The following is a 57,671-nucleotide window of genomic DNA, read 5'->3' as shown; positions in this document are numbered from 1 at the left end:
GATTGCGGAATAGACGCCGGTGCGTGACACCCAGGCAGCCAGGGCCCGCTGCGGAGGGGCGGGCGAACGCGGGCTGCAGGCAAGGTCAGACGTGGTGGGTAGTGCGGCCACGGCCCCGCAAGCTGGCCACGAGATACACGCCGAGCGCGGCCAGCGCGACCTGCACGATGAGCTCGACCCAGTCGATGCCGTCGGTGTCGCGCAGCGGACCGACGATCGCCGATCCGATGAGGGCGGCGACGATGCCGACCGCGATTGTCAGCCAGATGGGGATGTCCTGTTTGCCTGGGACGATCAGGCGTCCCAGGACGCCGATGATCGCGCCGATGATAAGGGCGCCGATAATGCCTTCGATGGTCACGGCAGGGACTCCTTCTTCCACTGGTGCCCCCGAGCGGGCACTCTTCCACGGTCCTGCCCGCAGCCTGGCTGGGTGACACCTCCATAAAGGCAGCATCGATCCTGACGAAGTGACCCGCACGGTCAACGAGTCGTTGTAAGGCCTTCCGAACTGCGCCCGGCGACGCACGCGGCACTATCGTCCAGCCCCCCGTCCGGCGCAGGACCCAGATTCTCCGAGACGGTGCATTGGTCACACCTTGACGCCGGGTGTGATCGCGCCCATGTCCACAGGCCGGTCAGCCGCCGTTGCCCGAGTTGAGCCGATGCCTAATGCCTTCCCGGGTCTCCGGCGCCCGGGGCGATGCGGCCGAGCGCGTCCAGAGCGAAGACCTCTACCTACCGGAGTCGCGTCGTGCAGCTCCTGGCGAGTCGGGCGCCGGGGTACGCGATCGGCGGATCGCGCCTTGCGCCACACCCCCAATGGTCAGCACCGCCGGTGACCCCAGGAAGTGCGGGCGAGGCTGCGCGCGGCCCACAAAGACCTCTGTTGCCCCGGGGGAGCGAGGGATTCCCCACCCCTGACGGCCGGCCAGCTCACCGTCTCAAGACCTCCAGGAGCACCACGATCAGGGCGATCAGGGCAATCCAGCCGATGACGAGAGGCGTCATTCCACGACGCAATTGTCTCACTGCTGCCTCCCCCCTATGCCGCCCGCTACGTTGAGGTCCCGCGCCGGCACATTATGGCCCACCTTTGCCAACGTTCGACGGCCGCGTGATTCCGGGCGGATCCGAGGCGGAAACCAGCTGACAGAAAAGCGGCCCCGAAGCCGGTAGTCGACGTCACCGGGCACGTGCTCGCGGCTCAGGTTCTCGAACACCTCGATCGCCAGAGGTCGGCAACACGGCTCGCTGCGGTGACCGCAGGGATCGACTCGACGGCCTCATCATCGTCGTCTCGCCCGACCCCGAACACCGCAGTGCCGACGACAACCAGAGCAGCGAGATCGCCAGCAACGCCCCGAGCAGCGATCGTCGCGGGCGAGCAGGCGAAGCCGCAGGAGCCTGGGCCTGGCGTGGGCGCCCTGGTCGCTCACGCGGAGACGGTAGATGAGGGGTTGGCGACGCGCTGGCCGAAAACCAGCCGGGCGACGATGCCGATCCACGCGGCCGCGTAAACCACGCTGGTGAGGACATCACTGAGGTGGTGGGCCCCCTGGTAGAGCCGCGCGGCCAGGCACGCCAGCGGGACCACGACCAGCAGCATCCCCCACCCTCGGGAGGCCCGCGTGTACGCGAAGACCAGGGAGAGCAGGACCAGGAAGATCGCCATCGCCGTCCCGACATGGCCCGATGGGAAGCTGTGTTGGGGATCCAGTCCCGTGTCGAGGCTCTGGACAGGCGGACGGTCGCGCGGATCGACGTGGATCCCGAGCCGGTAGATGCCGCCCAGACCGGCCTCCACGATGGCGACGAAGACGATCGGCAGCCAGGTCCGCTTCCAGAGCGCGAAGACGACCGCGGCGAGCGCGACCACGATGCCGCCCACGCGCGTCTCGCCGAGGTAGGTCCCGATCTCGGCGGCGTCGGTGAGTATCGGGGTACGCTCGTCCGTGATCTGGCGTGCCAGGTCGTCGTCGACGGCGCCGATCGAGCCCTCGAGGTGGTTCGTGAGCACCCAGCCCCAAGCGACGACGACGGCTGCGACCGCCGCCCACGCCCCTGCCAGCAGTCCGAGCGTCGCTGGCCAGGATCGACTCTCGGGGGTCACGGTCAGCCATCTTCTCGGGGACCTACCCCGAGAGGAACTCGGGATCGGCTCCGGTCTCACTGAGCGGCTGTCCCCGATGTGGGTACCCCCTCTCGCACGAGAGTGGGTACCCATGATCGAAGTCGAGAACCTACCGCGACCTACGGCAGGTCAAGCGACTCCTCTTGGCGGACCTCGCCGAGGATGATCCGTCACATGAACATCTCGATCCACAAGGCCCGCCTCGCCGTGGCCAGCCCGATGCCTGGCGACGGGCAGTTGCTCTGACGGACACAGCGTTAGGGCCGGTCCGACCAGCCCCGGAACGACCATCACCCGCTCGGTCGGCCCGAGTTGGAACTCGAGCCCAGAAGCTGACCACTGCGGGCCGCCCGGAACGGGGGCGACCCGCAGGTGTGGCCGTTCAGCTCACCGGCACCATCGCCCCGAAGATGTCCTGGTCGAGCCCGCCGGCGTTACCGCAGTTGTCGCCGCTGTACGGCGCGTCCCTGCGGGCGAGCGGCACAGTTTCGGGCAATGCCGGCCCGGCACCGAGATCGATCCGGCACTGCAGCACGTCGAACCCGTCGTCGTACCCGTCGGCCTCGAGCTCGCGCGGGTCGACACCGCCTACGACTTGCCGGTTGTCCGTCCACGCCGCGTATGCGAACAGTGACCCGATGGCCGGTCCTGGTGTCGAGTCGGCGAGAGCGACCCAGTTGTAGTCGCCCTGGAACGGCACCGACCGGTTGGCGAACATCTCCTTCTGCGGCTGGTGCGTCACGGTCGAGATCATCCCCAGCGGCGTGAATGACGTGCCGTTGGTCGACACCGAGGCGTAGGTGCCGACGACGTCGGCCAGGGCTGCCTGCAGTGGTTCGGCCGAGGAGATCGCGCGGCCTTGGGCGTCCAGGGTGTTGCCGATCGGCAGCTGCACGCTGTAGTCGTCGTCAGTGCGGTTGTCCTGCCAGATGGCCATCAGCCGGCCGGCGTAGGCGTCGACGTCGCTGAAGTATTGGTGTCCGCGGCCTCCGGCGTTGTCCACCTTGACCGGGTCCCCCCAGGTCTGGCCGTTGTTGGTGGACCGGGCGACGTAGACCACCGAGCGCCCGACGAAGCCAGGGTCCGCCGACGAGTACGGGGACGTGCTGGCCACCCGGGTGGTCGGGTCGATGGCGTTGAAGGTCGCGTAGATCCCCGGCAGCTGCCCGGTCTGGTCGGCGGTGACCCGTGGCTCGAGCGGCACCCGGTGGAAGACGTAGCCGGGTGGGCCGCAAAACTCGGTGTCGTCGCCGCAGTCCCGGCTGCCGTCGAAGGGGAAGTACCGGGTGAAACCGGCCAGCACGCCCGCCCGGGAGAAGCTCGCGCCGCCGTTGGTCGACCGGGCGAAGGCCATCCCGTCCTGGTCGATCCGCGCGGAGGTGTTGAAGGTGCCCCAGGTGACGTAGACGTCGCCGTCGTGCTCGACGGCGATGTCGCAGCCCTGCACCGAGACGCCCTCGGACAGCGGCATCGGCCGGGAGAAAGTGGCCCCGTGGTCGGTGGAGCGGCTGAAGTAGATCTTGGTGCGGCCGGCAGCGCCAACGAACCGGGACCAGCACATGTAGACGTTGCCGTCGTCCGGCCCCCCGGTGCGGTCCACCTCGAGGGACGGCTTGTCCTGGAAGATGCCGCCGATCACCTCCGAGGGCGTGCCCTTGCCGACGACGACCGTGCGCAGGTAGTCCTTCGGGTACCCGGACGGGTGCGGCTGGTTGCTGTAGGAAGCCAGCCACACATCGCCGTTGGAGGGCTTGACCCGGTTGAACGCGATCCCGCCGACGAACAGCCGGCCGGCGTTGTCGAAGGCGACCAGCGGGTCACCGGCGTCGGTGTGCGTCCCGTACAGCGGCGAGGCCATCCCCTCGGCCGAGGTGTCGGCGGGGTAGCCGGGGACCACCGAGTCGGTCCAGGACGCCCCCCGGTCCGTGGAGTAGGCGAGGCCTTGCCAGCCCGCCGCCAGGTCCGACTGGCAGTAGTCGTTCCATCCGGCCACGACGAGGTTGGGGTTGGTCGGGTCCACGGCCACGGACGGCTCGTTGCCCTGCCGCCTGTTCCCGCCGTCATTGGGGTCGGCGTCGCCGTTGGCTGGAGCAGCCGGCGTGGCGCTGGAGCCCCCGGTGCTGCAGTGCTGAATGGCCCGGTCGGTGCCACCGTCATGGCGCACGTAGGCACCGTCATCAGTCACGGCACTCTCCACCGTGCCCGCCGGAGCCGCCGAGGCCGTGGTTGACAGGCCGGCCAACGACAGCGCCAGGCAGGCGGCCGTCGACAGAGCAACAACTCGCATGACGTCCCTCCGCTCCTGGCGGGGGCTGATCGCCGGAGCGCCGACCACGCCGCTCCGCCTCCTGCATCAGACACCCCGGCCGACCCTCGCGGCAAGACGTCGGTGCCTTCTAGACGACCCTCGCCCGAATCGGCGTCCACAGTGCTCACGGAGCGTGATGGGCCAGACCGTGCATCACGGAACGGCGCTCTTGCGTCATCGCCGCGAGCTCGCGCCGTGGCGACGCTGCGACCGGCATCGCGCCGGCCGGGCAAGGCGCCCGGCGCGGACGGCGAGCGCAACCCCGTACCATCGGCGCGATCAAGCACCGGCGGACGCCTCCGTCTTGCGCGATTCGCTCTTGAAAGTCCCAACTCTCACGGCCACCTGCCTGCGCTTCCGGGATCTCCAACGACACCATGACGGGGTGCTGACCTCGTCCGCGTACCGTCCGGCCGAGGACAGGGGGCTGTGGCTGTCGGTGCTGGTCTGTGCGGCCTGCGCTGGGTTGGTCGTCGCGTCGGTCCTCTGGTTGGCGATGATGTGCCCAATTCGACTCGATCATTCAGCGATCACCTCGCGGATCGCCAGTGGACGGCAGGACCGACTCGGGCGTACGGAAGCTCTGCCGGTGGACGTGATGGTCTCCGACGACGCGCTCCGGTGCGAGCAGGTGAGAGTGCAGCGGTCGCCGTCCCGCCTGCCGAGGCCCATGCTGAGCGCCGCTCATCGGCGAATGGTGGGTAGCTTGCGCTAAATGATCTCTCCCCGGATGACCTAACAGGGGCGATGCCAGCATCCGCTTGCCAGAGCGCTTGCATGGCCGAACGTCGGTTAGAACTGCTCGACCTCCCGCTCACCGCCCGCGCCGGTCCGGCTCTTCGTCACCCACATTTATGTGGCGGGGGTCAGGACCGGCCACAGAAATAAAGAGGGGGCCTAGGGACGTCGATAGGGGAAGTGTGCAACTGCGACGTCTAACCGGCGGGCTGTCGGAGCCCGACGAGTGGTTGGACCTACGGCACGCCGCCGACAGAATTGGTAGGCCTCTCGGCGAACTCGCCCGGGCGGGCTCGCAATGAAACACTCCCGTACGGCCGTATTCCAGGGCCAACGGCGACCTTCTGGTCAGCGTTGGTGCGCTCGAGGCGTGGGCGAGGGCCCACCGATGAGCGTCGGTCTGAAATACCCCGAATGAAACCGCTGACTTCGGTAGCGCCACCCGGGGCGCGCCACCACTTGAGCGGGTCAGCGCGGACGCCCCGCATGGCGGCGTGAGCGCCGTGGCGCGGCCCCCGAGACTGGTGACGACGGGCCCGCGCCCTGGACGCCTCTCCGACAACGGTGCGCGGGGGAGTGAGGTAGGAGCCATGTCCGTGTCAGCCATCTCCCGGCTAAACGCGCGTTGGGACCGGCTGCGCGGCGAGCAGGGCAGCCGTCGTCGGCGGGTGGGCATCGTGGTCGAGGTGGTGGTTGTGGGTTTGGTGGGCTGCTGGTTGGGCCTGCTCGCGGGTGGCCGGCTCGAGACGCCAGTGGGGCCACTCGAGGCACGGCTGGCGGTGCAGCCCAATGTGCATGGCGGCAGCGAGCTCGCGATCCCGCCGCTGGGTGAGTTAACCGTCGACAGTCATACCGGGCCGTGGCGCCTGAGCGCCGAGGTGACCCGGATCAATGCCGCCGATGCGCGGCGCATCTTCAGCAATCCCACGACGGTCGAGGGCTTGGGGGAGCAGGTCGCGAAGGACCTGACGAACGGCGTCAAGAAACTCGTGATTCGGTCAGTCCTCGCCGCCGTGGTTGGCGCGCTGCTCCTGGGCCTGATGGTCTTCCGCCGCCGGTTCCGGCTTGTGATGGCCAGCGGGGGTGTGTGCCTGGCGGCCGTGCTGGCCGGGGGCGGGACAGCGGCGGCGACCTGGGATCCGGAGAGCATTAATGAGCCGAAGTACCAGGGTCTGCTCGCCAGTGCGCCCACGGTTGTAGGCGACGCGCAGAGCATCGTGACCGACTTCCAGAAGTACGAGGCACAGCTCGCGATACTCGTGACGAACGTCTCCCGGCTTTATGACGTGACGTCGACGTTGCCTGCGTACCGCCCTGACCCGTCGACGGTGCGGATCCTGTTCGTGTCCGACATGCATCTCAACCCCGCTTCCTGGGAGGTGATCCGGTCAGTTACGGACCAGTACGACGCCGACGCGATAGTGGACGCGGGCGACCTCATGGATCACGGGACAGCGCCGGAGAACTTCTACGTCAAGTCAATCGGGACACTGGGAGTGCCGTATTTATGGGCGCGTGGCAACCACGACTCGGGGGTGACAGAGGCCGCAGTCGCGGCGCAGCCGAACGCGGTGGTCCTCGACGGGCAGATCGTCGAGGTTGCGGGGCTGCGGTTTCTTGGGATTGGTGACCCGCGGTTCACCCCCGACAAGAACACCCGGGACCAGAACGCGCCGCCCAGCGTCTCACAGGTCGCTTTGCTGCTCGCCGACCGGGCCGGAGCAGCGGCGGAAGCGGGCCACCCGGTCGACGTCGCCGTGATGCATGACGGGGCATCGGCCCTTGAGCTGGACGGCCTGGTGCCACTCGTGCTCTCAGGGCACTACCACCGCCGCGAACAGAGCCAGCTCCCAGCCGGCACGGTGAGCTTCTTGCAGGGCTCGACCGGTGGCTCCGGGCTTGCCGGGCTGCAGAACGAGAAGCCGACGCCGGTGCGCGCGTCAGTGCTCTACTTTGATCGGCGGACGGGGCGTCTGCAAGCCTGGGACGACATTACGCTCGGCGGGCTCGGCCTGGTCTCAGCCAAGATCGAGCGGAAAGTCTATGCAGAGCAGTTCCCGCCGGCAGTGTCCCCGAGCGCGTCACCGACCACCCCGTAAGCGGATGATCCCCGCGGCCTATTGCGGCACTTGCTCATTGCCCGGGGTGTTCGGGACACCAGGTGCTTGGAATAGGCCGGCCTGCATGCTTGCCAGGCCAGCCGACACTGGCAATGGCCCCCCGCGAGGGCTTGTGGGAGCGACCCCCGACGGCGCACGGTAGAGAAGTGGTGCGGCCGCTTGGCACCAGTTACCACGGCCATGTACGCACACGTTCGACCCCCGACCGGCCCCAGCGGCGGTTGTGGCGAATGGCGGCGTTCCTGGCCGCGGTCGTCATTCTCGGCGCCGGCCTGGCATTGGACCGGATGTCAACCCGGGATGCCCAACGGCACGCGAACGGTCATGCCGAGCAGGCCGCCCAAGCCGGCGCCGTCGTGGCCTCGGCCGGCACCGACGCAGACGATCCAAGCGGAGAGGCTGCGGCTTGCATCGCCGCTCTGGCGTACCTGGCACGTATCGGGCACGCAGAGGGCCGTGTCTGGGTGCTAGACGGCCGGTGGCTGATCGTGACCGTCCGTATCCACCCCGGGGCTTTTATGCCCCGGTTGCTGGGCAGCAGGCCAGTCACGGGTCGCGGCGTCGCGCCGTTGAGCGGTGAGGGCACGAACCGTGCGCCGTTTGAGGCAGCCGCGCACCAACGACGAACGGCGGACCGCGAGCGCAGCCCAATGGCACCAACAGCACCGGGCCCGCACACATGACGGCGTCGCGACTGCAACCTGGCTGAGACGCTCTGCTCGCCGCCAATTCGATGTCGGATGATGATGGCGCAGATCTGCTCCCGCTCCGCGCCACGACGCGGATTCACCGTAATTCAGCATCCTAGATGTCGATAAGAAGCGGCCCCGAGCCGTCACGAATGCCAGGGGGAGCGTCCGCTGCACCGCCAACAGACTCACTTCTGCCGCGGATCCATCAGCATGCGGAAACATCAGGCAAACGGGTGCCCTCCGCTTAGGAGCGCGTTGGGACTGAACCAGATGTGGGCCGGCGCTGTCCACGGGGGAAAGGCAGCACCGGTCAGTCAAATGTTGGCGCAACCGCATGCCGACCGACCGCGGAGCCCTTGGGCTGGGAGCTCGATACCAACCGGCCTTGGGCGATACTTGTGTCGGAACCAGTCGCGCCCTATTGCGGCCGTCGCCGAGAGCGGCGGATCGACCGTTACAGCAGCGGTCGGTTCGGCTCCCGTCGAATCGTCGCGGTCGGGTTTCTCGCCGCCGGGTTGTTCGGTCGCGGCCCCCGGAGACGTGCTGCGGACGGGTCATGCCCGTTCATTTCCGAGGAGGAGCTGGCGGCGGAAGAACTCGGTAGGTTCCCTCGAACAACGGCCCGGTCAGCTCGAGGACGCGGTCGTCGTCGGCGACCATGCTCAGCCCGCGCAGCGCGATGTCGAAGCCGGGCGCCTCGGGGGCGTCGTAGTGGCCGTCGTCGATGTCGGCCTCGTGGACCAGTGCGGCGAGGCGCCACAGAACGGGGTCGGTGAGATGGTGGCGACGCAGCAAAGTCTCGAAGGTGCAGTCGTCGCCGTGGTGGGACAGATCGACACCCGGCATGTCGAAGAGGGTCGCGTCGGCGGGGACCTCGTCGGGGTCGGCGACAAACTCGAAGTCGGCGGTCGGGTCGATGAAGCGGCGGATCAGCCAGGCGCACGCGGCCCGGTCGATGTGCACGGACTGACGGGTCACCCACTTCATCGTCGCTGCCCCTCGCCGACAGGCAGCGCGGCGTGGCGGGTCGCAGCGCCGGTGGGGGTGGCGACGCTGCGGGCGAGCGCGTCGATGGCGGCCAGCGCCAGGTCGCGTTCGGGAGGTGGGAAGTAGTCACGCCGGCGGATGCGGTGCAGATCCGCGCGCAGTCGGCGGACGGCGCGGGCCCGGTCGGGCTCGGAGAGCGACACGTCGGCGTGGACCCGTTCCGCGTGCTCGCGCAGCGGAACGTACTCGCCGGCACGGGCAGCTGCCATGTCCACGGCGATCTCCCGCTCGTGCGCGGCCGAGGCCGGGCGAGCCAGCCACACGGCCGCGGTCCCGTCGGCTTCGCGGACCTGGTCGGCGATCCACTCGAGCTGCTCGCGGGTGCGAGCATCGGCGGGCAGCGCGACCAGTCCGTCGCTGAGCTGGGCGACGCCGAGTCGGCGCAGCCGGCGCCAGACGGCGCTGCGGGGTGTGGATGGCTCGCGCGGCAGCCGGTAGGTGAGCAGCACCCACTCGCCGGGACCGCCTTCCGGTGCAACCATGGTCACATGCAACCGTGGTCGCAGGCGACTGGTCAAGTCCGGATGAGCCGTGACGCGCGGCGCATCGTGGCCGCGCAGGGCCTGCGGGGGGGCGGGTATGGGTGCACTGCGGTTCTGCTCGGCGCGCTGCTCGCGGCCCGGGACGTCTCCACGGTGCGGACCGGCGTGCTGCTGGGTGCGCTGGTCGCCGGGACCGCGGGCGCCTCCCTCGTGGTAGGCGCGGTCGCGGACCGGGTCGGGCGCCGCCGCTGCTACCTGCTGCTGTTCGTGGGGCTGGCGTGCGCCGGGCTCATGGTCGCGGTCGGAGGCTCGGTCGCCGACGGGGTCGGGGGCTCTGCCGGGCGCGAGGTCATGACGTGGCTGCTGCTCTTGGTCGCGCTGACCGGGCTGTTGTCGACCGACGTGGTCGACAACGGGCCGGCCACCACACTGGAGCAGTCGATGCTGGCCAACGAGCACGCCGGTGCCGCCGGCCGGTCCGGGGCCCGCGTCTACGGCGTATACAACGCGGTCGCCTTGCTGTGCGGCGCGGCCGGCGCGCTGGCCGCCACCGTGCCGGCCCGGCTCGGGGTGCCTGCGTCGTCGTCGTGGCCGTTCCTGGTGCTGGTCCCGGTGGGACTGGCCGGTGCGGTGTTGGCGTCGCGGCTGACCCGGGCGGTCGAGCCGCCGCCCGACGCGGGCGATCTGCCGGGTCCGGCCTCGATCGCGCCGACATCGGGGGTCGGCGCGGCGGTGCGCGGCTGGTCTCGGCTGGGCCCGTCCCGGGCCCGGGTCCGGCGGCTGGCCACCCTGTTCGCCGTCGACGCCGCCGGCGGCGGCCTGGTGACCGCGAGCTTCCTGGCCTACTACCTGAGCCAGCGATACGGCGTCCCCGTGGGCGCGCTCGGTGCCCTGTTCTTCACGACCTCGGTGCTGCAGGCGGTGTCCGTGTGGGTCGCGCCGCGGCTGGCGGACCGCGTCGGGCTGGTGCCCACGATGGTCGGCACCCACCTGCCGAGCAACCTGCTGCTGGCCGCGGTCGCGTTCGCCCCGACCTTCCCGGTCGCGGTGCTGCTGCTGCTCGCGCGGACCAGCCTGTCGAACATGGACGTGCCGACCCGGCAAGCTCTGGTGATGCGGGTTGTCGAACCGTCCGAGCGGACATCGGTGGCGGCGGTGACCAACGCTGCTCGCTACTCGGTGCGGCCACTGGGCCCCCTGGTCGGGGGGTTGCTCCAGCAGGTCGCGTTGGGTCTGCCGTTGCTGGTCGCGGGTGTCGTGAAGGGCGGTTACGACGTGGCGCTGTGGCGATGGGCGCGGCGGCTGCCTGCCGGGCAGCGCCTCTGACGGACGGCTTTCGCCGAAACGCCCACCGGGTTCGATCAGGGCCGACCAGATCGCACCCGGCCGGCAGGCCCGCGCGTCCTGGTGCCGGACCGTTCCTGCGGAGTCCGGGGACCCGCCTTTGGCGGGTTGCGGGCCGCCCTCGCCCGGGTGGCGCGACCAGCGCCACTAGCGTTGAATCTTCACCCCGCCGTTGATGGAGGCAGCCACCCATGCCCGGCAGGCACACCCATCCGCAGCCGCACCACACCCGTCGCGCAACGGCACTCGTGGTCGTCGGACTGGTGGGGGTACTTGCCGTGGTCATCTCGATGATGGCCCTGCTGTGGCCAGGGCCACAGCCTGGCATTGCGCCGGCCGCCGACTATCGGGTCCTCAGCGGCAGCATTTCCTCGATCCACGAGGTCCCGTGTCCCGACGGTTCGACGGGCAACACTGGAAACGGGCAGGCACGGCCCGCCGGCTGCGGCACCGCCGAGGTCGAGCTGGGAGACCGGCGGACGGTGACAGCGAACCTTCCCGCGGGGGCAGCTGCGCCCGATGTCAGCGTCGGTGACGACGTGACGCTCACCTACACCCGCAGCGCGCCGGCGAAGCTGCGATACCAGGTCGTCGACCAGCAGCGCGGAACTCAGCTCTCGGTCATCTGCGCCGCGTTCGCATTGGCCATCGTCGCTTTCGGCCGGTGGCGCGGCCTCGCCGCGCTCGCGGGCCTGGCGATCACGTTCGCCGTCCTGCTGCGCTTCGTGGTTCCCGCGATCCTCGACGGCAAGCCACCCCTTCTGGTGGCCGTCGTCGGCTCCGCATTCATCATGCTGACCGTTCTGTACCTCACGCACGGTGTGACCCGCTCCACGACCGTCGCCGTCCTGGGCACCCTCGCAAGCCTGGCACTGACCGGCGTCCTGGCAGCCGCGGCCGTCAAAGCGACCTCACTCACCGGCGTCGCGGACGAGGCGACGGCCTACGTCGGCGAGGTCTACTCCATCGACACCCGGGGCCTGCTGCTGGCCGGCATCATCATCGGTGCGCTCGGCGTCCTCGACGACGTCACCGTCACCCAGACAGCCACCGTCGACGAACTGGCCCGCGCCAACCCCAGTTACCCACCCTCCAAGCTCTACCGCGGCGCGATCAGGGTCGGGCGCGCCCACATCGCATCGGTCGTCAACACCATCGTGCTCGCCTACGCGGGCGCCTCCCTGCCCCTCCTGGTGCTCATCCTCGCCGGCAGCGAGTCCCTCGGCCGGACACTGTCCGACCAGCTGATCGCCCAGGAGATCGTGCGCAGCGCCGTCGGCACCCTCGGGCTCATCGCGGCAGTTCCGATAACCACCGGACTTGCGGCGCTGGCGGCCGGCAGAGCACGAGCACGCACGCCAGCACCTGAGGTACCCGGGGGTCCCTGAGGAGGTCACCACTAGCTGAACGGGAGGCCTTCGAACTCGTCCCGTTCACCGGCCCTCGATCCCACGGGCAGAGGTCCCCGTCGACCCTTCTCGTCCAGGCGTCCGATCACCCTCCCGATCGTCTCGAGGACTGCCTCACCGCACGAGGCAAGTGACCCGACAAGATCGATACCAGGTCAGCTCACTCGTCTGGCATCACGAGTGACAACAGTTGTTGTCAGGGTCCTCGGGGCCGCTTGCGCCCCTCCGACGAGCGCTCGCTACACGCCTTGGCTCGGGCACTTCTGGCGCACATAAACCCACGGAGTCGAGCGACGATCATGACGAGGAATCCATGGGACGCAAGAGTCGGGCCAAGCCACGCGACGAGCCGAACGCGCACAACTTGCGATCAAGGCAGCGGAGAGCCCGCGGATAGTGACCGCCCGAAGTCGCCAAACAACCCTCTTGGAGCCGGCCGCTGCCTCGGCGGTCTCTGCTCCACCGCTCCCGCTGCTGCCGCGGTCCGGGCGATCGACGGCTGCGGATCAGCTCAGGCGACCGGTAGAACGCCAACGCGAGCTTCACGCTGAGATCGAAGACGAGATCCGCCGGCTCCTCGAACAAGGGCAGAATTGGCCCGTGGTGGCCGACGCAGTCGGCATCACCAGGCAAGGCGCCCGCCAACGTTACCGACACCTGGCTCCATGTAGGCCAAGGCGATGATCAGCACGAACGACACAGCGGGTTAGTGGAAGTGCGGAAGCCGATGCGCTGTCATCGCGGCGTGAAGAACCTCAAGTCGCACCCATCCGCAGGAACACGAGACGTGCGTCCGCCCAGTCGAGGGCGGTCTGTGAGGGCGAAGCCCGGGCAGTGCGTCTAAAGCTCCAGGGTGCCGGATCTTGAAGGGCGGCGGCGAGACGGGATCAGCCAGTCCGTGCCGGACCGTGTCGGTGGCAAGGGCATCACTGCCACGGGCAAGCGTGTCGAGCACGGTCGGCGCAGGAAAGGGCCACGTGTTCTTCCGCATCACCCCTCGCCTCAGCGCTTTCGTGGCACATAGCCAGACATGACGATGACTGCCACCGAGGTGCGCCGCCTCCCAGCCGTTGTCGACGTGGTCACCGCCGCCGAGGTGCTCGGCATAGGTCGCACCGTCGCCTACGAGCTCATCCGCACCGACCACTTCCCGACACCGGTCCTACGCGTCGGACACCAGATCAAGATCCCTACCGCGTACCTGATCGAGTTGCTCGGACTGTCCACCGAACCGGCGACCGCGCTTCCCCTACCGCCGTCCGCAGGCTAGGAAGAAGGGCAACCGAGCAAGGAGGCAGGCAATGCGCGGGTCGACGATGCAGCGATGCGGCTGCCGCGACGCGTCCGGTCGACAGTTGGGTGCACGCTGCCCTCGGCGAGGGCAGCGTGGCCACGGCAGCTGGTGGTTTCGCTACGACGCACCCCGTGGCGTGGACGGTCGTCGTCGTCAGGTCAAGGTGGGGCCGTTCGAATCCCGCCGTGACGCCGAGGCCGCGATGGTGGCGGTCCTGGACCAGGTGCACAAGGGCACCCACATCGAGAGAGACCGCGGGCTGACCTTCGCGCAGTTCTTGGATGACTGGATGGCCGGAAAGCTGGCCTTGAAGGCCTCGACCCGGACGTCCTACGAGCACCACATCGAGCTCTACCTGAAGCCGGGCCTCGGGCATGTCCGGCTGGCCGACCTGCGCGACACCGAATTCGAGGAGCTCTACGCCGCGATGCGGCTGATCGGCCGACCCGGCCCAGGCAAGCCATCCGCGATGCTGACGCGCCTGTTGGCCGTGCGCACCGACACCAAGCAGGCACGTCGCCCGCTCACCCCGAACCGCATCCGCACCGTGCACGCCACTGCACGCAGCGCCCTTAACGCCGCCGTGAAACGGCGCAAGATCGCGCACAACCCGGTGCTCTACGTCGAGCTCGAGCGGGTCCGCAAGCCCCGGGCGCTTGTCTGGACTGACGAGCGCGTCGTCCAGTGGCGCAGCACCGGCCGGCGGCCCTCCCCGGTGATGGTGTGGACACCGACGCAGACGGGCGCGTTCCTCGACGCCGTCGCCTATGACCGGCTCTACGCGCTGTGGCACCTGCTCGTGTTCCGCGGCCTACGGCGATCCGAGGCGGTCTGGCTGTCCTGGGTCGACGTCGACCTGGATGCCGCGTCCGCGACCGTCCGTGCCGGGTCGCAGCGGGACTGGGACGGACCGAAGAGCGAGGCGAGCGAGCGCACCGTTGCCCTCGACCCGGTTACCGTCGCGGTGCTTCGCCGGCACCGCAAGGCTCAGCACGAGCTGCGACTGCGCTGGGGGGCGGGCTGGACCGAGACCGGTCTCGTGTTCACCCACGAGGACGGCCGGGCGCTGACCCCCAACGGAGTCTCCCAGCGCTTCGACCGGCTCGTCACCCGGCACGACATGCCCGCCATCCGGCTGCACGACTTACGCCACGTCGCCGCGACGCTCGCGCTCACCGCGGGGGTCGACGTCAAGGTGGTGTCCGAGCAGCTCGGGCACACCACCACCCAGATCACTCGTGACATCTACCTCAGCGTGATGCCACAGGTCGCGCAGGCCGCCGCCGAGGCCGCCGCGGCACTGGTCCCGAGGGCCACCACCCGAGTTGATGGGCACAACCATGTGCCCACCGCGTGCCCACCTGGGGACATTCCGGACAGCCCTCACGATCTCCAAACGAACAAGCGACCAGGCCAGGCCATGTGGGGCGGCCGGGACTCGAACCCGGGACCGAGGGATTATGAGTCCCCTGCTCTAACCGGCTGAGCTACCGCCCCGGGTGAGATGGAGGTGCTCCCGCACCTGGACTCGAACCAGGAACCTACCGGTTAACAGCCGGTTGCTCTGCCAATTGAGCTATGCGGGAACGGCCGGGCAGGGCCCGGCCGGGGACCCGCACAGGTTATCGCAAGGTGTCGGGTGCGAGAGCCCGGGTATGCCCTCTCCCGACACGCCTGGGGCACCCTTGTCGATGTCCTCCAGCCGCCCATCCACGGGAGCAGACGATGCGCACCAAGGTCACCTTCTTCGCCGGCTTCGCCACAGGTTACGTCCTGGGCAGCCGGGCCGGACGGGCGCGGTACGAGCAGATCAGTCGGGCCGCCCGCGCCTTCGCGTCGAGCCCTGCGGTCCAGAGCACCGCGAGCAGCCTGCAGCACCAGGCCGGCGAGGCGCTGTCCGCGGCCAAGGACAAGGCGGCGGACCGGGTGGTGCCGACGCTGCAGGAGAAGCGCCCGTCCTGGCTCGGCGGCCAGCACGACACCACGACGACCTCGACGACCGAGCCGGCCGGCAGCAACGGTCACTCCAGCTGACGCGGGCGGGGGGCGAGATGGCACGGCTGCGACGCGTCGACTGCTCGGGCGCCGGCATCAGACGGGTGCGCCGCGGCAAGGGCTTCTCCTACGAGTGGCACGACGGCTCCAAGGTCGTCGATCCCGACACGCTGGCCCGGATCAGGGGCCTCGTGCTCCCGCCGGCGTGGGAGGACGTCTGGATCTGTCCTCATCCGCGCGGGCACATCCAGGCGCTCGGCACCGACGCCGCGGGCCGCCGGCAGTACCGCTACCACGATGAGTGGCGGGTGCAGCGCGATGCCGAGAAGCACGAGCGGGTGCTCACCTTCGCCAAGCGTCTGCCGACCGCGCGCGAGCAGGTCCTGGTGCACCTCGCCGAGCGCGGACTGACGCGCAACCGGGTCCTCGCCGCGGCCTTCCGGCTGCTCGACCTCGGCTTCTTCCGGGTCGGCGGCGAGAGCTACGCCGAGGCCAACGGGACGTACGGCCTGGCGACCATGCGGCGCGAGCACGTCACTGTCACCGGTGACCTCGTGGTCTTCGACTACGTCGCCAAGAGCGGCAAGCAGCGCGTGCAGGCGCTCGTCGACGACGACGTCCGCAAGGTCGTCGTCGCACTGCTCAAGCGCGACGACCCGAGCAAGGAGCTGCTGGCCTACCGCGACCGCACAGGGTGGCACGACGTGACGAGCGCCGACATCAACGCCTACCTGCGCGAGGTGGTCGGCGAGGAGGTGAGCGCCAAGGACTTCCGCACCTGGCACGCCACCGTCCTCACCGCCGTCGGGCTCGCCGTCTCCACCCAGGCACCGACGTCCGCGACCGCGCGCAAGCGGGCGGTGACCCGGGTGGTCAAGGAGGTCTCGGAGTACCTCGGCAACACACCGGCCGTCTGCCGCAGCTCCTACATCGACCCGCGCGTCCTCGACCTCTACGACGACGGCGTGACGATCCAACGGTCGCTCGAGCGGCTCGGCGCCGAGGCCAGCTTCGGCCAGCCGGCGACCCACGGGCAGATCGAGGCCGCGGTGCTGCGGCTGCTGCGCCGCCCGGTCAAGCCCGCGTCGCGGCGCACCGCGAAGGCCGCCTGACGCGTCAGCGGCCCAGTTCCGCGCGCAGCGCAGCGACGGCGGAGTCTGCAGCCGTCCGTACGTCGGCAGCCGCACCGTCCACACCTGGGTCGGCGACCACCTGCCACCTGAGCTCGCCGTCGCCGCCGTCACGGCCCACGACGCGCACCGACCCGCCAGGCACCGGGACCCGCCGGGTGACGACGATGCTCGCCATCACCCGCTCGTGCACGGTCTCGGGCAGCCGTCCCGGCTCCGGGAGCTCGGCCCGCCAGTCCGGCTGGTCGTGGTCGACCGGCTCGACGGTCAGGGTGCCGTCGTCGTCGACCCAGCGGGCGTGCGCGACGTCCATCCAGGCCAGCCGGCGGTCCGCGGTGACGAGAGCCCGGTCGGTGGCGACGACCCACCCGCCGGCCGCGTCCTGTGCGGCGACCAGGAACCGCTCACCGGGCGGGAGGGGAAGCGGTGACGGCCCGCGCGACGACCGTGGCCGCCGCCACGACCGGAAGAGCGCGGGGCTCACGTCCCGAGGTAGTCGCGCAGCTGCGCCGACAGGTGCGGGTGGCGCAGCTTGGCCAGGCTCTTCGCCTCGATCTGACGGACCCGCTCGCGGGTGACGCCGAAGGCGCGGCCGACCTCCTCCAGGGTCCGCGGCTCGCCGTCGGTGAGGCCGTAGCGCATCCGGACGACCTCGCGCTCGCGCTCGCCGAGGTGCCCGAGCACCGCCTCGACGTGGCTCTGCAGCAGCCCGCCGGCGACCAGCTCGGGCGGCGGGATCGACTCGCTGTCCTCGATCAGGTCCCCGAGCTCGGACCCCTCCTCCTCGCCGACGGGCGAGTGCAGGGACACCGGCTCCATCGCCAGCCGCTTGATCTCTGCGACCCGCTCGGCCGGCAGGTCGACCCGCTCGGCGATCTCCTCGGCGGTCGGGTCGCGACCTAGGGTCTGCACGAGCATCCGCTGTGCCCGCAGGATGCGGTTGACGGTCTCGACCATGTGCACCGGGATGCGGATTGTGCGCGCCTGGTCGGCGACCGCGCGGGAGACCGCCTGCCGGATCCACCAGGAGGCGTACGTCGAGAACTTGAAGCCGCGGGTGTAGTCGAACTTCTCAACGGCACGGATCAGGCCGAGGTTGCCCTCCTGGATCAGGTCGAGGAAGGGCAGGCCGCGCCCGGAGTAGCGCTTCGCGATGGAGACGACGAGTCGCAGGTTGGCCTCGATCAACCGCTTCTTGGCGCGCTGCCCGTCGCTGACAATGGCGCGCAGGTCACGGCGCAGCTCGGGCGGGAGACCGGTCTCGTGGTCGAGCTTCTCGGCGGCGAAGACGCCGGCCTCCACCCGCTTCGCGAGGTCGACCTCGTCGGCGGCGGTGAGCAGGGCGACCCGGCCGATCTCGCGCAGGTACACACGGACCAGGTCGGCAGACGCGGCCGGCCCGGCGTCGTCGAGCGCCGGCGCCTCCTCCTCGACGGCCTCCGCCGCGAGGTCCTCGGCGGTGGGCTCGTCGGAGACGACCTCGACGCCCATCTCGGCCAGTCGAGCGACGATGTCGTCGATGCTCTCGGGGGTCAGGCCGGCGGCGGTGGCTTCGGCCGCGACCGCCTGCGCAGGGAGCAGTCCGGTCCCGGTGCCCTGCACGCGGAGCCGGTCCACCGTCTGCCCAACGGTGTCAGGTAGGACTGCAGCCTCCCCCACGACGATCAGTCTGCTCCCCCGAAGCCCCCGACGCAGCCATTTATCAGATCGATCTTCGCCATTCGGGCAGACCGCGCTCCGCGCAGGCTCAGAGGGTGCCGATCGCTCGCTCGCGCAACGACCTCCGGTGTGCCTCGAGGGCGACCAGCTCGCCGAACAGGCGGTTGTACTCGGCGACCTGCTCTACCGGGTTGAGTCGTTGCAGCCGCGACTTCACCTCGGTGATGCGCCGGGTCGCGGCGAGCTCCTCGAGCCGCGCTAGCACCTCGGTGGCGTAGCGCGTAAGGCCCTGGTCGGACGCCGGCAGCGGCTCGACGGCGAGGCCGCGCACCAGGCCGCGCACTCCGTCGTCGGCGGCTGCGAGGTCGACCTTCTCGACCCAGGTCGCCCCGCCCGCCCCGGCCTCGGCCACCCCACCGGCCGCGCGGACCGCGGCGCGCACCGCGGCGTACGCCGGTGCCGTGTAGACCGCGTCGTCGAGGTCGTCGTAGGCCGCGCCGGCGAGCGCCGGCGTCTGCAGCACGATCTTGAGGCTGTCGCGCTCCACCCGCAGCGCCGGGTCGTTCGGGTCGAGGCCGGACGTCACCGAGGGCTCGGCGGCGACCCGGCGACCGATCTCGTCGACACCGCCGCGGGAGGCACGCACCAGCTCGTCGGGGTCGGCCAGGCCGATCCACCCGGCCAGCGACCGGGCGTAGTTGCTGCGCAGCGAGACGTCGCGGATCTGCCGCACGACGTCCATGCCGGCCCGCGTCGCCTGCGTGCGGCCCTCGACGGTGTCGAGGTCGAAGTGGCCGATGGTCGTACGCAGCGCGAACTCGAAGAGCGGCACCCGGCGGGCGACCAGGTCGCGCACCGCGGTGTCGCCCTTGTGCTGGCGCAGCTCGCACGGGTCCATGCCGCTGGGCTCGACCGCGACGAAGGTCTGGGTGACGAACTTCTGGTCGTCCTGGAAGGCGCGCATCGCGGCCTTCTGGCCGGCCGAGTCGCCGTCGAAGGTGAAGACCACCTCGCCGCGGAACTCGTTCTGGTCCATCAGCAGCCGGCGCAGGATCTTGATGTGCTCGTCGCCGAACGCGGTGCCGCAGGTGGCGATCGCCGTCCCGACGCCGGCCAGGTGGCAGGCCATGACGTCGGTGTAGCCCTCGACCACGACCGCCTGCATCCGCCGGGCGATGTCGCGCTTGGCCAGGTCGAGGCCGTACAGGACCTGGGACTTCTTGTAGATCGGGGTGTCGGGCGTGTTGACGTACTTGGCCTCGATGCGGTCGTCGTCGAAGAGGCGCCGGGCGCCGAAGCCGATGACGTCGCCGCTGATGTCGCGGATCGGCCAGAGCAGCCGGGCCATGAAGCGGTCGATCGGGCCGCGCTGGCCCTCCCGGGTCAGGCCGCCGGTCACCAGGTCCTGGGTGGCGAAGCCGCGGCCCCGCAGGTGCTGGGTCAGCAGGTCCCAGTCGCGAGGCGCGAAGCCGACGCCGAAGTGCTCGGCGGCCGCCTGGTCGAAGCCGCGCTCGGCGAGGAACTGGCGCCCGGCCGCCGCCGCTGGCGTCGCCAGCTGCTCGGCGTAGAACTCGGCGGCCACCCGGTGCGCCTCCACCAGCTTCTGCCGCTTGCCGTGCTGCCGCACCGGCCCGGTGCCGCCCTCGTCGTAGCGCAGCTGGACGCCGAACCGGTCGGCCAACCGCTCGACCGCGTCCGCGAAGGGCAGGTGGTCGATCTGCATGACGAAGGAGATGACGTCACCACCGAGCTGGCAGCCGAAGCAGTGCCAGCTGCCGACGCTCGGGCGCACCGAGAACGACGGTGACTTCTCGTCGTGGAAGGGGCACAGCCCCTTGAAGTTGCCGCCGCCGGCCGGCCGCAGGGTGACCACGTCGCCGACGACGTCGGCGATGTCGGCCCGCTCCTTGACGAGGACGACGTCCTCGTCCCGGATCCGGCCTGCCACGGGACCGGAGTCTACGTGCGCGGCGCTGGCTCAGGCGGCGGCGCTGTGGGCATCCTCGATGATCTCGGCCAGGCGGTCCCGGTTCGGACCCTCGGCGTGCGCCGGACGCCAGCCGCCGTGGTAGACCTCGCGGGCCAACGGCTCGACCGGCGCCAGGCTCGCGGGCAGCGCCGCCATCATCGCGTAGGGCCCGACGTAGGGCTGGAGGCGCGGCTCCACCTCGGCCGCGGCCACCACCAGGTCCGAGGGCAGCGGCTGCGACAGGTCGACGTCGTGGCCCTGCCAGCGGAGCGCGGCCGCGTCGTCCATCGTCACGTGGTCGGCGACCCAGGGCCGGATCTGGCGGTCCGCCCACGCGCCGAAGGGCTCGGCCACCGACGCGGCGCCGGCCGGGTCCTCGCCCAGCAGCCGCAGCAGCTCGTCGACCTGCATCGCGGCCATCGCGACGCCGCGGCCCGCGGTGGGGGCGGTCGTCGCGACCGCGTCGCCGACCGACACCAGGCCGGGCACCAGCCGCTGCGGGTGGTAGGTGTTGCGCAGCGCGCCTCCGGCGGTCGCCGGGCCGGTCGGGACCGACCGCTCGGGGTCGGTCCACACGGCCAGCGCCGGAACCGCCCGGCAGGCCGCGTCGAAGACGACGTCATGGCGCAGCTCCCTCAGCGCCACGTCGGCGGTCGGGCGGACGAACACCACCGAGAAGTGCCCGCGCTCGTGCGGGAACACGATGACCAGGTAGCCGTCGAAGGCCCCGAACCACGCGATCGGCGAGGACATCGGCCCCCGCTCCGCTCCCGGCCGCAGCCGGTAGGTGCGGTTGACGTAGGCGATGCCGCAGTCACCGCCGAGCACGGTCCCGCTCCGGCCCAGCCGACCGGACCGCCCGGTCGCGTCCACGACCAGGTCGGCCTCGACGACCCGGCCGTCGACCCGCGCGCCGACGACCCGGCCACCGCGCTCGACCAGCTGCTGCACCGCACCCTGACGGACGTCCAGCCCGGACGTACGGGCTGCCGCGGTGCGCAGCGCGCGCTCGACCACGATCCGACGCGACAGCATCCCGCCGCTCACCGGGCCCAGGCCCGGCACGTCGATCTCCACCGGCTCGGCGCCGGCCGCCCGCCAGGTGGCCAGCGCGGCCGGCCAGCGCGCGCCCAGCACCCGCGCCACCTGTGGCCGGAAGCCGTGCGCGTGACCGAACTGCATGACCCCCCGCCGGTCCCACGTCCCGTCCCGGCCCGGCCCACCGTCCCGGTCGACGACCACGACCTCCGCCCCCAACCCGGCCAGGCCACCGCCGAGCATCAGCCCCGCCGGGCCGGCCCCCACCACCATCGCCCGCATCGTTCCGTCCGTTTCGCTACACTGGTCATTGATTGATTACACCGAAGGTAACCTCAAATTGAGAGGTGTCAAGAGAGATGCCGACCCGACCTGCCTCGCCCGGGGCCGTCGTCGGCCCGGACAGCGTGCCGCGGCGGGCCTACCGGTCCCCGTTGCGCGACGCGCAGATGCAGGCCACCCGGCGCGCGGTCGTCGCGGCGGCGCACGACCTGTTCGTCGAGGTCGGCTACGCCGCGGCCACCGTCGAGGTGATCGCCGAGCGGGCCGGCGTGAGCCGCAAGACGGTGTTCACGTCGGTGGGCGGCAAGGCCGTCCTGCTCGACCGGGCCCTCGACCTTGCGCTGCGCGGCGACGAGGACCACCGGCCGGTGGCCGAGCGGCCCGAGATCCGGGCTGAGGCCGAGGAGACCGACCCTGTGCGGCTGGTGCACCGGTGGGTCCGCCGGATTGCTGTCATCGAGCGCCGTGTCGCGCGCCTCGCGCTGGTCCTGGCGGTGGCCGCCGACGGGGACCCTGAGGTGGCCCGGATGCACGAGCGGTCCGAGCGCGGCCGTCGCGCGACGGCGCAGCTGTTCGCGGCTCGCCTCGACGAGATCGGCGGGCTCCGGCCCGACGTCGACGCCGACCGGGCCGAGGTCATCGCCGCGCTGGTCAGCGAGCCGCTGGTCTACCAGCGCCTGGTCGTCGAGGCCGGGTGGACGGTGGCGGCCTACGCCCGATGGATGCAGCAGACCCTGGTGGACGCGCTGCTCCCCCGGTGACTCGGACGCGCTACGACGACTCGGCAGACTCGGCGAGCTCGGCCAGGCGGTCCACCGACGCCATCAGTCGCTCGACCGTGGTGGCTCGGGCGCGCGGCAGGCGCTGCTCGTCGGCGAGCCGGGTCCAGTCGTAGGTGTGCGCGACACGGGTGTGTCCGGCGTCGACCGGCTCGAGCTCCCACCGCCAGAGGTGGCCCGGTGGCTCCTCGCCGGGTTCGGCCGGGCGCCAGGCGATGCGCCGGCCCTCCTCGAACTCGACCACGTGGTTCTCGCGGATGTTGCCCTTGGTCGTCCGCATCAGGAACACGTCACCGACCGTGCGGACCCGCTGGCCCGGGTCCGCGGCGTCGAGGTTGTCGTTGCCGTCCCACCGTGGCTGCTGCGCGGGGTCCGCGACGAGCTCGAAGACCTCATCGGCAGCGGCGGCGATCAGGCGCTCGGCCCTGACGACCCGGGGCAGGTCGTCCGTCACGACCGGCCACCCGTCGCCTCGTCCGCGAGCTCAGCAAGCGGTACGTCGGGGTCCGCCAGCCGGGCCGGGTCGACCGTCGCGCGGGCCCGTGCCAGCCGCTTGATGCCGTCGGCGGCGTCCCAGTCGTTGACGTTCATCCCGGCCAGGACCCGGCCGCTGCCGAGCCAGAAGGTGAGCCACGACGCCGCCGACTCGGCCCGAGGATCGCCGCGCAGCACCACCTCGTCGCCCTCGTCCCGGGGCACGTAGCCGTGGTACTCCATGGACAGGTCGTACTGGTCGGTGAAGAAGTACGGCAGCTTGGCGTTGGGCTCCCCCTGGCCGGCCATCGACCGACCGGCCGCCGTCCCCTGGTTGGCCGCATTGGCCCAGTGCTCGATCCGCAGCCGGGTCTGCAGCAGCGCGTTCCACGCGTTGGCCACGTCGCCCGCCGCGTAGACGTCCGGGTCCGACGTCTGCAGCAGGTCGTCGACCACCACGCCGTTGTCGACCTCGAGGCCGGCCTGCTCGGCGAGGCGGGTGTTGGGTCGGATACCCACGCCGACCACCACCCGGGACGCCTCGTGCACCGTGCCGTCGGACGTACGCACGCCGGTGACCCGGCCGTCCTCCCCCTCGAAACCGTCCACACCGAGGCCGGTGCGCAGGTCGACCCCGTGCCCGCGGTGCAGGTCCGCGAAGACCTCGCCCACCTCGGGCCCCAGGACGCCGTAGAGCGGCGTGGGCTGCGGCTCGATCAGCAGGACCGATGCCCCGTGGTGCCGGGCCGCGGCAGCGACCTCGAGGCCGATCCAGCCCCCGCCGACGACCACCAGCGAGCCGCCGGCGGACAGCTCGTCGCGCAGCCGCTCCGACTCGCCGATCCGGCGCAGGTAGTGGATGCCGTCGAGGTCACCTCCGGACACCTCGAGCCGTCGCGGTGACGACCCGGTCGCCAGCAGCACCTTGTCGTAGCCGATCCGCTCTCCCCCCGCGAGCTCGACCTGGTGCTCCTCGCGGTGCAGGGCGGTGACCGCCGTGCCGAGCCGCAGCTCGACGTGGTGCTCGTCGTACCACCCCTCCTCGTGCACGAATGCCTTGTGGCGGGGCTTGTCGCCCTTGAGGATCTCCTTGGAGAGCTTGGGTCGCTCGTAGGGCCGCTCCCGCTCGTCTCCGACCAGCAGCACCCGCCCGTCGAAGCCCGCATCGCGCAGGGCCTCGGCGGCCTTCGCTCCCGCGAGGCTCGCGCCGACGATGACGTAGGTCCGGTCAGCCATGACGGTCATCCTCACCTCGCTGGGACCTCGACGCCAGGCGGCCCCGCAGCGAGACGGCGGACGCGTCGGTCAGCGACGCGACCTGGTCCAGCACCACCCGCAGCCGGGCGGGGTCATCGGAGGCGTCAGCCCAGGCGTCGCGCAGGATCGGGTCGAGCGACACGGGAGCCGTCGCCGACAGCAGGTCGACCAGTTCGTGCACGAGCTGGGTCTGCAGCTCGTACCGCCGTGCTGCCTCGTCGCGCGACATGACGTAGCGGTCGGCGACGGCCTTGAGGACCTCCACCTCCGCGCGGACGGCGGCCGGCACGACCAGGTCGGCCGAGTGACGCGAGAGGGGCGCGTCACCATAGGCGTCGGTCGTCGCGTCCTGGGCTGCCCGGGCGAAGCGGCCGATCAGCTGGCTGGTGAGGTTCTTGAGGGCGGCCAGGTCACGCTGCGAGCCGTCGTAACCGGCCGGCCAGTCCGGGAGCGACACCAGCCGGTCCATGGCCTGGAGTACGTCGTCGTCGCTCAGGGACGGATGCCGCTCGACCGTGCGCGCGGCCACCGCCGCGCGTTCGGCCGGGTCGCGCAGCGCGTCCAGCCGCAGGTGGCCGGAGTGGACGGCGTCCTCCAGGTCGTGCACGGAGTAGGCGACGTCGTCGGCCCAGTCCATGACCTGGGCCTCGACGCAGCGCGCTCCCTCCGGGGCGCCGAGACGCAGCCAGGCGAAGACGTCGCGGTCGTCGGCGTAGACGCCGAACTTGCGCGGGTCCGTCTCGCGGCCCCACGGGTACTTGCACGAGGCGTCGAGCACCGCCCGGGTCAGGTTCAGCCCGACGCTCCGGCCGTCCGGCGCGAAGGCCTTGGCCTCGAGACGGGTGAGGATCCGCAGGCTCTGGGCGTTGCCCTCGAACCCGCCGGCCGGGTCCGCGACCGCGGCCAGCGCCGCCTCGCCGGTGTGGCCGAACGGCGGGTGTCCCAGGTCGTGCGCCAGGCAGGCGGTCTCCACCAGGTCGGGGTCGCAGCCGAGCGCCTGGCCGATGCCGCGACCGATCTGCGCGCACTCCAGGGAGTGGGTGAGCCGGGTGCGCGGGAAGTCGCTCTCCCCCGGCACCACGACCTGGGTCTTGCCGGCGAGCCGCCGCAGCGCCGAGGAGTGCAGCACACGCGCCCGGTCCCGGTCGAAGGCCGTGCGACCGGAGCGCTTGGCCGGCTCGGGGACCCAGCGCTCGTCGGGAGGTGCGACGTCAGACAGCGTTGGGACCCGAGTCGGAGCTGCGGTTGAAGATCTTCCAGTACAGGTAGCCGAAGGTCTCCCGGACGATGTAGCGCAGCTCGGTCGCCCGCGTGCGGACGGCCGGGCCGCGCCGGGTCGGTGACACGACCGCGTTCATGCCGGTCCCGCTGGCCATGGACCCGGCCCGCAGGGCGTGCCAGGGGTCGGTGACGACGACGGCGGTGGACCAGCCGCGCCGCTGCATGTGATCCTGCACCGCGGAGAGGCTGCTGAGGGTGTCGGTGCCGGTCGGCACCGCGGCGATCCGCTCGGCGGGCACGCCGTTCTCCGCCAGCCACGCGCGGCCGGCCTCGGCCTCGGTGAAGCGGTCGCCCTCGAGCTTGCCGCCGACCGTGATGACCCGTGGCGCCACGTCGGCCTTCCACAGGTCGCGGGCGTGGACCAGTCGGGCGGTGAAGACCGACGAGGGCCGGCCGTCGAACTGGGCGGCGCCCAGCACGACGATCGCGTCCGACACCCGGCGGTCGTCCTGGCGGGCGGTCCACCAGACGAACGTCGCGGTGCCGAGGAAGACGAGCAGGCAGCAGACGACGACGGCCGCCAGTGCCTTGACGACCAGACGGGGGACGATCAGCAAGCGGTCACCGGCTGTCGCTCCCGTCGCTCACGACCGAGGCCCGACCAGCCTCGAGGCGGGCCACCGGGACCCGGAACGGCGAACACGAGACGTAGTCCAGACCGACCTCGTGGAAGAAGTGCACCGAGTCCGGGTCGCCGCCGTGCTCGCCGCAGACACCGACCTTGAGGCCGGGCCGAGCGGCGCGCCCCTCCTCGGTCGCGATGCGGACCATCCGGCCGATGCCGTCGCGGTCCAGCGACTCGAACGGCGACACCCCGAAGATGCCGAGGTCGAGGTAGCGGCTGAAGAACGCCGCCTCGACGTCGTCGCGCGAGAAGCCCCAGCCCATCTGGGTCAGGTCGTTGGTCCCGTAGGAGAAGAACTCGGCCGCCTCGGCGATCTGCCCGGCCGTCATCGCGGCGCGCGGCACCTCGATCATCGTGCCGATCAGCGCGTGCAGGTCCTGGCCGGTGCGCTCCTGGACGTCCGAGAGGATCGAGAGCGCCTCGTCGCGGATCGCCTCGAGCTCCTGGATCGCCCCGACGAGCGGGACCATGATCTCGGCCTTCGGCGACTTCCCCTCCGCCTGCAGCTGGGCCGCGGCCTCGGCGATGGCCTTGACCTGCATGCCGAAGAGGCCGGGCACGACGAGGCCGAGCCGCACGCCGCGCAGGCCGAGCATCGGGTTCTGCTCGTGCAGTCGGCGGACCGCGTCGAGCAGCTTCTGGTCGTGCGAGGTGTCCTCGCCCCTCTCCTCCGCTACGGCGACCTTGACCGACAGGTCGGTGAGGTCGGGCAGGAACTCGTGCAGTGGCGGGTCCAGGAGCCGGACCGTCACCGGCAGGCCGTCCATCGCGGTGAAGATGCCGACGAAGTCGTCGCGCTGCAGCGGCTCGAGCGTGTCCAGAGCGGCCTGCCGCTCGTCGTCAGTGTCGGCGAGGATCAGCCGCTCGACGTGCTGACGTCGGTCCCCGAGGAACATGTGCTCGGTGCGGCAGAGGCCGATGCCCTCGGCACCGAAGCGACGGGCCCGCTCGGAGTCCTCCGGGGTGTCGGAGTTGGCGCGCACCCCGAGCCGGCGCTTCTCGTCGGCGTGTCCCACGAGCCGGTGCACGGCCTCGACCAGCTCGTCGGTGTCGCCAGCGGCCGGGTCGATCTCGCCCTCGAAGTAGAGGACGACCTCGGACGACTCGACCGGGACCTCGCCGAGGTAGACCGCGCCGGACGTACCGTCGATCGAGATGACGTCGCCCTCGTTGACGACGGCGCCGCCGCGCGCGGTGAACTTCCGGGCCTTGAGGTCGACGTCGAGCTCCTCGGCGCCGCACACGCAGGTCTTGCCCATGCCGCGAGCGACGACGGCCGCGTGCGAGGTCTTGCCGCCGCGGCTGGTGAGGATGCCCTGCGCGGCGATCATGCCGTTGAGGTCGTCAGGGTTGGTCTCGCGGCGGACCAGGATGACCTGCTCGCCCCGGTGGGCCATCTCCTCGGCCCGGTCGGAGTCGAAGACGGCCTTGCCGACCGCCGCTCCGGGCGAGGCGTTCATGCCCTTGGCGATCTGCTCCTTGTCGGCCTTGGCGTCGAACCTGGGGAACATCAGCTGGGCGAGCTGGTCGCCGGTGACCCGTGTCAGCGCCTCGTCGAGGTCGATCAGGCCCTGGTCGACCAGCTGGGTCGCGATGCGGAACGCCGCGGCGGCGGTGCGCTTGCCGACCCGGGTCTGCAGCATCCACAGCTTGTTCCGCTCGATGGTGAACTCGATGTCGCACAGGTCTCGGTAATGGTTCTCGAGCTTCTCCATGATGCCCATCAGCTCGTCGTACGCCGGCTTGTCGATGCCCTCGAGGTCCTGCAGCGGGATGGTGTTTCGGATGCCGGCGACGACGTCCTCGCCCTGGGCGTTCTGCAGGTAGTCGCCGTAGATGCCCTGGTGCCCGGAGCCGGGGTCGCGGGTGAAGGCAACACCGGTGCCGGAGTCCATGCCGAGGTTGCCGAAGACCATCGTGCAGACGTTGACCGCGGTGCCCAGGTCCGCCGGGATGCGCTCCTGACGGCGGTAGAGGATGGCCCGCGGGGCGTTCCACGAGTCGAAGACGGCTCGCACGGCGAGGTCCATCTGCTCCCGGGGGTCGGTCGGGAACTCCCGCCGACCGTGCTCGCGCACGATGCCCTTGAAGGTGTCGACCAGCGCGCGGAGGTCGTGCTCGTCGAGGTCGAGGTCGTTCTGGGTGCCCTTGGCCTTCTTGGCGTCGTCGATGGCGTCCTCGAAGTGCTCACCGTCGATGTCGAGGACCGTCTTGCCGAACATCTGGATCAGGCGCCGGTAGGAGTCCCAGGCGAAGCGCTCGCTGCCGGCCTGCTTGGCCAGGCCCTGCACCGACTCGTCGTTGAGACCGATGTTGAGGACGGTCTCCATCATCCCCGGCATCGAGAACTTCGCGCCGGAGCGCACCGACACGAGCAGCGGGTCGTCGGCCTGGCCGAGGGACCGGCCCATCGTCCGCTCCAGCGCCGCCAGGTGCTGGCTGACCTCGTCGCGCATCTCGACCGGCTCGTCGCCGGAGTCGAGGTAGGTCTTGCATGCCTCGGTCGTGATGATGAACCCGGGGGGCACGGGCAGACCGAGGTTGGTCATCTCCGCGAGGTTCGCCCCCTTGCCACCGAGCAGGTCCTTCATGTCCTTGCTGCCCTCGGTGAAGTCGTAGACGTACTTCGTCATGTCGAACCCCTCGCGCGATCGTCGTCGACCGGAAGACCCTGCACGCCGAGCCTACTCATGGGCTGGTGCTGGACTCGGCCGGGACGGGCGTTGCATAGTCACCCGCAGAGGGTCGACTCGGGGCGTTCATGAGGACGGGGCATGAACCGCACGAACCGCACGCCGTTGGTTGGTCGAGAGCAGGAGCTGGCAGTCCTGACGGGGCTGGTCGAGCGCTCCACGCGGGGTGGTGCACCGCTCGTCTTCGTGCACGGCGAGGCCGGCATCGGGAAGACGGCGCTGGTCCGGGCGCTGGTCGCCGAGGCCAGGGATGTCACCGTCCTGGCCGCGGCCGGCGAGGAGACCGAGACCGCACTGAGCCTCGGCGTGGTCGGCCAGCTGCTCGACCGGGCGAGGTCTCGTGCGCACCGAGCTGACCCGCCACCCACTGCGTTCGCGGCCGGAGCCGCACTCGTCGCCGCGGTCTCCGACCTCGAGGTTGAACGGCCGGTCCTGCTCTGGGTCGACGACCTGCACTGGGTGGACGCCCCGTCTCAGCAGGCGATCCTCTTCGCCCTCCGCCGGCTGACGGTCGACCCGGTCTGCACCGTGGTGAGCGCCCGCTCGTTCGACGACCCGGCGGTCGCACCGGGCTTCCTTCGGCTGCACCGGGACCCGCGGGCGACCGACCTCGCCCTGCACGGCCTCGACGCGGCAGCGGTGGGCGCGCTCGCGCAGCAGCACGGCGTGGACCTGCCGGTCGGCACTGCCCGCCGCCTGGCCGAGCACACGAGCGGCAACCCGCTGTGGTCGACCGCCCTGCTCCGCGAGCTGTCCCCCGAGCAGCTCTCGTCGTTGCCGCCGGAGCTCCCGGCACCCGGCGAGCTCCGCGCCGTCGTCGTCGCGCTGCTCGACCGCGCGTCGACGGGCGCGCGGCGCCTGGTCGAGGCATCGGCGGTGGCCGGGGCGGACTGGCCGCTCGGTCTGCTGGCCCGGGCCGGCTCGGTCACCGCGCCGGCCACCGCGCTCGCGGAGGCGGTCGGCGCCGGCCTGGTCACGGAGGTGCCGGGCCCGCCGCCGCACGTCCGGCCGGCGCACGCCCTGGTCCGGGCCGCCGTCCTGTCCTCCGTCACGACGGGTCGGCGCCTCGACCTCCACGCCCGTCTCGCGGAGCTCGCCCCGGACGCACGGCAGCGGCTGCGACACGAGATCGCGGCGTCACCCGGCGCCGACGACGCCCTCTCCGCGCGAGCGGCGGCGGCCGCGGCGGAGGCGGGCACCCGGGGTGACCTGGTCGGGGCCACCGAGCTGCTGGAGGCAGCGGCCCGGCTGGGCACCGACCCGGAGAGGGACGGTCGGCTGCTCGACGAGGCTGCTGCAACCGGCCTCATGAGCGGGGACGTGCACCGGGCAAGGGCGCTGGTCGGCGCGCTCGCCGACCTCGAGCCGACGCCGCGCCGCCTGCTGCTGCGGGCCTGGCTGGCGCTCAACGAGGGCCAGCACCCGGAGGCGGAGGCGCGGCTGCGTGTCGCCCTCGAGCGTGCCGCGAGCTCCGACGACCGGACGGTCCTGCCGGAGGCGAGCCGCCTGATGGCCCACGTCCTGCTGCTCGGCGGCCGGGAGGCCGAGGCGGTCGGCCACGCCCGCCGGGCCGTCGAGCTCGAGCCCGCCGCGACCCTGGGGGCCAGCATGGCTCGGGCCGTCCTGGTGACGTCGCTGGCCCTGCTCGGCCGGCACGACGAGATGGAGGAGGCCGCCGGCTTCGGCGACGAGCCACGGCCGGACCAGCTGATCACCGCGGTCTGCCGCGGCAACGCGCGGTCCTACGTCGGGGACTGGGTCGGTGCCACCCGCGACCTGGGCACGGTCGTCCGGGCCAGCCGTGTCATCGGCATCTCCGACTTCCTCAGCGCCGCCTGGGCGAACCTGGCCAAGGTGCAGTACCTCACCGGCGACTGGGACTCCGCCCGGCAGAACGCCGAGCAGGCCGTGGAGCTGGTCGATGACACCGACCAGTTCTGGGCGATCTCGCCGGTGCACTCCACCGCCGCGCTCGTCCCGGCCCGCCGGGGCGACTGGGACACCGCCCGGACGCACGTCGAGATCGCGCTCGCAGCTGCCAGGAGTCACCAGGAGGCGATGAGCATCCGGTATGCGGGCACGGCGGCGGCCACGCTCGCGCACAGCCGGGGCCGTCCCGACGAGGTCCTCGAGGCAGTGGCCCCGGTGGTCGAGAGCTACGCCGGCGCGATGCCGGGCCAGCCGGGGACGCTCGAGTGGCCGGCGCTCTACGCGGAGGCGCTGGTCCGGACCGGTCGGCGGGAGGATGCCCGGCGGGTCATCGACGACCTCGAGGCCAACGAGGTCCGGACGTGGCTGACGGCCCCGGTGGCCCGGGTGCACGGCCTGGTACAGGCGGCCGACGGCGCCCTGGATCAGGCGCTGGCGACGTTCGACCGGGCCGCAGGCCTGGCCACCGACCGGGACCTGCCCTTCGACCTCGCCCTGGTCCGCCTGGAGCGGGGGTCGGTACTGTTCCGCACGGGACGGCGGGCCGACGCCTTGGTGGACGTGCGGGCGGCGCTCGACGGCTTCGTCGCGCTGGGGGCCCGTCCCTTCGTCGACCTGGCTGCCGCCGACCTCGCCGCCCTCGGCGCCGCCGCGGCCGTCAGCACCTCACCGAGACCGACTCTCACTCCGCAGGAGCTCGCCGTGAGTCGCCTGGTGCGGGACGGCCTGACCAACCGGGAGATCGCGACCGAGCTCTTCCTCAGCACCAAGACGGTCGAGTTCCACCTCCGGCACGTCTACATGAAGCTCGGCATCCGCTCGCGCACCCAGCTCGTCGCCCGGTCCGCCGAGCTGCTCGACCTGCGCCAGGTCCAGGACGAGCGAGACCCCACGCTCTGAACGGTGCAGGACCCTGGCGATGACGGCGGGCGGCAGGTCGGCGGCCGCCAGGAGGCGAGCCCGCGAGCGCCACCCGTGGCGTGCGCGCCACGCGTGGGGCCGGCTGCGCTCCACCAGTCGGAGCGCCTCGCGGTAGAGGCATGCCTCCGGGTCCGGCTCCTCACCCCAGTGGCCGAACATCCGGACGTACGCCTCGCTCGTCAGCTGGCGGGCCGCCGCCTGGTCCCCCGTCAGGGTGGCGACCCAGGTCGCGACCGCGCTGTAGTACGCGGCCCAGACCTCCTCGGCGCGGCCGCCCGACCAGGCTGCCGGCCCATCTGCCTCCACGTCGCCCCCTCCCCCGCACGTCCTCCGCACGCTAGTCACCGCGCCGGGGCCGGCGCGCCAGGGAAAACCCTTGGTTCTCCCGGCCGGGCACCAGCCCGACGAGCGGCTGGGTGGTCCAGGATGCGGCGTGTGCGCCGGCCCTGGACGACCCGCCGCCCGCTCGCGCCCGTGGGCCTGGTCTCCTCGGCGGCCGCCCCCGTCCTGCTGATCGGCGGCTGGACCATCGCCGCCGCACACCAGCAGGGCGGCTTCGACTCGGTGCAGCTCACGATCAGCGACCTCGCCGGGCTCGGCGCCGACGACCGCTGGCTGATGACCGGGGCGCTGGCCGGATTGGGGCTCTGCCACGTCACCACCGCGGCCGCCCTGGGTGACGCCGCGACGGCCGGGCGGGTGGTGCTCGCCGGCGGCGGGCTCGCCACCGTTCTGGTGGGAGTCTTCCCGCTGCCCGCGGACGGGGCCGGCTCGGTGCCGCACACCGTGGTGGCCTCGGTCGCGTTCCTCGCCCTGTCGGTCTGGCCGGTCCTCGCGGCGCGGCGCGACGCTGTCGGCCCGTTGCTGCGCCCTCTGCCGGCAGCGACGGCCACCGCAGCGCTGGTCGGCTGCCTCACCTGGTTCGGCGTCCAGCTGCGCGCCGACGACTCGGTCGGTCTGGCGGAGCGGGTGACGGCGGGGCTGCAGTCGCTGTGGCCGCTGGCGGTCACCACGACCGTCGCCCTGGCCGCGCGACGCCGTCGCTAGCGGTCGCCCGCTCCGAACGGGCGCAGCACCCCCACCGTGTCGACGCCGAGCCGGTCCAGCGCGTAGCCGCCCTCGTGCACCAGCACGGTCGGTCGAGATGGAGGCGATGTCGCACGACGCGCTGCCCGGGCAGGTGCTGCGACTGTCGCTGGCGGGGACCGACTGGCCCACACGGTCGCCCCGCCGGTGCCTCTGACCTTGACGGTCGACCGGTCCGCGTCGTGGCTCGGGCTGCCGCTGGCAGGCGAGTCGGTGGCCGCGCCTACGCCTGCCGCTGGTCGCCCCGCCCGAGATCGAGGCGTCGGACGTGGACTGGCAGGTCTCGCGCGACGTGCTGCGCCGACGGACGACGTGCACCGACGCGCACGGCAGCCACTACGAGGTGGACGGCGGGTCGGTCAGCGAGCGCTACACCGGTGCGGTGTCGGTCGACACGGTTACGTGGGAGCAGCGGGCGGAGGCGACTGCCGACTTCACCGTGCGGTGGCCGGAGGCGGCCGTCCGGGCCCGCGCCGACGTGACGCTGGTGGCCGGCCCGACGACGTACGACCTCGACATCTCGCTGCAGAGCTGGCGCGACGGCGAGCCGTTCGCCGCCCGGCAATGGCACCGCCAGGTCCCGCGCGACCTGGGCTGAGAAAGAGTCAGTGACAACCGCGCGAGACGGGGGCGATGATCGGCCCGTGGAGCTCGTCGGCGCACGGACGACCCTGGTGCCGGTCACGCCGTCGCACGTCGCCGACCTGCGGCAGATCCTCGCGACGCCCCAGGTGAGCGCCCGTTGGGGCGATGAGGCGGCATCGGACGCCTGGCCGTACGACGACTCGTCGGCGGTGCGCTTCGCGATCCTCTTCGACGGCGTCGTGCGCGGGATGGTGCAGTACGGCGAGGAGGACGACCCGATGTACCGCCACGCGTCGATTGACGTGTTCGTCGACCCGGCTGTGCACGGCCGCGGAGTCGGACGCGACGCCGTCGCGACTCTGGCCGCCCACCTGGTCGACGACCGCGGCCAGCACCGGATCGTCATCGACCCGGCCGCCGACAACGTGCCGGCGATCCGCTGCTACGCCGCGGTCGGCTTCCGCCCGGTGGGCGTGATGCGCCGCTACGAGCGCGACCCGGTCACCGACGAATGGCACGACGGTCTGCTGATGGACCTGCTGGCAGAGGAGCTGGTGCGGCGGCCGTGCATCGGCACCTGACGCCATAGCTCACCTGTCTAGGGCGATGCCCCTCCCCGAGGTTCCTGACATGTTGGGAGCGCCCTGCAGGGAGGGCGCCGTTTCGGTGTGCGGTCTCAGGCAGGGAGGAAGCTTGGCATTCTTCCGGTTCAGCAGCTTGGTACTGGCAGCCGGCCTCTTCGTCGTGATCCTGGGCGCGACAGCCCTCGGGCACATCGTCGGCCGGTCGGTGCGCGACAAGTCCGAAGGCCTGCGCGAGCCCTTCGGCGTGATGCAGGCCGCGATGCTCGGGTTCATGGGGCTCGTGCTCGCGTTCGGGATCAGCCTGGCAGTGGGGCGCTATGAGAACCGCAGAGCGGCCGTGGTGGAAGAGGCCAACGCGATCGGCACGACCTATCTGCGGGCCCAAACCTTGCCGGAGCCGAGCCGGACGCGCTCCCTGGAGCTCCTACGTGACTTCACGGACACCAGCATCCGGATATCCCGGACGGTGCCCAGCAGCACGGACCAGGACGACGCGCTGGTCCGGAGCGGGCGCGCTGAACGCGCGCTGTGGACAGAGGCGGGGCGGGCCCTGGAAGCCGAACCGACGGCCAGCTCAGTGCGTCTATACGTGGAGAGCCTCAACGAGACGTTCGATGCCCAGTCCAGCGTGGTCTTCGGCTTGCGCAACCGGGTGCCGACAGCGGTCCTCGCCCTCGAGATCGTCGGTGCAGCCATCGCACTGGGCCTGCTCGCGCTCCATCTCGCCACCCTCGGCCGGGGACTGACGCCGGTGCTGGTGGCCTCCGCGCTGGTGACCCTGACACTGATGATCACCTTCGACCTGGATCGCCCGGTCCGTGGCCTCATCCAGGTCAGCGACGCCCCGTTGACGCAGCTGCGTGCGTCCATGGAGGAGCCGCCGGCAGTGGACGCGCCCGCACCGTCGACGACCGGCAGCGGCTGACCGCGATCTGGGGCCAGGGCGACGCCTCACCCTCACGGTCGACCGCTCGTCACGACCTCCCATCAGGTTCTCGTAGCCCCTGAACCGCCTCGATCGACGTGGCGTCGCGCGGTCCGGGCGTCGGCACATCACGGTCATCGGTTGTGTCCAACCCCTTGACTAGGTTCGGCGGTATGGCAGCGACGGTGTCCGAGGCGGTCGAGTTCGGGTGGGGCCCCGGCGCTGCTGGACGCCAGGTCATCGACCGCGGCCGCGACAGCTACCGGCCGTCCCCGCGGATGCGAGCGTTCCTCGCCGCCCGGAACCAGGTGTGCGGATTCCCCGGCTGCAACCGGCGGGCTCACGACTGCGAGTGCGACCACGTCGTCAACCACGGCCTGCCCAACGGCCGGACCATCGCGGTCAATCTCGGCCCCCTCGGCAGGACCTACGTCAAGGGCACCGACCCGTCACTGCCCTGACTTCGCTCTCGGTCCCGCACCTCGTGTCGCACTGCTGGCACGATCGTCGTCCATGACCCGGTCCCCTGACGCCGCCAACGGCGCAAAGGTCGCGACGGGCGGTGCCGGCTACGCCGTGGTCGTCGCCGGCGCCCTGCCTGATCTCGACCAGCGGCTGTCCGACGAGCTCGATCGGGTCAACGCAGCTGCGACCACCGGCGTCGCGCCGGCGCGCGAGCTGACCGTGCGGATCCTGGACGCCGACGGGGAGCTCGCGGCCGGCGTGAGCGGCTGGACCTGGGGAGTCGCCGCGGGCATCGGCATGACGTGGGTGCGCGAGGCGTCACGGGGCGACGGGCTCGGCAGCAAGCTGCTCGCGGAGTTCGAGGCCGAGGCGAGGTCGCGCGGGGCGACGCACGTGTTCGTCACCTCGTTCACCTTCCAGGCGCCGGGGTTCTACGAGCGCCACGGCTACCGCGAGATCTTCCGGTGGCAGGGCGTCCCCACCTATGACGGCGCCGACGTCCACCTGCGCAAGGACCTGTGACGACTCGTCGGGCATGCGACGAGACGTGGGCGAGCCCCTCAGTCGTCCGGCATCGCGCGGCGGTCGCCGACCGGGCCGTCGGCGAACGGGAACCGGAGCGACCCCGCCCGGACCCACCACTCCATGACGTCATACGTCAGCCGGCCGGCGACCACCGAGGGGTCGCCGTCGGAGATGCGAGCAGCCTCCGCCGGGTCGCAGGCGAAGATCGACATCCCGCGGTAGGCCGGGGCGCTCTGCTCGCCGAACGGCCCGTTCACGACCAGGGTGCCCTGCTGCCGCAGCTCGGCCCGGTAGGCGAGGTGGAGCGCCTGGAGCTCGTCGAGCGCCTCGTCCGACATCTCCGGCGCATCAGCCGGCCGCCGCAGGACCACGACCGTGTAGACGTCGAACTCGTCCGGGATGTTGGGGTCGCGTGGCACCGTGCACTCCTCACCAGCAGATAGACATCCCGGGCTCAGCAGGCACCGTAGCGCGGCACCCGTGCACCGCTACGCCGTGTCGACGAGGCGTACGGCGTCGACGGCGGCAAGGGCACCCATCTCGTCCGCGACCATCGAGAGGCTGCTGATCCGGCCGTCGGTCAGGGTGAGGATGTCGATGACGCGGACCGTGATCTCCCGACCTGTCGGCGGGAGCGGGCCGGCGGCAGTGGCCAGCACGCCGGTCTGGTGGCCGGTCATCCGGAAGGCGACCGCCACCTTGTCGCCCGCCTCGCAGACGTCGAGGATCTCGCGCCGTAGGTCGCTGAACGTCGCCCGCAGCGCGGCGCCGCGGGTCACCAGGTCGGTGAGCGACACGGGCTTGCCGTTCACCACGACCGGGTCGGTGTAGAACGCGCCGAAGGCAGCAGCCGCCTCCGCGTCGGAGCCGGGGTCCTGAAACCACAGGCTCAGCAGCCCGTCGATGTCGAACGCCATGTGGGTCCCCTTGCTCGCACCGCGGACGCTTTGAAGCGCCCCGACGACACCTTGCGTGACGGCAGGGCGCCCCGCAAGACCCCGACGATCATCCTCCCTAGACTCCGCAGGTGAGCGCTCCCGAGTCGTCCTCGTCCTCCGCCCCATCCCCGCCATCCCCGCCATCCCCGCCATCCCCGCCATACCCGCCAGCCCCGTCGTCCGCCGGACTGCTGGAGCTGGCCGGGGCCCTCGGTCCCGATCTGGTCGCGCTCCGCCGCGAGCTGCACCGAATCCCCGAGATCGGCAACCACCTGCCGCTGACCCAGCAGACGGTGCTGCGCGCACTGGGCGGACTGGACGTCGAGGTGACGACCGGTCGGGCATTGAGCTCGGTGGTAGGCGTGCTCCGGGGGCGGGGACCCGCAACCAGTGACCCGGACCGGGCAAGACCGGTGGTGCTGCTGCGCGGCGACATGGATGCCCTGCCGGTCAGCGAGGAGGTGGACGTCGACTACGTCTCGGCGCACCCCGGAGCCATGCACGCATGCGGCCATGACCTGCACGTGGCCGCGCTGGTCGGCGCCGCGCGCATCCTGCTCGAGCGCCGCGACGAGCTCGACGGCGACGTCGTGCTGATGTTCCAGCCCGGGGAGGAGGGCCCCGGCGGTGCCGAGCCGATGATCGAGGAGGGCCTGCTCGAGGCGGCCGGTCGCCAGGTCGTCGCGGCCTACGCCCTTCACGTGGCGTCGTCGGAGTACCCGCGCGGCCAATGGTTCTCGCGACCCGGTGCGGTCTACGCCGCCGCCGACGAGGTGCGGGTGCGCGTCGTCGGGACCGGCGGCCACGGCTCCGCGCCGCACCGCGCACGGGACCCCATCCCCACGGCGTGCGAGATGGTCGTGGCGCTGCAGACGATGACGACCCGCGGCTTCGACGTGTTCGACCCGGTGGTGGTCACCGTCGGCCGGATCGCGGGCGGCACCAAGGACAACATCATCCCGGACACGGCGGAGTTCGACGCCACCGTGCGCAGCCTCTCCGCCAAGGCCCGCAGCAAGGTGCAGCACGGCATCGAGCGCCTCGCCCGCGGCATCGCCGACGCGCACGGGCTCGAGGTCGAGGTCGACTACCGGCCCGGCTACCCGGTGACGGTGAACGACGAGACGGAGTACGACCGGTCTGTCACGGCGGTGCACGACCTCTTCGGCGCCGACCGCTACACGCTGATGACCGAGCCGGAGCTGGGCTCGGAGGACATGTCGTTCGTCCTCGACCGGGTGCCGGGCGCCTACCTGAACATCAGCGCGTGCGCCCACGCCGACCACGACGCCGCACCGGACAACCACTCGCCGAGGGCCGCCTTCGACGACTCGGTGCTGCCCGACGCGGCGGCCTGGTTGGCCGAGATGGCGCTCCGCCGCTGCCGCGCGGGCTGACTCACCACGACCCGAGCCACCACGACCCGTCCCCCAGCTACACCGGCAGCGACCCGGTGCGGTAGCCGGTGCCGATCGCGGTGACGAACTGGTGCACCGCGTCCTCGTTGGCCGCCAGCGGGCCCGGCGCGAAGTGCGGCGACGCCAGACCGCGCTGCACCGACTCGCATGCGGCCCAGTCCTGGCGGTTGGTGCGGTCCCAGAACTCGACGGCGTACGACGGGTCCACGTCGGCGCCGGGGAAGTACCAGGCGCACTCCACCTGCGTCTCGCCCGGCGACAGCGGCGTCATCCGGTGCGTCATCACGTAGTCCGGGTGCAGCGACACCAACAGGTTGGGCAGCAGGCCCAGGTAGAGCACCTGCCGCTGGTCCGCGCCGTCGATGGGCCGGCCTCGCGACGTACCGTCGAAGGACATCGTGACCGCCTCGTCGCGCAGGTCCATCGAGCCGCCGACCCAGGCACCGGGCAGGTCGAAGTTCTCGCCGCTCGACGGCGGGCTGACCCGGCACAGCTCGGGGTGGATCAGCGGGCAGTGGTAGCACTCGTGGTAGTTCTCCGTCACGACCTTCCAGTTCGCCTTGACGACGTAGTCGTGCCGCGCGCGCAGGGTGAGCGTCTCGGCGGCGTACGGCGTCACGAGCCCGGTCAGGCCCCCGACGTGGTCCTCGAACGACGTCGACGACTCACCTGACGCGTTGACGAACACCCAGCCGTGCCACACCTGCGAGGGCAACGGCACCAGGCCGTGCGCGGACGGGTCGAACGACCGGACCTCGCCGAAGCCCGGTGCGGCCAGCAGGCAGCCGGAGAGGTCGTAGCTCCACGCGTGGTACGGGCAGACCAGCGCACGCTTCGACGACGACTCGCCGTCGCCCAGCAGCTCGTGACCGCGGTGCCGGCAGGTGTTGGCGAACGCCCGCACCTCCGTCGAACCCAACGACTCCGGCTCACGGGCCAGCAGCACCGGCACGTCGCCGACCGCGCACGCGTGCTGCGTCGTTCTCTCGGGCAGCAGGGCGTCCACCCGGCCGACGCACACCCACGACCCGGCGAAGAAGTGCCGCCGCTCCCATGCCAGCACCGCGTCCGACGTGTAGGCCTCGGCCGGGAGCATGATGCTCTCGCCGAACGGCCGCAGCGCGGCCGCGAGGCCGGACTCGGTCACAGGTGCCGCGGTCATGGTGTCCCTCCACCTAGGGTTCGGGCATGGGTCGGCGCAAGGTCGAGGTACGTCGCGAGGAGATCCTCCGCGCGACGGTCGACGAGGTCACCGAGAGCGGGTTCGCGAGCAGCCGGGTCGCCGACGTGGCCGGCCGCCTCGGGATCAGCACCGGCCTGGTCTTCTACCACTTCGAGTCCAAGGACGCGCTGCTCTCGCAGGCCTTCGCCTACGCCGCCGAGCGCGACCTCGCGCGGCTGGACGCGGCAGCCGGGCGCACGGGCAGCGCGACCCGCCGCCTGGCGAGGATCCTCACGCTCTACGGACCCGAGGGCAGCGCCGGCGGCTGGTCGCTGTGGATCGACGCGTGGGCCAGCTCCCTGCGCAGCGACGAGATGGCCGAGGTGTCCCAGCAGCTCGACGTGCGGTGGAAGGACACCGTGGCCGCGGTCATCGCCGAGGGCGTCGAGCGCGGTGAGATGACCTGTCCCGACCCGAGCGCGGCAGCCTGGCGGATCACCGCCCTGCTCGACGGCCTCGCGGTGCAGGCGACGGTGCACGACGGCGTGCTGAGCCGCCGGCAGATCGGCAGCTGGGTGCGCACCGCGGCCGCGCGCGAGCTGGGCCTCGAGCCCGCCGCCCTGGTGCGTCGCTGAGACGGTCGCCGGAGCGGTCGGGGTCGTCGTGGTGACCGGCACGGTCACACCAGGCAGCTCGTCCGGGTGCTCGGGCACGGCAACTCCGGGGATGACGTCGCGGTCCGGCGTCAGCGTGTACCCGTAAGAGGACCGGTCGTCCATCCAGATCCATGTCGGCAGCGCCAGAACCGTCACAGGGCTCTTTTCCCTCCTCCTGATCCGCGAGTCAGTACACCTGTCAGAACAGTGTGCGCTCCCCAACCGTAGAGAGGAAAGCCGGCTGCGGCGTACCGCACTCGAGGCGAGCCGCCAGCGGCGCAGTTGCCTGCATGCTCGACCAGGTGGGCCTGGCCTAGCCGCCGGACACCGCCAGCTCGGCCGACGCGTCGACGCGGCCCCAGCGACGGTCGTCGAGCCAGCCCTCCGGCAGCACGACCCGGCGGGGTGAGCCCAGCCGCCCCCGCGGCGCGCCCACCGAGCCCTCGGGGAACGGCTCGTCCGGGTCCAGCGTCGTGAGCAGGTCGTCGAGCTCGCCCAGGCTGGACACCAGCCCCAGCGCGTGGCGGGTGTCGCCGCCGACGGCGAATCCCTTGAGGTACCAGGACACGTGCTTGCGGAACTCGCGGGCACCCTTGTCCTCGCCGGCCCAGGCCGCCATCAGCCCGGCGTGGCGGCGCATGACGGCCGCGACCTGACCGAGCGTCGGGTGCGGATCGTCGGGCAGGCCGGCGAACGCCCGGTCCAAGGACCGGAAGAGCCACGGCCGGCCGAGGCAGCCCCGGCCCACGACGACGCCGTCGCAGCCGGTCTCGGCCATCATCCGCAGCGCGTCGGCCGCCTCCCACACGTCGCCGTTGCCCAGCACCGGCACCGTGGTGACGTGCTCCTTCAGCCGGGCGACCGCGGACCAGTCGGCGGTGCCGGAGTAGGCCTGAGCCGCAGTCCGGCCGTGCAGCGCGACCGCGGCCACCCCCTCCTCCTCGGCGATCCGGCCGGCGTCGAGGTAGGTGAGCCGGTCGTCGTCGATGCCCTTGCGCATCTTCACGGTGACCGGCACGGGACCGGCGGCCCGGACGGCCCCCCGCAGCACGGCCCGCAACAGGTCGAGCTTCCACGGCAGCGCCGCCCCGCCGCCGCGACGGGTCACCTTGGGCACCGGGCAGCCGAAGTTGAGGTCGATGTGGTCGGCCCGGTCCTCGGCCACCAGCATCGTCACCGCCTCGCGGACCACCGTGGGGTCCACGCCGTAGAGCTGGAGGCTGCGCGGCGTCTCGTCGGGCGCGAACTCGATCAGCCGCATCGTCTCCGGGTCGCGCTCGACGAGCGCCCGGGTGGTGATCATCTCGCTGACGTAGAGCCCGCCACCGAACTCCCGGCACAGCCGGCGGAACGGCGAGTTGGTGATGCCGGCCATCGGCGCGAGCACGACCGGCGGCACGACCACGTGCGGGCCGATGTGCAGCGGCTGGGTGGGGGTCACCGGTGTCACCGGCCCATTGTCGGGCACAACCCACCTATGGCGACGACCAGCCGACTCGTGGCGGCACCACCCGAGGCAGTGTGGGCCGAGCTGGCCGACGGCTGGACCTACTCGTCCTGGGTGCCGGGCACGGTCAAGATCCGCGCGGTCGACCCGGGGTGGCCCGCGGTCGGCGCCAAGATCCACCATGCGGTCGGCCTGTGGCCGCTGACCCTCCAGGACGAGACCGAGTCCACCCGCTGCGAGCCGCACCGGCGGCTGACCCTGCAGGCTCGCGGCTGGCCCGCCGGTGAGGCGGTCATCGACATCACGCTGGAGGAGACGCCGAGCGGCACCGAGGTCACCGTGCACGAGACGCCGACCCACGGCCCCGGCGCCTGGGTCAACAACCCGCTCGCGGAGGCGGTCCTCGTCCACCGGATCCGCGAGATGCTGGACCGGCTGGGCCGGATCGCCGAGGGCCACGCCGGAGGGCAGCCGCAGGCCTGACCCGCCGCAAAACGGCGGTGTCACCGCAGGAGCAGGTCCTCCAACGTGCCCATCGCCCGGTCGTAGACGACGCGGCCGACCCTGGCCCGGGCCAGCGCGGCCCGGGCGGCGTTGGCGCCGCACCCGCCGTGCACGCCGCCGCCCGGGTGCGCCGACGACCCGGCCAGGAAGAGACCAGGCACCGCGGTGTCGGCACGGCCGAGCCCCGGGGTCGGCCGGAGCACGAGCTGCTGGTGGATCGCGGCGGTCCCCCCGTTGACCGCACCGCCCACCAGGCCCGGCTCGGCGGACTCCAGGTCGCCCGGCCCCTGGACCAGGCGGCCGGCGACCAGGTCGCGGAAGCCCGGCGCGTGCCGCTCCACCTCGGCCTCCATCCGCTCCGCGGCCGCGGCCACCTCGCCGGCCGACCAGTCGCGCCGCGGCAGGTGGGTGTAGGCCCAGGCCGACTCCGTGCCGGCCGGCGACCGGGACGGGTCGGCCGTGGTCATCTGCCCGAAGAGGGTGAACGGCCGGCCGGGGGTGCGCCGGGTCGCCAGGTCGGCGGCGTAGCGGGTGAGCCCGTCCAGGTCGGCACCCAGGTGCACGGTGCCCGCGCCACCGGCGCCCGGCGCGGTCCACGGCACCGGTGCGCGGAGGGCCCAGTCGACCTTCACCGTCGCGGCGTCCCACTGGAAGCGCTCCAGGTCGGCGCGCAGCCGGGCGGGCAGCGGTACGTCCGCGAGAAGCCGGTCGTACAGGATCGGGGCCGGTACGTCGGCGAGGACGGCCCGGGAGGCCAGCACGCGCTCGCCGGCCGCCGTCACGACTCCGGTCGCGCGTCCGTCATGGACCTGCACGCGCTCGACGGGGGCACCGCAGCGGACCTCGCCGCCGCGGGCAACAAGGCGCGACACCAGGGCGTCGACGATACGGCCGGAGCCGCCGGCCGGCACCGGGAAGCCGAACCGCTGGCCGACCATCGCGAGCAGTGTGCCGTAGAGCGCCCCGCCCGCGGACTCCGGCGCCAGGTCGGTGTGCAGCGCGTTGCCGGCGACCAGCAGGTGGGCGCCCTCGCCGCGGAACTCCTCCTCGACGAACCGGCGGACCGGCAGCACGCCGAAGCGAGCGAGCCGGAGCCCTCGGCCCACACCCACCCGGCGCGCCAGCCGCAGCCCGGCGCGCACCGGCGGGAAGGGAGTGAACAGGGCCGCCAGCACGGGGTCCTCGATCTCGGCCCAGCGCTCGTGCTGGCGCCGCCAGGCGGCACCGTCACCCTCGGCGAACTCGTCGAGAGAGGCGGCGGTCCGGTCGAGGTCGCGCGAGAGCACCGCGGCCCGGCCGTCGTCGAAGACGTGCGCCAGGACGTCCGGCGCGTGCGTCCAGCTCAGCCCGTGCGGCTCCAGGTCCAGCGCGCGTAGCACCGGGGAGGCCGCCCCGAGGGGGTAGAACGCGCTGTAGAGGTCCGCGGTGAACCCGGGCGCCGGCGTGTCCGGCGCGCTGCGCACGGCCCCGCCCGGGTGTGCCGTCGCCTCGAGGACCAGCACGTCCCAGCCGGCGTCGACCAGCAGGTTGGCGGCGACCAGGCCGTTGTGGCCGGCGCCGACGACCACCGCGTCTCGGTTCTCCGGCACGCACGTGGCCTGCCCGCTGGGCGTCCGCCCAACCGCCCGGCGCCGGCTCCGCTGGTCAGCAGCCGAGCAGGCGCTGGGCCAGCCAGCCGGGCACCGCGTCGAGACCGATGCGCTCCTGCTTCATCGAGTCCCGCTCGCGCACCGTGACCGCCTGGTCGTCGAGGGTCTCGAAGTCCACGGTCACGCAGAACGGCGTCCCGACCTCGTCCTGCCGGCGGTAGCGGCGGCCGATCGCGCCCGCGTCGTCGAACTCGACGTTCCACGACTGACGCAGCGTCGCGGCCAGGTCCTTGGCCTTAGGCGTCAGGTCGGCGTTGCGCGAGAGCGGCAGCACGGCCACCTTGACCGGCGCCAGCCGCGGGTCCAGCCGCAGCACGGTGCGCTTCTCCATCACCCCCTTGGCGTTGGGGGCCTCGTCCTCGGTGTAGGCGTCGAGCAGGAAGGCGAGCGTCGCACGGGTCAGCCCCGCTGCGGGCTCGACGACGTACGGCGTCCAGCGCTCGCCCTTCTCCTGGTCGAAGTAGTTGAGCTCTGCCCCGGAGTGCTTGGCGTGCGCCGTCAGGTCGAAGTCGGTGCGGTTTGCGATGCCCTCGAGCTCGTCGAACTCCTTGCCGCCGAAGTTGAAGCGGTACTCGATGTCGACCGTGCGCTTCGAGTAGTGGGAGAGCTTCTCCTTGGGGTGCTCGTAGAAGCGGAGGTTGTCCTCGCGCAGGCCCAGGTCGGTGTACCAGCGCCAACGCTCCTGCAGCCAGTACTCGTGCCACTTCTCGTCGGTCCCCGGCTCGACGAAGAACTCCATCTCCATCTGCTCGAACTCGCGGGTGCGGAAGATGAAGTTGCCCGGCGTGATCTCGTTGCGGAACGACTTGCCGGTCTGCGCGATGCCGAAGGGCGGCTTCTTGCGCGCCGACGTCATGACGTTGAGGAAGTTGACGAAGATGCCCTGCGCGGTCTCGGGCCGCAGGTAGTGCAGCCCCTCGTCGCTCTCCACCGGGCCGAGGTAGGTCTTGAGCAGGCCGGAGAACTGGCGCGGCTCGGTGAACGCGCCCTTCACCCCGCAGTTGGGGCAGTTGACGTCAGCCAGCCCGTTCGGCGGCGGCGCGCCCTTCTTCGCCTCGTAGGCCTCCTCGAGGTGGTCGGCCCGGAACCGCTTGTGGCACGACTGGCACTCCGAGAGCGGGTCGGTGAACGTGTCGACGTGGCCCGAGGCCACCCACACATCACGCGCCAGGATCACCGCGGAGTCCAGGCCCACGACGTCGTCGCGGCCCTGCACCATCGTGCGCCACCACTGACTGCGGACGTTCTCCTTGAGCTCGACGCCCAGCGGGCCGTAGTCCCAGGCGGAGCGGGTGCCCCCGTAGATCTCGCTGCTGGGGTAGACGAACCCCCGACGCTTGCTGAGGCTGATGACCGCGTCGTTGCGGCTGCTGCCCGAGCTGCTCTTGGCCACGATGGCCTCCATCCGGCTGGTTGTCGGCGGGGTGATGGTCGGTGCGGTGAGTGAGCGACCCTACCCGCTGTCAGCGCGCGGCCACGACCTCGAACGCGCTGGGCTCGTTGTCGACGTACGCCATCAGGTCGGCGAAGGCGACCTTCACGTCGTAGCCGGACAGCGCCCGTCGGTAGGCGCCCGCCCCCGACCACTCGGTGACGAGCAGGAGCAGCGCCGGCTGGTCGACCGACCGCCCGACCCGCCCGCTCACGAAGCCCGGCCGGGCCGCGAGCAGGTCCAGGACGCCGAGCAGGAGCGTCTCGGTGCCCCGGGCATCAGCGGGACCGCCGTCGGGGACGTGGACCGGAAGACGAAGGCGCGTCACGGCGAGCATGCACGCAGCGTACCCGGACTGAAACTGACAACGGTTGTCATATGCCCTAGGCTCGCGGTCATGGCCGTCCTCGTCGCCCTCGTCACGGTGGTCTCCACCGCGCTCGGCGGGCTGGTCGCACTGAAGGCGCGGGACCGCCTGCACCTGGTGCTCGGCTTCGCCGCCGGGGTGATGCTCGGCCTGGTGTCCTTCGACCTTCTCCCCGAGCTGTTCGAGCTCAGCGACGCGACGGTCTGGGGAGTTCCCGCCACGATGGTGGCATTCGCCGGGGGCTTCCTGGTGCTGCACTTCGTCGAGCGCTCGGTGGCGATGCACGGGGCGCACGAGGGCGAGTACGACACCCACCACCACCACGACCCGAGCATCGGGCTGGCCTCGGCCGGTGCGCTGGCCGTGCACTCGTTCCTCGACGGCGTCGGCATCGGCCTCGCGTTCCAGGTCGACGAGACGGTCGGCTTCGCGGTCGCGATCGCCGTCATCGCCCACGACTTCGCCGACGGCCTCAACACGGTGACCGTCATGCGCGCCCACGGCAACGACCGCCGGCGCACCCTGACCATGCTCGGGATCGACGCCCTCGCCCCGGTGCTCGGCGCGGTCTCGACGTTGTTCTTCAGCGTCAGCGACCACGTGCTGGCGCTCTACCTGGGTGCGTTCGCCGGCTTCCTGCTCTACCTCGCGACGGCCGACATCCTGCCCGAGGCGCACGCCCGCCACCCGTCGCGGCTGACCCTGCTGAGCACGCTGGGCGGCCTGGGGCTGATGTGGTTCGTGGTGGCAGCGTCGTGAGCGACACCCGCCAGCGGATCGCGGTCCGCGAGGAGCTCGCCCGCGACGACGCGTTCCGCAGCGCGCAGGACGTGCACGCGCGGTTGCGCGCCGCCGGCACCCGGATCGGGCTGACCACGGTCTACCGCGCGCTGCAGGCGATGGCCGGAAGCGGCGAGGTGGACGTGATGCGGCAGCCGGACGGCGAGTCGGTCTACCGTCGCTGCAGCAGCGACCGGCACCACCACCACCTGGTCTGCCGGTCCTGCGGGAGCACCGTGGAGGTGGACGGGCCGGCGGTCGAGCGGTGGGCGGAGAAGGTCGCCGCCGAGCACGGCTTCTCCTCCGTCGAGCACACGGTCGAGGTCTTCGGCACCTGCACCCGCTGCTCCTGACCTGCGCTACCGTCGAGCGGGTACGTCGCACCCGAGCTCAACGGGGGTTCCCGGCAGTGGCTGTCCGTCCGACGACCACCCGCACCCAGGTCCTGTCCGCCGTTCTCGCGGTCGCCGCCTCGGTCGCGCTCGTCCCCGCCCTGACCGCAGGCCCGGCACGCGCCGCGACCGCCGACTGCGTCGCCCCGCCGATCGCCCACCGCGGCGCCTCGTACGCGGCTCCCGAGAACACCATCCCGGCCTACCGGGCCGCGCTGCGGGCCGGCACCACCCAGCTCGACGTCGACGTGCGTTTCACCCGGTCCGGGATCCCGGTCGTGCTGCACGACTCGACGGTCGACCGGACCACCGACGGGACCGGCCGGGTGTCCCGCACGACGCTGGCCGAGCTGCGCTCGCTGGACGCCGGCTCATGGTTCTCACCGGAGTTCGCCGGCGTCAAGGTGCCGACGCTGCGGCAGGCCCTCGACTTCGGGCGCACCCGCGGCGCGACCTTCCAGCTCGAGCTCAAGGGCCGGCCGACGGCCCAGCAGCTCGACGACTTCCTCAACCGCATCCGCTGGCTCGGCATGCTGGCCCGGGTCCGGGTGATCAGCTTCGACGAGGAGACGATCGCGCAGGTGCGCGCGAAGGAGCCCGCCGTCGCCACCGGCATCATCGACTTCTCCGGCGAGCCCCGCCCCGCCGACGCCGTCCTGCCGTACGGGTCGACGTACGTCATCGGGGTGGGCTCGGTCACCCAGGCCCGCGCCGCGCAGTGGCGCGCGGCGGGCATCGAGGTGCGGCCCTGGACCGTCAACACGGTCAAGGGGTGGTCCCGGATGGCCTACGACGACGCCGGTCCGGTGATCACCGACCGGCCGGTCCGCTACCTGTCCTGGGCCCGCGCGTTCTGCTCCTGACCCGGCTCATTGGGCAGCGCACCTCCATAACGACGGTCGCGGGCGGCGTACGCCTCGACCGCGCGCCACAGGTCGCGTCGGTCGAAGTCCGGCCAGAGGGTGTCCAGGAAGACCAGCTCGGCGTAGGCGGACTGCCACAGCAGGAAGTTCGACGTGCGCTGCTCCCCTGACGAGCGCACGAACAGGTCCACGTCAGGGACCTGCGGCTCGTCCAGATAGCGCCCGATCGTCTTCTCGTCGACCTTGTCCGGGTCTAGGCGGCCGGCCTTCACCTCCCGCGCGATGGCGGCGGCGGCGTCGGCGATCTCGGCCCGCCCGCCGTAGTTCACGCAGAACTGCAGGGTGAGGGTGCGGTTCCGGTGCGTACGTCGCTCGGCTTCCTCGAGCTCGTCGATGACGCTGCGCCACAGCCGCTTGCGGCGGCCCGCCCAGCGGACCCGGACCCCCATCGCGTCCAGCTCGTCACGCCGCCGGCGGATGACCTCCCGGTTGAAGCCCATGAGGAAGCGGACCTCGTCGGGCGACCGGCGCCAGTTCTCGGTCGAGAACGCGTAGGCGGACAGGTTCTCGATGCCGAGCTCGATGGCGCCGTGGATGACATCCAGCAGCGCCGCCTCCCCCGCCTCGTGGCCCTTGTTGCGCGGCAGCCCGCGCTCCTTGGCCCACCGGCCGTTGCCGTCCATGACGACCGCGACGTGCCGGGGCACCAGGTCGGGTGGCACGGCCGGCGGCCGGGCGCCGGACGGGTGCGGTGTCGGGGGACGGACCGCGTTCGGTCGACTGCGGGGCACGCCAGCACGGTAGTAGGCGAGCCGGGACCGGCGGGTCTGCCGGTCGGGCGCCCGCACTGCCTGTGGAGCACCAGCACCAGGCCGAGCCGACTCCGACGGTAGGACCCGGGTGAGCCCTGCCCGCGCGACACGCGACCGGTCAGCTGTCGCGGGGACGGAACGCCTCGCACTGGCGGCGCATGATCTCCCGCATCGAGGTGCCCCTAGGGACCCCGTAGACGGTTCCCGGGAAGTCCAGCGGCTCCTGCACCGCCCAGAGCTCCTCGTGGCGGTCCGGCGAGAAGAGCTGGGCCGGGTCGCCGGCCGCCACCCAGCCGATCGGCACGACCGTGCCGGCCGGCAGCACGGACCGGACGTGCAGGACGCTGTTGATCCGCAGCTCCGACCCGGCTCCCGCGCGCGAGCCGGGGAACATCGAGACCCCGGTCGCGACGAAGACCTCGTCCTCCACGGTGGTGCCGTTCAGGTGCGTGTGCGGGCCGACCAGCACGGCATCCCCGACCGTCACCGGGTGGTCGGCGCGTCCGCGCAGCAGCGCGTGCTCCATCACCACGACGTCCGAGCCGACGACCACAGGCCCCAGGTCGCCGTTGAGCACGGCGCCGTGCAGGACCCGGCTGTTGCGACCGATGGTGACGTCGCCAGTCACCATGGCGGACGAGGCGACGGACGCTGTCTCGTGGATCCGACTCATCGAGCCAGGCTAGGACGGCCCGGCACAATGCCCGGATGACGACCGGCGACGACCATCCCCAGCCCGACCTCGACCGCGACGCGGCCGGGCGGATGTGGGCGGAGTACGTCACCAGGCACCCCGAGCACCGTGCCGAGACGCCGGTGTCGGAGCGGTTCGGCGACTCGGCCGAGCTCGCCGACGAGCTGCTCGACCTGGTGATGCACGGGCCCAAGCGGGCCACCGCAGGCGCGGTCGCCGACTACCTGCACGCCGGGGAGTCCCTCCCCCGCATCGGCGAGCACTGGGTCGTGCACGACGGGTCGGGGGCCCCTCGGGTGGTGCTGCGCAGCACGGAGCTGCGGATAGGTCCGCTGGCCAGCGTCGACGAGGCGTTCGCCTGGGACGAGGGAGAGGGTGACCGCACCCGCGAGTCCTGGCTCGACGGCCACAGCCGCTTCCTCCGGCGCAGCCTGGGCCGGATCGGCGTGGAGTTCCACGACCAGATCGAGGTCGTCTTCGAACGGTTTCGCGTGGTGTGGCCCCCGGAGCTTGCCGACGACTGAGCCCGCGTGGACGAACGATGCAGGGGTCCGGGCGTTGAAGGGCCCGTGACTCCGCAGCTCGGCTGCACGACCGACACTGACCACGGCCTCGAGCTGGGATCGACCACGGTGCCCTGTCCGCCGAGCCTGACCGTCGTCGGAGCCGCGACGTACGCTCTGGACGTGCGCCTGCTGGTGCGAACCGAGGCAGGACTGGTCGGGGTCGTCTTCGTCGCCGTCCTGGTCACCTACGTCGGGCTGGCCGTGTTCGTGTCCGGCGAGCACCGGGTCGTGGGCCTGCTGGTCCTCGTCGGCGGGCTGTGGTCGCTGGTGGCCGCCCCGGTCGTGCACGACCGACTGCACCGCGAGCACGGCGAGGAGAGCCACGTCGTCTGGGGCCGCGGCGACCGCCGCAAGCCCCCGTGGTGGCCGCCGGGCCGGGTCTAGGTCCGCTCGACCATCGGCAGCGAGCGCAGGCCGCGCTCGAGGTGCCACTGCAGGTAGGCCGCCACCAGGCCGCTCGCCTCGCGGCGGTGCCGCTGGTCGCTGGCGTCGGCGTGCAGCCAGTCGCCGGTGAGCAGCGCCCCGAGGAGGGCGAAGGTCTCGGGCGCGGGCGACACCGAGCCGCCCGGCCGGCAGCCGCTGCACACCGCTCCCCCGGCGGGCACGTTGAAGAACGGGTGCGGCCCGCGTCGGGTGCAGCGGGCGCAGTCCTCGAACGACGCGGCATAGCCGGCGACAGCGAGCGACCGCAGCAGGAACGCGTCGAGCACCAGCCCGGGCGAGTGGGTCTCGTCGGTCAGGGCTCGCAGGCCTCCCACCATCAGCAGGAAGAGCTGGGTCGAGGGCTCCTTCTCCTCGGCGGTGAGCCGCTCGGCGGTCTCGAGCATCGCGGTGCCCGCGGTGTAGCGCGCGTAGTCGCCGGCCAGCCGGTCGCCGTACGGCGCCAGGGTCTCGGCCTGCTGGACCACGTCCAGCGACCGCCCGGCGTAGATCTGCAGGTCGACGTGCGTGAACGGCTCGAGCCGCGAGCCGAACTTCGACCGGGTCCGGCGCACCCCTTTGCCAACGGCCCGCACCCGGCCGTGCGACCGGGTCAGCAGGGTGATGATCCGGTCGGCCTCGCCGAGCTTCTGGGTGCGCAGCACGACACCCTCGTCCCGGTAGAGGTTCACCGGGTCATTGTCGTCGACCCGACCGACAACCGCCGGTAGCGAACCTCCGGCACCGCCCGCCCCTCGATCGTGATCTCCTGCGACAGGCCGTCGACCTCGAAGCCGTGCCGCTCGTAGAAGGCCCGCGCCCGGGCGTTGTCGCGGAAGACCCACAGGCTCACCCCGGGGACGTCGTCGGCGACCGTCGCCAGGGCAGCGGCCAGCAGGCCGGAGCCGGCCCCCCTGCCCCAGCAGCGCGGGTCGAGGTAGATCGCGTAGACCTCGTCCCAGCGCGGTCCGGGCGGGTCGGGGTCGCGCACCGGGCCGATCCGGGCGAACCCGGTCACCTCGTCCCCGTCGTCCCAGACCAGGGTGCGGGCCTCGTCCCGCGGCGCGGTGAAGACCGTGCGCCACCGGTCGACCCACACCGCGTCGGACAGCCCGTCGAGGAAGTCGTCTCCCACGATCCCCCGGTAGGCGCGCTGCCACGAGCGTGCGTGCACCCGCGCGATCGCCTCCGTGTCGTCGATAGTCACCGCGCGCGCCGTCACGGGCCCCATTCTGTTCCTCATGACGGAGCACGCGGTGGTGGCCGCGACGATGGCGGACGGGTCGCCCGTGGACGTCGTCGTCGCCGGCGAGACGGTCACCGCCGTCGGGCCCGGCGCGGCCGACCGCCACGGCGTCCCGCCCGCCCGGCGGGTCGACGCGGCGGGCGGCCTGCTGCTGCCGGCGTTCGTCGACACCCACGTGCACCTCGACAAGGTGCTGATCCGCGACCAGCTGGCCGAGCACGACGGCACGCTGCGCGGCGCGATCGACTCGATCCACGCCGCCAAGAGCGGCTACCTCGTCGACGACGTCCGGCGTCGGGCCCGCGCCGTCATCGAGTCGTCCGTCCTCACCGGCACCACCCGGCTGAGGTCGCACGTCGACGTCGACACGGTCGGCGGCCTGGTCCCGCTCCAGGGCGTGCTCGCGGCGGCGCAGGACTGCGCGGACGTGGCCGAGGTGCAGGTGGTCGCCTTCCCGCAGGAGGGCCTGCTCAGGGACCCCGGCGCGTTCGACCTGATGCAGCGCGCCATGGCGGAGGGCGCCACCGTCGTCGGGGGCATGCCGCACTGGGAGCTCGGCGAGGCCGACCAGCGCGAGCACGTCCGGCTCTGCTTCGAGCTGGCCCAGCGGCACGACGCGGACGTCGACATGCACGTCGACGAGACCGACGACGGGTCGGTGCGCACCCTCGCCATGGTGGTCGACGAGACCGAGCGCCGCGGGTGGCGGGGCCGGGTGACGGTCGGCCACGTGTGTGCGCTCAGCGCCGCGGACGAGGAGTACGCGGCGCAGGTCGTCGCGGGTTGCGCCCGGGCCGGGATCACCGTCGTGTCGAACCCGGTGACGAACCTGGTGCTCCAGGGCCGTGGCGACACCGGCCTGGTGCGGCGCGGCACCACCCGGGTCCGCGAGCTGCTCGCCGCGGGCGTGCCGGTGGCCTTCGGGCAGGACTGCGTCGCCGACGGGTTCTACCCGTTCGGCCGGGGGGACCTGCTCGAGGTGGCACTCGTCTCCGCGCACGCGGCGCACCTGACCACGCAGGACGAGCTCGCGACCTGCCTCGCCGCGGTGACCAGCGTCCCGGCCGGGTCGTGGCGGCTCGGGACGACGTACGGCGTCGAAGCGGGCGCGCGGGCCGACCTGCAGGTCTACGCGGCCGGCAGCTGGCCGGAGGTGCTGCGCCTGCAGGACCCACCCACCCACGTCTGGTACCGCGGCCGTGAGGTGGCGCGCACGACGGTCACCCGTGCGCTGCGACCGGCAGGACCCGGACGGTGACGCCGCTGCTGGAGCGCATCGAGCGCTACTACGACGCCGTCCCGCGACGCTTCGCACGGGTCGAGGACTGCGGGCCGTTCACGCTCTTCCTCGGCGAGCCCGGTGGCTGGGTCTACTACGCGCGGCCGCGGCTCGATGGCACCGCAGGGGCGGGCGGGTTAGACGCGGTGGACGTGGCGGCCGCGACCGGCCGGCTGCGCCATCTGGGGCTGCCGGAGGTGCTCGAGTGGGTCGACGAGACGACGCCCGGCCTGCTCGCAGCCGTGCAGCACGAGGGCTCGCTCACCGTCACGGAGCTGCCGCTCATGGTGTTGGACGACGCCGGCGAGGACCACCCGTCCGCGCTCCCGTCCGGCGTGCGGGTCCGCCTGCTCGGGCCCGCGGACGAGGCGGCGGTCGCGGCCGGCCGGGCCGTCAGCGAGCTCGCCTTCGGCAGCGCCGGGACGACCCGAGGGGAGCAGGGCACCCGCGAGCGGGACGCGCGGCTGCGACCGGTGCAGCAGCGGGTGCTCGGCCTCCTCGCGGAAGGGGCCGTGCGGATGGCGGTCGCTGAGTCGGACGCGCAGGGAGTGCTCGCCGCCGGCCGCACGCTGCCCATCGACGGGGTCACCGAGGTCATGGGGGTGGCCACGCTGCCTGCTGCTCGTCGTGCAGGTCTGGGCACAGCCGTCACCCGCGCGCTCGTCGACGACGCCCGGGCGCTCGGCGTCGGCACGGTCTTCCTCACCGCGAGCTCGCCGGAGGTGGCCCGGGTCTACTCGCGGGTCGGCTTCCGGCGGGTCGCCACCGCGTACTCCGCCGAGGGACGGGACCGGCCATGACCGGCGACCGCGTGACCGAAGGCGCCGACGACGCCGTGCCCGATGATGCCGTGAGCGCCGACCCGGTGGCCCCGCCGGCCGGCACCCGGGTCGTGCTGCTCAGCCAGCGCACCGGTCTGGCGTACGACGCGACGGTGCAGCAGTGGCGGTCCTCGCCGGGCGGGCTGGACGTGACCGTGCTGCTGACGGTCGACCCCGAGGTGGCGGAGCGGCTGGCCGACCAGCGGCTCTGGGTGACGGTCGCGGGCCACGGCCGGCGGCTGACGGTGCTCAGCGGGCTCGCGCGCCTGGCCGGCCAGGGCGAGCTGTCGATGGCCGGCATCTCCCCCGTGGTCCGGGAGCGCCGGCGCAGCGCGCCGCGCGCCCCGACCGGCGCCCGGGTGCGGCTGCGCTCGACCGGCCGCGGCGAGCGGCTGCTCGACGCCGTCGACCTGAGCCGCGACGCCGTGCGGGTGGGGCTCGTGGACGCCGGCCAGGTGGCGCTCGGCGAGCGCGTCGCCGTCCGGCTCGACCTCGGCGACGGCGACCTGGTCAGCGCCGACGGCGTGGTCGTCCGGGTCGAGGCGGCCGACGGCTACGCCGTGGTGCGCTTCGACCGGCTGCCGCGGGAGCAGGCCGGCCGGATCGACCGCTACGTCCTGCTCCGCCACGCCCGCTCGGGCTGACGTCTGCCGCCTGACGTGCCTGGCCGACGGCCAGGGTCAGCCGACGGCCGCGGCCCGGTTGAGCGCCGACACCACCGCCTTGAGCGACGCGGTGACGATGTTGGCGTCGACGCCGACCCCCCACAGGATGCGCTCGCCGATGGCGCACTCGACGTACGCCGCGGCCCGTGCGTCGCCGCCGGAGGACAGCGCGTGCTCCGCGTAGTCGAGGACGCGCACGTCGTGGCCGACGCTGCGCAGCGCGTCCACGAAGGCGGCGATCGGTCCGTTGCCGCGACCGACCAGGCTGCGCGCCGCACCGTCGACGTAGACGTTGACGTCGAGCTGGTCGTCCTCCCCAGCGGCCGACGACGTGTGGTGCGAGTTGAGCGACACCGGCGTACGGGGCGCGAGGTACTCCGCCTCGAAGGCGTCCCACATCTGCTGCGGCGAGACCTCGCCGCCCGACGCGTCGGTGCGCGCCTGGATCACCTGGGAGAACTCGATCTGCAGCCGGCGCGGCAGGTCCAGCTGGTGCTCCGTCTTCATCACGTAGGCGACGCCGCCCTTGCCGGACTGCGAGTTGACCCGGATGACGGCCTCGTAGGTGCGGCCGACGTCCTTCGGGTCGATCGGCAGGTAGGGAACCTCCCAGCGGAAGTCCTCGACCGGCACGCCCGCGGTCGCCGCGTCGCGCTCCATCCAGTCCAGGCCCTTCTTGATGGCGTCCTGGTGCGAGCCGGAGAAGGCGGTGTAGACCAGGTCGCCGCCGTAGGGATGGCGCTCGTTGACCGGCAGCTGGTTGCAGTACTCGACCGTGCGCCGGATCTCGTCGATGTCGCTGAAGTCGATCTGCGGGTCGATGCCCTGGGCGAACAGGTTCATCCCGAGGGTGACCAGGCAGACGTTGCCGGTGCGCTCGCCGTTGCCGAACAGGCAGCCCTCGATGCGATCCGCGCCGGCCAGATAGCCGAGCTCGGCCGCCGCGACCGCCGTCCCGCGGTCGTTGTGCGGGTGCAGCGAGAGCACCACCGCGTCGCGGTGAGCCAGGTTGCGGTGCATCCACTCGATGGAGTCGGCGTAGACGTTGGGCGTGGCCATCTCGACCGTGGCCGGCAGGTTGACGATCGCCTTGCGATCCGGAGTCGGCTGCCACACGTCGTTGACCGCGTTGCACACCTCGACCGCGAAGTCCAGCTCGGTGCCGGTGTAGGACTCCGGCGAGTACTCGAAGAACACCTCGGTCTCCGGGACCGTCTCGGTCAGCTTCTGGCACAGCCGGGCGCCCTGCACCGCGATGTCGACGATGCCCTCGCGCGGCAGACCGAACACGACCCGGCGCTGCAGGGTCGACGTCGAGTTGTAGAGGTGCACGATCGCCTGGTCGGCTCCCCGGATCGACTCGAAGGTCCGCTCGATCAGCGCGTCCCGGGACTGGGTCAGCACCTGGATCACGACGTCGTCCGGGATCAGGTCCTCCTCGATCAGCATCCGGACGAAGTCGAAGTCGGTCTGGCTGGCCGACGGGAAGCCGACCTCGATCTCTTTGTAGCCCAGCCGGACGAGCAGCTCGAACATCCGCTTCTTGCGGGCCGGGCTCATCGGGTCGATCAGGGCCTGGTTGCCGTCACGCAGGTCGACCGCGCACCAGCGCGGGGCCTCGGTGATGACCCGGCCCGGCCAGCTGCGGTCGTCGAGCCCGACGGGGGTGAAGGCGGAGTAGCGGTGGATCGGCATCCCGGACGGCTGCTGCGGGCTGCGCGAGTCGTGGCCGGCAGTGTCGTCGCCCGCGGTGGGTGCGTTGCTCATAAGGGTCACTCTCGTCTCGCTGGGAGGCGACCGGAACAGGCGAGCACTCCGCGGCGAGGGTGACCGGCCTCTAGACGAGTGCCTCGCCGCGGCAGCCGAGAAGGAGCAGGCTCTGCCGCACGGGTCTGAGCGTACGCCGCCCGGCGCTGCCAGGTGGTCCTTGCGGCGGATCCGCGTCCGGATGGTGGGACGCGGCAAAGGGCTGGCACCGACGAACCGGGCACGGCAGGGTGGGTCGGGTGACCGATGGGCAGGCGGCCGGGGCGGCCGGGGCGGCCGGGACGGCCGGCGACGACGTACACGTGGCACGGGTCGACCCCGACGACGCCGAGGGGATCGCCGCCTGGCACGGGGTCTTCGCGGCGGCGATGCGCGCGGCGTCCGCCGACCACCCGGTGCTGACGCTGCCGGAGCTCGCCGCACTGGTCAGGCGCGGGTCGGCACCAATCGAGCACGAGCTGTGGCTGATGCGCGCCGGTGACCGGCCGGTCGGCGCCGCCCGGCTCGACGTCTTCCTGCGCGACAACACCGACCTCGTCGAGGTGCACCTCGGGGTGCACCCGGCCCAGCAGCACCGAGGCCACGGCAGACGTCTCGTCGAGGCGGTCACCCACCGAGCCGCCGAGCTCGGCAGGCACCAGGTCGTCGGTGCGGTGCAGGAGCCGCCGGACGGCTCCGAGAACCGTGCGATGCGCTTCGCTGCGGCGACCGGCGCCCGGCGTGCGCTCGGCGAGATGCGTCGGGTGCTCGACCTGCAGGGCCTGCCCGACGACCTCCTGGCCCGGCTCCGCGCCGAGGCGGAGGAGAAGGCCGCCGGCTACACGCTCGTGTCGTGGGCCGGCCGGGTGCCGGACGAGCACGTCGACGGGTACGCCGCCCTGCTCGGCCGGATCTCGACCGACGCCCCCACGGGTGGACTGGACATCAAGGCGTCGGCCTGGGACGCGGACCGGGTCCGCCAGCGCGAGGCGCTGCTGGCCAGCCAGGGTCGCCGCTCGGTCGCGGCGCTGGCCAGGGTGGGCGAGGACGGCCCGCTGGTCGCCTACAGCGACGTCGGGGTCAGCTCCCACGACCCGGAGAACACCTTCCAGTGGGACACTCTCGTCCTGCCCGAGCACCGCGGCCACCGGCTCGGCCTGCTGGTCAAGGTGGCCGTGCTCGAGCTGCTGCGCGGGGAGGCGCCCCAGGCGCGCCGGCTGCACACCTGGAACGCCGACGAGAACAGCTACATGATCGCCATCAACGAGAAGCTGGGCTTCCGGCCGGCGCAGCGCGAGTCGGCCTGGCGGCTCGACCTGCCCCGCTGACGGGCGCAGGCTCCTCAGCGGCGGACGATGGTGAAGCCGCCGACCGGCACGGGGACGGTGACCTTGCCGGCAGCGCCCGCCGTGCCGGTCGCCACCCGACGGCCCGCGCCGTCGTACTGCTCGACCACCAGCGTCCCGGCACCCGGCACCGCCACAACGATCTGCTGCACCACGGTCGCGGCGCTGCGCAGCAGCACCGTCCCGTGGTCACCGCCGTCGGAAAGCACCAGCCGGGACACCAGCGGCTCGAGCATCAGCGCGTCGACCCGCGCGACGTCACCGTCCGCCGTCGACGTCGTCGCGTGGACGGCGCCGTCACCGACCGACAGCGTCACCGGCAGCAAGGCGCCCCGCGCAGGCGAGTCGCCCTGGTCACCGATGTCTCCGGAGGCGACCGAGCCGAGCACGGCGTCGTCGACGCGGAAGGTCGTCACGGCCGAGCTGCCCGGCTGGAGGTCGAGGACCGGCAGGACGAGCCGGGGCCCGCCTCGTCCGACGGCCACCGTCGCCGAGCCGCCGTCCCCGAGGGCGGCGTACCCGGTGCCACCGAACAGCGACTCACCGGTCCACAGTGAGGGCGGCACCACCGGTCGCGCGTCGCCGGTGAGCACGGCGTCCTCGACCTGCAGGGTGCGGGTGCCGACCCGGTCCTCGATCTGCGCCGCCTGGCGCGCCGCCTCGGCGACCGCCGGGTGCGCGTCCAGGGCCAGCATGGA

At 72.2% G+C, this 57,671-nt stretch carries 52 protein-coding genes, 2 tRNA genes and 1 pseudogene; 26 read left to right on the top strand and 29 right to left on the bottom strand.

Going from position 1 to position 57,671, the window contains the following annotated elements; translation table 11 throughout:
• Positions 1–85: 85 nt before the first annotated feature.
• The 3 genes from VK640_01815 to VK640_01805 form a co-directional block, all read right to left on the bottom strand.
• Positions 86–361 carry a GlsB/YeaQ/YmgE family stress response membrane protein gene (locus VK640_01815; GenBank protein HTE71921.1) on the bottom strand — a complete coding sequence of 92 codons (276 nt, stop codon included), beginning with the start codon at positions 359–361 and terminating at the stop codon, positions 86–88.
• A 1,074-nt stretch (positions 362–1,435) separates the two neighbouring features.
• On the bottom strand, positions 1,436–2,113 hold the full coding sequence (locus tag VK640_01810) for a phosphatase PAP2 family protein (protein HTE71920.1): 678 nt from the start codon (positions 2,111–2,113) through the stop codon (positions 1,436–1,438).
• 403 nt (positions 2,114–2,516) lie between these two features.
• Positions 2,517–4,160 carry a sialidase family protein gene (locus VK640_01805; GenBank protein HTE71919.1) on the bottom strand — a complete coding sequence of 548 codons (1,644 nt, stop codon included), beginning with the start codon at positions 4,158–4,160 and terminating at the stop codon, positions 2,517–2,519.
• A 1,616-nt stretch (positions 4,161–5,776) separates the two neighbouring features.
• On the opposite strand from VK640_01805, the gene VK640_01800 reads away from it, so the two are divergent.
• Positions 5,777–7,279, top strand: coding sequence for a metallophosphoesterase (locus VK640_01800; GenBank protein ID HTE71918.1), 1,503 nt, complete (start codon positions 5,777–5,779; stop codon positions 7,277–7,279).
• Positions 7,280–8,546: 1,267 nt separating this feature from the next.
• Here the strand turns inward: VK640_01800 and VK640_01795 are convergent.
• Both VK640_01795 and VK640_01790 read right to left on the bottom strand, forming a co-directional pair.
• Positions 8,547–8,979, bottom strand: a pseudogene (locus tag VK640_01795) (chromate resistance protein ChrB domain-containing protein).
• Entirely contained in the window at positions 8,976–9,521 is a 546-nt protein-coding gene (locus VK640_01790) for a Chromate resistance protein ChrB (GenBank protein ID HTE71917.1), read from the bottom strand. Before VK640_01790 ends, VK640_01795 begins: the two are co-directional and overlap by 4 nt.
• Before the next feature lie 42 nt (positions 9,522–9,563).
• Here VK640_01790 and VK640_01785 point away from each other — a divergent pair, with 42 nt between their 5' ends.
• The 3 genes from VK640_01785 (at position 9,564) to VK640_01775 (ending at position 13,544) form a co-directional block, all read left to right on the top strand.
• On the top strand, positions 9,564–10,847 hold the full coding sequence (locus tag VK640_01785) for an MFS transporter (protein ID HTE71916.1): 1,284 nt from the start codon (positions 9,564–9,566) through the stop codon (positions 10,845–10,847).
• A gap of 557 nt (positions 10,848–11,404) precedes the next feature.
• Positions 11,405–12,253: a YibE/F family protein gene (locus VK640_01780; protein ID HTE71915.1), complete on the top strand. Its 849-nt coding sequence runs from the start codon at positions 11,405–11,407 to the stop codon at positions 12,251–12,253.
• A 1,099-nt stretch (positions 12,254–13,352) separates the two neighbouring features.
• Positions 13,353–13,544, top strand: coding sequence for a hypothetical protein (locus VK640_01775; protein ID HTE71914.1), 192 nt, complete (start codon positions 13,353–13,355; stop codon positions 13,542–13,544).
• A gap of 1,447 nt (positions 13,545–14,991) precedes the next feature.
• On the opposite strand, the gene VK640_01770 is transcribed toward VK640_01775, so the two are convergent.
• Positions 14,992–15,065, bottom strand: a tRNA-Ile gene (locus VK640_01770).
• A gap of 16 nt (positions 15,066–15,081) precedes the next feature.
• Positions 15,082–15,154: transfer RNA gene (locus VK640_01765), tRNA-Asn, on the bottom strand.
• Positions 15,155–15,293: 139 nt separating this feature from the next.
• On the opposite strand from VK640_01765, the gene VK640_01760 reads away from it, so the two are divergent.
• Complete coding sequence (locus VK640_01760; GenBank protein HTE71913.1) at positions 15,294–15,602, top strand: YtxH domain-containing protein; 309 nt, start codon at positions 15,294–15,296, stop codon at positions 15,600–15,602.
• A gap of 17 nt (positions 15,603–15,619) precedes the next feature.
• Entirely contained in the window at positions 15,620–16,675 is a 1,056-nt protein-coding gene (locus tag VK640_01755; protein HTE71912.1) for a DNA topoisomerase IB, read from the top strand.
• 4 nt (positions 16,676–16,679) lie between these two features.
• Here the strand turns inward: VK640_01755 and VK640_01750 are convergent, their stop codons facing one another.
• From VK640_01750 to VK640_01735, 4 genes are all read right to left on the bottom strand, one after another.
• Positions 16,680–17,177 (bottom strand): hypothetical protein, encoded by a 498-nt coding sequence (locus VK640_01750; GenBank protein HTE71911.1) that lies wholly within the window; start codon positions 17,175–17,177, stop codon positions 16,680–16,682.
• Positions 17,174–18,295 carry an RNA polymerase sigma factor RpoD gene (gene rpoD, locus VK640_01745; protein ID HTE71910.1) on the bottom strand — a complete coding sequence of 374 codons (1,122 nt, stop codon included), beginning with the start codon at positions 18,293–18,295 and terminating at the stop codon, positions 17,174–17,176. The genes VK640_01750 and rpoD overlap by 4 nt, the downstream gene beginning before the upstream one ends.
• A gap of 145 nt (positions 18,296–18,440) precedes the next feature.
• Positions 18,441–20,300, bottom strand: coding sequence for a DNA primase (gene dnaG / locus VK640_01740; protein HTE71909.1), 1,860 nt, complete (start codon positions 20,298–20,300; stop codon positions 18,441–18,443).
• Positions 20,301–20,330: 30 nt separating this feature from the next.
• Entirely contained in the window at positions 20,331–21,632 is a 1,302-nt protein-coding gene (locus tag VK640_01735) for a lycopene cyclase family protein (protein HTE71908.1), read from the bottom strand.
• Between the two features lie 86 nt (positions 21,633–21,718).
• On the opposite strand from VK640_01735, the gene VK640_01730 reads away from it, so the two are divergent.
• Positions 21,719–22,402, top strand: a complete 684-nt coding sequence (locus VK640_01730) for a TetR family transcriptional regulator (GenBank protein HTE71907.1) — start codon at positions 21,719–21,721, stop codon at positions 22,400–22,402.
• A gap of 10 nt (positions 22,403–22,412) precedes the next feature.
• Here VK640_01730 and VK640_01725 read toward each other — a convergent pair whose 3' ends face one another.
• From VK640_01725 to ppdK, 5 genes are read right to left on the bottom strand one after another with little or no spacing between them, the layout of a single operon-like run.
• The gene (locus VK640_01725; GenBank protein HTE71906.1) at positions 22,413–22,874 is read right to left on the bottom strand and encodes an SRPBCC family protein; all 462 of its coding nucleotides are present in this window, start codon (positions 22,872–22,874) and stop codon (positions 22,413–22,415) included.
• A complete protein-coding gene (locus VK640_01720; protein ID HTE71905.1) occupies positions 22,871–24,130 on the bottom strand; it encodes an FAD-dependent oxidoreductase in 1,260 nt (419 codons plus the stop codon). The genes VK640_01725 and VK640_01720 overlap by 4 nt, the downstream gene beginning before the upstream one ends.
• A complete protein-coding gene (locus tag VK640_01715) occupies positions 24,123–25,370 on the bottom strand; it encodes a deoxyguanosinetriphosphate triphosphohydrolase (GenBank protein ID HTE71904.1) in 1,248 nt (415 codons plus the stop codon). Before VK640_01715 ends, VK640_01720 begins: the two co-directional genes overlap by 8 nt.
• Positions 25,363–25,989, bottom strand: a complete 627-nt coding sequence (locus VK640_01710) for a YdcF family protein (protein ID HTE71903.1) — start codon at positions 25,987–25,989, stop codon at positions 25,363–25,365. The genes VK640_01715 and VK640_01710 overlap by 8 nt, the downstream gene beginning before the upstream one ends.
• Positions 25,990–25,993: 4 nt before the next feature.
• The gene (gene ppdK, locus VK640_01705) at positions 25,994–28,690 is read right to left on the bottom strand and encodes a pyruvate, phosphate dikinase (protein ID HTE71902.1); all 2,697 of its coding nucleotides are present in this window, start codon (positions 28,688–28,690) and stop codon (positions 25,994–25,996) included.
• 141 nt (positions 28,691–28,831) lie between these two features.
• On the opposite strand from ppdK, the gene VK640_01700 reads away from it, so the two are divergent.
• The 7 genes from VK640_01700 to VK640_01670 all read left to right on the top strand — a co-directional run bounded on the left by VK640_01700 (position 28,832) and on the right by VK640_01670 (position 35,767).
• A complete protein-coding gene (locus tag VK640_01700; protein HTE71901.1) occupies positions 28,832–31,579 on the top strand; it encodes an AAA family ATPase in 2,748 nt (915 codons plus the stop codon).
• Between the two features lie 456 nt (positions 31,580–32,035).
• Complete coding sequence (locus VK640_01695) at positions 32,036–32,647, top strand: DUF998 domain-containing protein (protein ID HTE71900.1); 612 nt, start codon at positions 32,036–32,038, stop codon at positions 32,645–32,647.
• A gap of 307 nt (positions 32,648–32,954) precedes the next feature.
• Positions 32,955–33,284, top strand: coding sequence for a hypothetical protein (locus VK640_01690; GenBank protein HTE71899.1), 330 nt, complete (start codon positions 32,955–32,957; stop codon positions 33,282–33,284).
• A 46-nt stretch (positions 33,285–33,330) separates the two neighbouring features.
• The gene (locus VK640_01685) at positions 33,331–33,852 is read left to right on the top strand and encodes a GNAT family protein (GenBank protein ID HTE71898.1); all 522 of its coding nucleotides are present in this window, start codon (positions 33,331–33,333) and stop codon (positions 33,850–33,852) included.
• 112 nt (positions 33,853–33,964) lie between these two features.
• Positions 33,965–34,780 carry a hypothetical protein gene (locus VK640_01680; protein ID HTE71897.1) on the top strand — a complete coding sequence of 272 codons (816 nt, stop codon included), beginning with the start codon at positions 33,965–33,967 and terminating at the stop codon, positions 34,778–34,780.
• Positions 34,781–34,953: 173 nt separating this feature from the next.
• Positions 34,954–35,241 carry an HNH endonuclease signature motif containing protein gene (locus VK640_01675; GenBank protein HTE71896.1) on the top strand — a complete coding sequence of 96 codons (288 nt, stop codon included), beginning with the start codon at positions 34,954–34,956 and terminating at the stop codon, positions 35,239–35,241.
• 52 nt (positions 35,242–35,293) lie between these two features.
• Positions 35,294–35,767, top strand: coding sequence for a GNAT family N-acetyltransferase (locus VK640_01670; GenBank protein ID HTE71895.1), 474 nt, complete (start codon positions 35,294–35,296; stop codon positions 35,765–35,767).
• 38 nt (positions 35,768–35,805) lie between these two features.
• Here the strand turns inward: VK640_01670 and VK640_01665 are convergent, their stop codons facing one another.
• The gene (locus tag VK640_01665) at positions 35,806–36,189 is read right to left on the bottom strand and encodes a YciI family protein (GenBank protein HTE71894.1); all 384 of its coding nucleotides are present in this window, start codon (positions 36,187–36,189) and stop codon (positions 35,806–35,808) included.
• Between the two features lie 69 nt (positions 36,190–36,258).
• Positions 36,259–36,687 (bottom strand): ester cyclase, encoded by a 429-nt coding sequence (locus VK640_01660; GenBank protein HTE71893.1) that lies wholly within the window; start codon positions 36,685–36,687, stop codon positions 36,259–36,261.
• Between the two features lie 209 nt (positions 36,688–36,896).
• On the opposite strand from VK640_01660, the gene VK640_01655 reads away from it, so the two are divergent.
• Complete coding sequence (locus VK640_01655; protein HTE71892.1) at positions 36,897–38,105, top strand: M20 family metallopeptidase; 1,209 nt, start codon at positions 36,897–36,899, stop codon at positions 38,103–38,105.
• Between the two features lie 37 nt (positions 38,106–38,142).
• On the opposite strand, the gene VK640_01650 is transcribed toward VK640_01655, so the two are convergent.
• Complete coding sequence (locus VK640_01650) at positions 38,143–39,288, bottom strand: aromatic ring-hydroxylating dioxygenase subunit alpha (GenBank protein ID HTE71891.1); 1,146 nt, start codon at positions 39,286–39,288, stop codon at positions 38,143–38,145.
• 26 nt (positions 39,289–39,314) lie between these two features.
• Here VK640_01650 and VK640_01645 point away from each other — a divergent pair, with 26 nt between their 5' ends.
• Complete coding sequence (locus tag VK640_01645; GenBank protein ID HTE71890.1) at positions 39,315–39,923, top strand: TetR/AcrR family transcriptional regulator; 609 nt, start codon at positions 39,315–39,317, stop codon at positions 39,921–39,923.
• A 334-nt stretch (positions 39,924–40,257) separates the two neighbouring features.
• Here VK640_01645 and dusB read toward each other — a convergent pair whose 3' ends face one another.
• Positions 40,258–41,385, bottom strand: a complete 1,128-nt coding sequence (gene dusB, locus VK640_01640; GenBank protein ID HTE71889.1) for a tRNA dihydrouridine synthase DusB — start codon at positions 41,383–41,385, stop codon at positions 40,258–40,260.
• A gap of 36 nt (positions 41,386–41,421) precedes the next feature.
• On the opposite strand from dusB, the gene VK640_01635 reads away from it, so the two are divergent.
• Complete coding sequence (locus VK640_01635) at positions 41,422–41,874, top strand: SRPBCC family protein (protein HTE71888.1); 453 nt, start codon at positions 41,422–41,424, stop codon at positions 41,872–41,874.
• A 20-nt stretch (positions 41,875–41,894) separates the two neighbouring features.
• On the opposite strand, the gene VK640_01630 is transcribed toward VK640_01635, so the two are convergent.
• Genes VK640_01630 through VK640_01620 form a run of 3 tightly spaced genes read right to left on the bottom strand, consistent with a single transcriptional unit; the run spans position 41,895 to position 45,313 of the window.
• The gene (locus VK640_01630; GenBank protein ID HTE71887.1) at positions 41,895–43,484 is read right to left on the bottom strand and encodes an NAD(P)/FAD-dependent oxidoreductase; all 1,590 of its coding nucleotides are present in this window, start codon (positions 43,482–43,484) and stop codon (positions 41,895–41,897) included.
• Between the two features lie 55 nt (positions 43,485–43,539).
• The gene (locus VK640_01625; GenBank protein HTE71886.1) at positions 43,540–44,949 is read right to left on the bottom strand and encodes a glycine--tRNA ligase; all 1,410 of its coding nucleotides are present in this window, start codon (positions 44,947–44,949) and stop codon (positions 43,540–43,542) included.
• Between the two features lie 58 nt (positions 44,950–45,007).
• Positions 45,008–45,313 carry an antibiotic biosynthesis monooxygenase gene (locus tag VK640_01620; protein HTE71885.1) on the bottom strand — a complete coding sequence of 102 codons (306 nt, stop codon included), beginning with the start codon at positions 45,311–45,313 and terminating at the stop codon, positions 45,008–45,010.
• Positions 45,314–45,373: 60 nt separating this feature from the next.
• Between VK640_01620 and VK640_01615 the strand changes: the two genes are divergently transcribed.
• The 3 genes from VK640_01615 to VK640_01605 are packed head-to-tail and all read left to right on the top strand — an operon-like array spanning position 45,374 to position 47,378.
• A complete protein-coding gene (locus tag VK640_01615) occupies positions 45,374–46,102 on the top strand; it encodes a ZIP family metal transporter (protein ID HTE71884.1) in 729 nt (242 codons plus the stop codon).
• Positions 46,099–46,476, top strand: coding sequence for a transcriptional repressor (locus VK640_01610; GenBank protein ID HTE71883.1), 378 nt, complete (start codon positions 46,099–46,101; stop codon positions 46,474–46,476). Before VK640_01615 ends, VK640_01610 begins: the two co-directional genes overlap by 4 nt.
• 56 nt (positions 46,477–46,532) lie before the next feature.
• Complete coding sequence (locus VK640_01605; GenBank protein ID HTE71882.1) at positions 46,533–47,378, top strand: glycerophosphodiester phosphodiesterase family protein; 846 nt, start codon at positions 46,533–46,535, stop codon at positions 47,376–47,378.
• Here the strand turns inward: VK640_01605 and VK640_01600 are convergent.
• Positions 47,345–48,169, bottom strand: a complete 825-nt coding sequence (locus tag VK640_01600; protein ID HTE71881.1) for an isoprenyl transferase — start codon at positions 48,167–48,169, stop codon at positions 47,345–47,347. The two genes, VK640_01605 and VK640_01600, sit on opposite strands and share 34 nt — an antisense overlap.
• 139 nt (positions 48,170–48,308) lie before the next feature.
• On the bottom strand, positions 48,309–48,863 hold the full coding sequence (locus tag VK640_01595) for a gamma carbonic anhydrase family protein (protein HTE71880.1): 555 nt from the start codon (positions 48,861–48,863) through the stop codon (positions 48,309–48,311).
• Between the two features lie 35 nt (positions 48,864–48,898).
• On the opposite strand from VK640_01595, the gene VK640_01590 reads away from it, so the two are divergent.
• Positions 48,899–49,408 carry an ASCH domain-containing protein gene (locus VK640_01590; protein HTE71879.1) on the top strand — a complete coding sequence of 170 codons (510 nt, stop codon included), beginning with the start codon at positions 48,899–48,901 and terminating at the stop codon, positions 49,406–49,408.
• 45 nt (positions 49,409–49,453) lie between these two features.
• Entirely contained in the window at positions 49,454–49,834 is a 381-nt protein-coding gene (locus VK640_01585; protein ID HTE71878.1) for a hypothetical protein, read from the top strand.
• Here VK640_01585 and recO read toward each other — a convergent pair.
• Together recO and VK640_01575 are read right to left on the bottom strand one after the other, a co-directional pair.
• Positions 49,831–50,562 carry a DNA repair protein RecO gene (recO, locus tag VK640_01580; GenBank protein ID HTE71877.1) on the bottom strand — a complete coding sequence of 244 codons (732 nt, stop codon included), beginning with the start codon at positions 50,560–50,562 and terminating at the stop codon, positions 49,831–49,833. The two genes, VK640_01585 and recO, sit on opposite strands and share 4 nt — an antisense overlap.
• On the bottom strand, positions 50,559–51,092 hold the full coding sequence (locus VK640_01575; GenBank protein ID HTE71876.1) for a GNAT family N-acetyltransferase: 534 nt from the start codon (positions 51,090–51,092) through the stop codon (positions 50,559–50,561). The genes recO and VK640_01575 overlap by 4 nt, the downstream gene beginning before the upstream one ends.
• A 19-nt stretch (positions 51,093–51,111) precedes the next feature.
• On the opposite strand from VK640_01575, the gene VK640_01570 reads away from it, so the two are divergent.
• Genes VK640_01570 through VK640_01560 form a run of 3 tightly spaced genes read left to right on the top strand, consistent with a single transcriptional unit; the run spans position 51,112 to position 53,860 of the window.
• Positions 51,112–52,374, top strand: coding sequence for an amidohydrolase family protein (locus VK640_01570; GenBank protein HTE71875.1), 1,263 nt, complete (start codon positions 51,112–51,114; stop codon positions 52,372–52,374).
• Positions 52,371–53,195, top strand: coding sequence for a GNAT family N-acetyltransferase (locus VK640_01565; GenBank protein ID HTE71874.1), 825 nt, complete (start codon positions 52,371–52,373; stop codon positions 53,193–53,195). The genes VK640_01570 and VK640_01565 overlap by 4 nt, the downstream gene beginning before the upstream one ends.
• Positions 53,192–53,860: a PilZ domain-containing protein gene (locus VK640_01560; protein HTE71873.1), complete on the top strand. Its 669-nt coding sequence runs from the start codon at positions 53,192–53,194 to the stop codon at positions 53,858–53,860. Before VK640_01565 ends, VK640_01560 begins: the two co-directional genes overlap by 4 nt.
• Before the next feature lie 36 nt (positions 53,861–53,896).
• Here VK640_01560 and leuA read toward each other — a convergent pair whose 3' ends face one another.
• Complete coding sequence (gene leuA / locus VK640_01555) at positions 53,897–55,576, bottom strand: 2-isopropylmalate synthase (protein HTE71872.1); 1,680 nt, start codon at positions 55,574–55,576, stop codon at positions 53,897–53,899.
• A 311-nt stretch (positions 55,577–55,887) separates the two neighbouring features.
• Here leuA and VK640_01550 point away from each other — a divergent pair, with 311 nt between their 5' ends.
• On the top strand, positions 55,888–56,955 hold the full coding sequence (locus VK640_01550; GenBank protein ID HTE71871.1) for a GNAT family N-acetyltransferase: 1,068 nt from the start codon (positions 55,888–55,890) through the stop codon (positions 56,953–56,955).
• 14 nt (positions 56,956–56,969) lie between these two features.
• Here VK640_01550 and VK640_01545 read toward each other — a convergent pair.
• Positions 56,970–57,671, bottom strand: a 702-nt coding sequence (locus VK640_01545; protein ID HTE71870.1) for a hypothetical protein, incomplete at its 5' end; no start/stop codon positions are given.

This window comes from Actinomycetes bacterium, assembly GCA_035489715.1.
GTDB lineage: Bacteria > Actinomycetota > Actinomycetes > JACCUZ01 > JACCUZ01 > DATHAP01.
This window is presented reverse-complemented; position numbering and strand designations above follow the sequence as displayed.

Bases quoted from the DNA above. Each gene is read 5' to 3' on its own strand.
- VK640_01790 (HTE71917.1), bottom strand. From the start codon at position 9,521: ATGGTTGCACCGGAAGGCGGTCCCGGCGAGTGGGTGCTGCTCACCTAC.
- VK640_01785 (HTE71916.1), top strand. From the start codon at position 9,564: ATGAGCCGTGACGCGCGGCGCATCGTGGCCGCGCAGGGCCTGCGGGGG.
- VK640_01760 (HTE71913.1), top strand. From the start codon at position 15,294: ATGCGCACCAAGGTCACCTTCTTCGCCGGCTTCGCCACAGGTTACGTC.
- VK640_01755 (HTE71912.1), top strand. From the start codon at position 15,620: ATGGCACGGCTGCGACGCGTCGACTGCTCGGGCGCCGGCATCAGACGG.
- VK640_01735 (HTE71908.1), bottom strand. From the start codon at position 21,632: ATGGTGGTGGGGGCCGGCCCGGCGGGGCTGATGCTCGGCGGTGGCCTG.
- VK640_01730 (HTE71907.1), top strand. From the start codon at position 21,719: ATGCCGACCCGACCTGCCTCGCCCGGGGCCGTCGTCGGCCCGGACAGC.
- VK640_01720 (HTE71905.1), bottom strand. From the start codon at position 24,130: ATGGCTGACCGGACCTACGTCATCGTCGGCGCGAGCCTCGCGGGAGCG.
- ppdK (HTE71902.1), bottom strand. From the start codon at position 28,690: ATGACGAAGTACGTCTACGACTTCACCGAGGGCAGCAAGGACATGAAG.
- VK640_01700 (HTE71901.1), top strand. From the start codon at position 28,832: ATGAACCGCACGAACCGCACGCCGTTGGTTGGTCGAGAGCAGGAGCTG.
- VK640_01675 (HTE71896.1), top strand. From the start codon at position 34,954: ATGGCAGCGACGGTGTCCGAGGCGGTCGAGTTCGGGTGGGGCCCCGGC.
- VK640_01670 (HTE71895.1), top strand. From the start codon at position 35,294: ATGACCCGGTCCCCTGACGCCGCCAACGGCGCAAAGGTCGCGACGGGC.
- VK640_01660 (HTE71893.1), bottom strand. From the start codon at position 36,687: ATGGCGTTCGACATCGACGGGCTGCTGAGCCTGTGGTTTCAGGACCCC.
- VK640_01650 (HTE71891.1), bottom strand. From the start codon at position 39,288: ATGACCGCGGCACCTGTGACCGAGTCCGGCCTCGCGGCCGCGCTGCGG.
- VK640_01645 (HTE71890.1), top strand. From the start codon at position 39,315: ATGGGTCGGCGCAAGGTCGAGGTACGTCGCGAGGAGATCCTCCGCGCG.
- VK640_01635 (HTE71888.1), top strand. From the start codon at position 41,422: ATGGCGACGACCAGCCGACTCGTGGCGGCACCACCCGAGGCAGTGTGG.
- VK640_01625 (HTE71886.1), bottom strand. From the start codon at position 44,949: ATGGAGGCCATCGTGGCCAAGAGCAGCTCGGGCAGCAGCCGCAACGAC.
- VK640_01620 (HTE71885.1), bottom strand. From the start codon at position 45,313: ATGCTCGCCGTGACGCGCCTTCGTCTTCCGGTCCACGTCCCCGACGGC.
- VK640_01615 (HTE71884.1), top strand. From the start codon at position 45,374: ATGGCCGTCCTCGTCGCCCTCGTCACGGTGGTCTCCACCGCGCTCGGC.
- VK640_01595 (HTE71880.1), bottom strand. From the start codon at position 48,863: ATGAGTCGGATCCACGAGACAGCGTCCGTCGCCTCGTCCGCCATGGTG.
- VK640_01590 (HTE71879.1), top strand. From the start codon at position 48,899: ATGACGACCGGCGACGACCATCCCCAGCCCGACCTCGACCGCGACGCG.
- VK640_01570 (HTE71875.1), top strand. From the start codon at position 51,112: ATGACGGAGCACGCGGTGGTGGCCGCGACGATGGCGGACGGGTCGCCC.
- VK640_01560 (HTE71873.1), top strand. From the start codon at position 53,192: ATGACCGGCGACCGCGTGACCGAAGGCGCCGACGACGCCGTGCCCGAT.
- leuA (HTE71872.1), bottom strand. From the start codon at position 55,576: ATGCCGATCCACCGCTACTCCGCCTTCACCCCCGTCGGGCTCGACGAC.